Origin of the sequence: Mycolicibacter arupensis, assembly GCF_002086515.1 — a bacterium.
GTDB lineage: Bacteria > Actinomycetota > Actinomycetes > Mycobacteriales > Mycobacteriaceae > Mycobacterium > Mycobacterium arupense.
This window is the reverse complement of the sequence record NZ_MVHH01000032.1, coordinates 1-50707: the sequence shown is the minus strand read 5'-3', so window position 1 is coordinate 50707 and position 50707 is coordinate 1. Positions and strand designations below refer to the sequence as shown.

31 protein-coding genes and 2 pseudogenes are annotated in these 50707 nt (G+C 64.9%); 29 read left to right on the top strand and 4 right to left on the bottom strand.

Annotated elements, in window-relative coordinates; translation table 11 throughout:
• The first annotated feature begins 72 nt into the window (after window positions 1-72).
• The 5 genes from BST15_RS14670 (at window position 73) to BST15_RS14650 (ending at window position 13956) form a co-directional block, all read left to right on the top strand.
• Entirely contained in the window at window positions 73-1719 is a 1647-nt protein-coding gene (locus tag BST15_RS14670) for a glycosyltransferase family 87 protein (RefSeq protein WP_198528290.1), read from the top strand.
• An 11-nt stretch (window positions 1720-1730) separates the two neighbouring features.
• Entirely contained in the window at window positions 1731-3035 is a 1305-nt protein-coding gene (locus BST15_RS14665) for an MFS transporter (protein ID WP_234708239.1), read from the top strand.
• Between the two features lie 62 nt (window positions 3036-3097).
• Complete coding sequence (pks2, locus tag BST15_RS14660; protein WP_046188559.1) at window positions 3098-9409, top strand: sulfolipid-1 biosynthesis phthioceranic/hydroxyphthioceranic acid synthase; 6312 nt, start codon at window positions 3098-3100, stop codon at window positions 9407-9409.
• Window positions 9410-9475: 66 nt separating this feature from the next.
• The gene (locus BST15_RS14655) at window positions 9476-10894 is read left to right on the top strand and encodes a condensation domain-containing protein (RefSeq protein WP_109370744.1); all 1419 of its coding nucleotides are present in this window, start codon (window positions 9476-9478) and stop codon (window positions 10892-10894) included.
• Between the two features lie 83 nt (window positions 10895-10977).
• Window positions 10978-13956 (top strand): MMPL/RND family transporter, encoded by a 2979-nt coding sequence (locus tag BST15_RS14650; protein WP_264002468.1) that lies wholly within the window; start codon window positions 10978-10980, stop codon window positions 13954-13956.
• 9 nt (window positions 13957-13965) lie between these two features.
• Here the strand turns inward: BST15_RS14650 and BST15_RS14645 are convergent, their stop codons facing one another.
• From BST15_RS14645 to BST15_RS14635, 3 genes are read right to left on the bottom strand one after another with little or no spacing between them, the layout of a single operon-like run.
• On the bottom strand, window positions 13966-15069 hold the full coding sequence (locus BST15_RS14645) for a PE-PPE domain-containing protein (protein ID WP_046188560.1): 1104 nt from the start codon (window positions 15067-15069) through the stop codon (window positions 13966-13968).
• A gap of 52 nt (window positions 15070-15121) precedes the next feature.
• Window positions 15122-15799: a GAP family protein gene (locus BST15_RS14640; protein WP_046188561.1), complete on the bottom strand. Its 678-nt coding sequence runs from the start codon at window positions 15797-15799 to the stop codon at window positions 15122-15124.
• A 31-nt stretch (window positions 15800-15830) separates the two neighbouring features.
• Entirely contained in the window at window positions 15831-17570 is a 1740-nt protein-coding gene (locus tag BST15_RS14635; protein WP_046188583.1) for an AMP-binding protein, read from the bottom strand.
• A 182-nt stretch (window positions 17571-17752) separates the two neighbouring features.
• Between BST15_RS14635 and rpsF the strand changes: the two genes are divergently transcribed.
• The 11 genes from rpsF to BST15_RS14580 all read left to right on the top strand — a co-directional run bounded on the left by rpsF (window position 17753) and on the right by BST15_RS14580 (window position 29257).
• Entirely contained in the window at window positions 17753-18043 is a 291-nt protein-coding gene (rpsF, locus tag BST15_RS14630; protein WP_024442721.1) for a 30S ribosomal protein S6, read from the top strand.
• 77 nt (window positions 18044-18120) lie between these two features.
• A complete protein-coding gene (locus BST15_RS14625; RefSeq protein WP_024442720.1) occupies window positions 18121-18639 on the top strand; it encodes a single-stranded DNA-binding protein in 519 nt (172 codons plus the stop codon).
• A 33-nt stretch (window positions 18640-18672) separates the two neighbouring features.
• Window positions 18673-18927 carry a 30S ribosomal protein S18 gene (gene rpsR, locus BST15_RS14620; protein ID WP_024442719.1) on the top strand — a complete coding sequence of 85 codons (255 nt, stop codon included), beginning with the start codon at window positions 18673-18675 and terminating at the stop codon, window positions 18925-18927.
• A gap of 33 nt (window positions 18928-18960) precedes the next feature.
• Window positions 18961-19419 (top strand): 50S ribosomal protein L9, encoded by a 459-nt coding sequence (gene rplI / locus BST15_RS14615; protein ID WP_024442718.1) that lies wholly within the window; start codon window positions 18961-18963, stop codon window positions 19417-19419.
• A gap of 484 nt (window positions 19420-19903) precedes the next feature.
• Window positions 19904-21280, top strand: a complete 1377-nt coding sequence (dnaB, locus tag BST15_RS14610) for a replicative DNA helicase (RefSeq protein ID WP_024442717.1) — start codon at window positions 19904-19906, stop codon at window positions 21278-21280.
• A gap of 148 nt (window positions 21281-21428) precedes the next feature.
• Complete coding sequence (locus BST15_RS14605; protein WP_046188584.1) at window positions 21429-21776, top strand: helix-turn-helix transcriptional regulator; 348 nt, start codon at window positions 21429-21431, stop codon at window positions 21774-21776.
• Window positions 21777-22609: 833 nt separating this feature from the next.
• The gene (locus BST15_RS14600) at window positions 22610-23317 is read left to right on the top strand and encodes a TnsA-like heteromeric transposase endonuclease subunit (protein ID WP_234708240.1); all 708 of its coding nucleotides are present in this window, start codon (window positions 22610-22612) and stop codon (window positions 23315-23317) included.
• A complete protein-coding gene (locus BST15_RS14595; protein WP_046188562.1) occupies window positions 23314-25455 on the top strand; it encodes a Mu transposase C-terminal domain-containing protein in 2142 nt (713 codons plus the stop codon). Before BST15_RS14600 ends, BST15_RS14595 begins: the two co-directional genes overlap by 4 nt.
• Window positions 25452-26576, top strand: coding sequence for a TniB family NTP-binding protein (locus BST15_RS14590; RefSeq protein WP_046188563.1), 1125 nt, complete (start codon window positions 25452-25454; stop codon window positions 26574-26576). The genes BST15_RS14595 and BST15_RS14590 overlap by 4 nt, the downstream gene beginning before the upstream one ends.
• A complete protein-coding gene (locus BST15_RS14585; protein WP_046188564.1) occupies window positions 26573-28858 on the top strand; it encodes a TniQ family protein in 2286 nt (761 codons plus the stop codon). The genes BST15_RS14590 and BST15_RS14585 overlap by 4 nt, the downstream gene beginning before the upstream one ends.
• Window positions 28859-28921: 63 nt before the next feature.
• Window positions 28922-29257: a helix-turn-helix domain-containing protein gene (locus BST15_RS14580; protein WP_046188565.1), complete on the top strand. Its 336-nt coding sequence runs from the start codon at window positions 28922-28924 to the stop codon at window positions 29255-29257.
• A 223-nt stretch (window positions 29258-29480) separates the two neighbouring features.
• On the opposite strand, the gene BST15_RS14575 is transcribed toward BST15_RS14580, so the two are convergent.
• Window positions 29481-29810 carry an antitoxin Xre/MbcA/ParS toxin-binding domain-containing protein gene (locus tag BST15_RS14575; RefSeq protein WP_046188566.1) on the bottom strand — a complete coding sequence of 110 codons (330 nt, stop codon included), beginning with the start codon at window positions 29808-29810 and terminating at the stop codon, window positions 29481-29483.
• A gap of 255 nt (window positions 29811-30065) precedes the next feature.
• Between BST15_RS14575 and BST15_RS14570 the strand changes: the two are divergent.
• The 13 genes and pseudogenes from BST15_RS14570 to BST15_RS14515 form a co-directional block, all read left to right on the top strand.
• Window positions 30066-31034 (top strand): annotated as a pseudogene (locus BST15_RS14570) (restriction endonuclease); the annotation flags it as partial.
• Between the two features lie 158 nt (window positions 31035-31192).
• Entirely contained in the window at window positions 31193-32338 is a 1146-nt protein-coding gene (locus tag BST15_RS14565; RefSeq protein WP_234708241.1) for a tyrosine-type recombinase/integrase, read from the top strand.
• A complete protein-coding gene (locus tag BST15_RS14560; RefSeq protein WP_052751395.1) occupies window positions 32335-34668 on the top strand; it encodes a tyrosine-type recombinase/integrase in 2334 nt (777 codons plus the stop codon). Before BST15_RS14565 ends, BST15_RS14560 begins: the two co-directional genes overlap by 4 nt.
• Entirely contained in the window at window positions 34665-35228 is a 564-nt protein-coding gene (locus BST15_RS14555; RefSeq protein ID WP_046188568.1) for a DUF6262 family protein, read from the top strand. The genes BST15_RS14560 and BST15_RS14555 overlap by 4 nt, the downstream gene beginning before the upstream one ends.
• Before the next feature lie 36 nt (window positions 35229-35264).
• Window positions 35265-37001, top strand: a complete 1737-nt coding sequence (locus BST15_RS14550) for a type I restriction-modification system subunit M (protein ID WP_046188569.1) — start codon at window positions 35265-35267, stop codon at window positions 36999-37001.
• Window positions 36998-38230: a restriction endonuclease subunit S gene (locus tag BST15_RS14545; protein ID WP_052751396.1), complete on the top strand. Its 1233-nt coding sequence runs from the start codon at window positions 36998-37000 to the stop codon at window positions 38228-38230. The genes BST15_RS14550 and BST15_RS14545 overlap by 4 nt, the downstream gene beginning before the upstream one ends.
• Before the next feature lie 3 nt (window positions 38231-38233).
• The gene (locus BST15_RS14540) at window positions 38234-41359 is read left to right on the top strand and encodes a type I restriction endonuclease subunit R (RefSeq protein WP_046188570.1); all 3126 of its coding nucleotides are present in this window, start codon (window positions 38234-38236) and stop codon (window positions 41357-41359) included.
• Window positions 41360-41432: 73 nt separating this feature from the next.
• Window positions 41433-44750: a transposase gene (locus BST15_RS14535; protein ID WP_046188589.1), complete on the top strand. Its 3318-nt coding sequence runs from the start codon at window positions 41433-41435 to the stop codon at window positions 44748-44750.
• 21 nt (window positions 44751-44771) lie between these two features.
• Entirely contained in the window at window positions 44772-45035 is a 264-nt protein-coding gene (locus BST15_RS21795) for a hypothetical protein (RefSeq protein WP_131701182.1), read from the top strand.
• A complete protein-coding gene (locus tag BST15_RS14530; RefSeq protein WP_046188571.1) occupies window positions 45035-45271 on the top strand; it encodes a hypothetical protein in 237 nt (78 codons plus the stop codon). The genes BST15_RS21795 and BST15_RS14530 overlap by 1 nt, the downstream gene beginning before the upstream one ends.
• 269 nt (window positions 45272-45540) lie before the next feature.
• The gene (locus BST15_RS14525) at window positions 45541-46398 is read left to right on the top strand and encodes a nucleotidyltransferase domain-containing protein (RefSeq protein WP_046188572.1); all 858 of its coding nucleotides are present in this window, start codon (window positions 45541-45543) and stop codon (window positions 46396-46398) included.
• A gap of 7 nt (window positions 46399-46405) precedes the next feature.
• Entirely contained in the window at window positions 46406-47356 is a 951-nt protein-coding gene (locus BST15_RS14520; protein WP_046188590.1) for an S-4TM family putative pore-forming effector, read from the top strand.
• A gap of 172 nt (window positions 47357-47528) precedes the next feature.
• Window positions 47529-50642 (top strand): annotated as a pseudogene (locus BST15_RS14515) (type ISP restriction/modification enzyme); the annotation flags it as partial.
• Window positions 50643-50707 lie beyond the last annotated feature (65 nt).

Here is a 50707-nt window from a genome sequence, read left to right as displayed (position 1 = left end):
CACCGTACGTTCGGTCGCCTCCTGGGTCACGGGAGAGCCTCCGCCGCCTCCCCCGGCGCCGGAGGCTCTCCCGTGACCCAGGAGGCGACCGAACGTACGGTGCGCGCACCGCGGCGATTGGCGGCTGACCTACGCAGCGCCGACGACCGTGACCTGCCCAGCCGCACCGATCCCGTCGGGCACGCTTTGTCGAACACCATCGGCGGGCCGGTGGGCCGGCACGCGCTGATCGGGCGGACCCGGTTCATGACGCCCCTGCGGGTGATGTTCCTGATCGCGCTGGTGTTCCTGGCGCTGGGCTGGACCACCAAGTCGCCCTGCCTGCAGACCGCCGGCAGTGGCAGCCCGGACCAGCGGGTGGCCAACTGGGACAACCAGCGGGCGTACTTCCAGTTGTGCTACTCCGATGTCGTCCCGCTCTACACCGCGGAACTGCTGGATCAGGGCAAATTCCCCTACCGGTCCAGCTGGGTGGAGAAGGACTCCTCGGGCAAGGAGCAGACGCGCTACGACGGCCTGCCCGCCGTGCGCTACATGGAATATCCGGTCTTGACTGGCCTCTATCAATACGCGGCGATGGCCTTGGCCAAGACCTATACGGCGATCACCAAGGTGGTGAAGGTTCCGGCGCTGTCGGGGGTCGCCGAAGTGGTGGTGTTCTTCGACATCGTCGCGCTGGGTCTGGCACTGGCCTGGCTGGCGACGGTGTGGTCCACGGCCGCACTGGCCGGACGGCGGATCTGGGATGCGGCACTGGTGGCCGCGTCACCGCTGGTGATCTTCCAGATCTTCACCAACTTCGACGCCCTGGCAACCGCCTTCGCGGGGGCGGGCCTGTTGGCCTGGGCGCGTCGCCGGCCGGCGATGGCCGGGGTGCTGTTGGGCCTGGGCACCGCCGCCAAGCTGTACCCGCTGCTGCTGTTGATTCCCCTCGTGCTGCTCGGCCTGCGCACCGGGCGGCTCCGCGAGGTCAGGCGCACGGTCGTGGCCACCGCGCTGAGCTGGCTGGTGGTGAACCTGCCGGTTCTGCTACTTGCGCCCCGCGGCTGGAGCGAGTTCTTCCGGCTCAACTCCCGTCGCGGCGATGACATGGATTCGGTGTACAACGTGGTGCGATCGTTGACCGGTTGGCAGGGCTTCGACGGCGACCTGGGGATGTGGCAGCCCCCGATGGTGCTCAACGGCGTGGTGGCCGGCCTGTTCGCGCTGTGCTGCGCCGGCATCGGCTATGTGGCCCTGACCGCGCCCCGCCGGCCGCGAGTGGCGCAGCTGGCGTTCCTGGTGGTTGCGGCGTTCCTGGTGACCAACAAGGTCTGGAGCCCCCAGTTCTCGCTGTGGCTGGTGCCGCTGGCGGTGCTGGCGCTGCCGCACCGCCGGCTGCTGCTGGTCTGGATGACCATCGATGCCCTGGTCTGGGTGCCGCGGATGTATTACCTCTACAGCGTCTCCGACCGCAGCCTGCCCGAGCAGTGGTTCACCGCCACGGTGCTGGTGCGTGACCTCGCGGTGCTGGTGCTGTGCGCGCTGGTGATCCGCCAGATCTACCGCCCCCAGCTGGACCTGGTGCGAGAGCACGGGTGGGTCGATGATCCAGCCGGTGGCGTCCTCGATCAGGCACCGGACGCGCCGCCGCCGTGGCTGCCCGCCCGGCTGCGGCCGGCACCGGCTGCACCGGTCCAGCACAGAACCGAGGAGCCGGCGGGGGTGGGTCGGCTATAGGGTTTGTGCCCGTGCGGAAACCTCCGTGGCTGGCGTGGGCGCTGTGGGACTGTGGCGCCACCGGCCTGAACGCGATAACCATCAGTTTCGTCTTCTCCGTCTACCTGACCGCCTCGGTGGGGGCGAGCGCCGGCCAGTCCTCGGCGAGCTGGCTGGGGCGGGCGATGGCCGTCGCCGGGATCGCGGTGGCCTTGCTGGCCCCGCTCACCGGAAGCTCGATCACCGATCCTCGGCGACGGCGCCTGGCGCTGATCATTCTGAGCGGCACGGTCGCGGCGTTGACGGCATCGATGAGTCTGATCCGGGACGACCCGCGCTATCTCTGGGCGGGCTTGGCGCTGTTGGCTGTGACGGCGGCGTGCAGCGACCTGGCCACCGTCCCCTACAACGCGATGCTGCGCTCGGTCACCACGCCGGCCACGGCAGGCCGCGTCTCCGGCTTCGGGTTGGCCGCCGGCTACCTGGGTAGCGTCGCACTGCTGCTGTTGGTCTACGTGGGCTTCATCGCCGGGGACGGGGACAACGCCGGGCTGTTGGGCCTGCCCAAGGCCGACGGAGTCAACGTCCGCGCGGCGATGCTGCTGACGGCGGCCTGGTTTGTGCTGTTCGCCCTGCCCCTGCTGAGAAAGTCGCCGGCCCCGATGGTCGACGAGTCGGCGGCGGCGCTGCCGGACGGCGCGGTCCGGGGGTTCCGGCAGCTTCGCGCCGACCTGATCGCCGAATGGCGTCGTGACCGCAACATCGTCTACTACCTGTTGGCCAGCGCCGTTTTCCGGGACGGGCTGACCGGCGTGGTGGCGTTCGGGGCGGTGCTCGGCGTCAAGGTGTACGGCATCTCCGCGGCCGATGTGCTGCTGTTCGGCGTGACGGCCAGTACGGTGGCGGCGATCGGGGCGGCGCTGGGTGGGCTGCTTGACGAGCCGGTCGGGTCCAAGCCGCTGATTCTCGGCTCGCTGGCGTCGATGATCGCGGTCGGCGTGGTGCTGCTGGTGCTCTCGGGCCCCCTGGCCTTCTGGGTGTGCGGGCTGCTGCTGTGCCTGTTCATCGGCCCGGTGCAGTCGTCGGCGCGGACCCTGCTCCTGCGGATGAGCGCCACGGACAAAGAGGGCCTGGCCTTTGGTCTCTACACCACCACCGGCCGGGCGGCGACGTTCTTGGCCCCCACGCTGTTCTTCACCTTCGTCGACCTGTTCGGTGCCGACCGGGCCGGGCTCGGTGGGTTGCTGGTGGTGCTGGCCGCGGGCTTCCTCGCGATGGTGCCCATCCGGTCCCCGAAAGACCCCGAGGACATAAATAGTGAGATTGCGGCCACATAAGCGTACTGGGGTCTACCGACATGTTAATCGCGGGGTGACCTTGCTGTAATCTCGCGAACGCGATGACTACCCCCCTCACTTCCCCTGCGAGTCCGTCTACTTCGTCAGTCGCCGTGATCGGTTTGGCGTGCCGGCTTCCCGGCGGCATCGACTCGCCGCAGCAGTTCTGGCAGGCCCTGCTGCGCGGAGCCGACTTCATCGACGAGGTTCCTGCTGACCGGTGGGATGCCGACACCTACTACGGCCCGGAATCGGGTGTGCCGGGCCGATCGGTGTCGCGGTGGGGCGCCTTTCTGGACACCGTCGGAGCCTTCGATGCCGGCTTCTTCGGGATGACGGAGCCGGAAGCCATCGCGATCGACCCGCAACACCGGCTGTTGCTGGAGACCTCGTGGGAAGCCGTCGAGCACGCCGGCCTTGACCCGTCGACCCTGGCGCGTTCGCAGACGGGAGTCTTTGTCGGCCTGACGCACAGCGACTACGAGGTGCTGTCCGCCGAACACGGCGCCCCCGAGGGGCCGTACGGCTTCACCGGGACCAGCAGTAGCCTTGCGTCCGCTCGGGTCTCTCAGGCACTGGGTCTGCACGGTCCGGCCCTGACGGTGGACACGGCGTGTTCCTCCGGTCTGATGGCCGTTCACCAGGCGTGCCTGAGCCTGCAGGTCGGCGAGAGCGACCTGGCGCTGGCCGGTGGCGTGTCGGTGATTCTCGAACCCCATCGTTCGGTGGCGGGCTCGCAGCAGGGCTTGCTGTCGCCGACCGGCCGGTGCCGGTCCTTCGATGCCGACGCCGACGGATACGTGGCCGGCGAGGGCTGCGTGGTGCTGCTGCTCAAGCGATTGCCGGAGGCCATCCGCGACCAGAACCGCATTCTGGCCGTCCTGCGGGGCAGCGCGGCCAATCACGACGGAAGTGCCGGGCTGGGAGCAGAACGCTCGGAGCAGGCGCAGATCGCGGTCTATCGATCTGCGCTGGCCGCCGCGGGCGTGGAACCCGCGACGGTGGGTCTGGTCGAAGCCCACGGGCTGGGCAACCCGGACGCAGACCGGGCCGAATACAAGGGACTGGCCGCGGTCTACGGCGCCGACGCCCCCTGCTTCCTGGGATCGGTGAAGGCCAACTTCGGGCACTGCCAGGCAGCCTCGGGGCCGCTGGGACTGTTGAAGGCGATTCTCGCGGTGGACCGCGGCACGGTGCCCGAACACCTGAACTTCGCCCGGCTGCCCGATCAGTTGGCGCGGGTACAGACCAACCTCGTCGTGCCGCAGGAGAACTCCCCGTGGCCGGCACCGGCGGACCATCCGCGCCGGGCGGTGGTCTCTGCGCATGGTCTCTCGGGCACCAACGTGCACATCGTCGTCGAACAGTCGCCGGTACCGGCGCTGCCGGACTCACCGCCCGCGTCCCCGCAGGATCCCCAGCCGGCGCTGCTCTTCCCGATCTCGGCGACCTCGGCCCAGCAACTGCGGCAGACGTCGGCCCGGTTGGCGGACTGGATCGATGAACACGGCACCGCACTGACCGGTGCCGACCTGGCTGATCTGGGCTACACACTGGCCCGCGGCCGGGCGCACCGGCCGATCCGAACGGCCGTGGCGGCCAGCAACTTCGGGGAGCTGGGCCAGGCGCTGCGCCACATCGCCGAGAACGACCTGCCGTATCAGCCCGCCGTCGGGCCCGATGGCCACGGACCGGTGTGGGTGTTCGCCGAGCACATCGCCCGATGGACTGGGCTGGCGGAGCTGCTCATCGCGGACCCGGCCTTCGCCGCTGCGATCGCCGCGGTGGAGCCGCTGGTCGCCGAAGAATCGGGTTTCTCGCTCACCGAAGCGATCTCCGTCGAGGCGCCGCCGGCCGAGGTCGAACGTCTGCACCTGACCAGCTTCGCCATCCAGGTCGGCCTGGCCGAAGCCATGAAGGCCTACGGAGTCACACCCGGCGCGGTTATCGGTCATTCGCTGGGCGAGGTCGCGGCGGCCGTGGTGGCCGGCGGGCTGACCCTGCGAGACGGAATCCGCGTCACCGCCCGCCGGTCCCGGCTGTTGTCGCGAATCGCCGGCAGCGGCGCCATGGCTACCGTGGAACTGCCTGCGCAGCAGGTGCTGTCGGAGTTCTCCATCCGCGACGTGTCCGGCGCGGTGCTTGCCGTGGTGGAGTCACCGGTGTCGACCACCATCGGCGGTGACGCCGAAGCCGTTCGTGATCTGGTGACGGCCTGGCAACAGCAGGGAGTTGCGGCATACGAGGTGGCCGCCACCGCCGCGGCGCATTCGCCGCAGGTCGAGCCGATCCTGGAGGATCTGGCACGCGATCTCAGCGACCTACAACCGAGCCCACCCGAAATCCCGTACTTCTCCGCAACGCTGTGGGCTCCACGCGACCGACCGGCCTTTGACGGCGCCTACTGGGCGGAGAACCTGCGCTACACGGCGCGGTTCGCCGCGGCCGTGCAGGCCGCGATCAAGGACGGCTTCCGAGTGTTCGGGGAACTGGCGCCACGCTCGGATCTCGCGGCGGCCATCGAACAGAATGCTGTCAGCCTCGACACCCAGATCGCGGCACTGGCCGCGGCCCCCAGTGAACCGGAAGCTCACGCCTGGACCGGGTTGCGCGGATTCGTCGCCGACTTGCACAGCGTCGGAACCGCGATAGATTTCGCCGCGCACTACCCCTCGGGACGTCTGGTGGAGGCACCTCTGCCGAGCTGGGACCACCGGCAGCTGTTGTTGAGCAGGGAGAGCGCAGATGCCGCCCCGCGGGGTGCGGCCGTCCAGGCCGTCCACCCCTTGTTGGGAGCCCACGTTCACCTGCTGGAGGAGCCCGAACGCCACGTCTGGCAAGGCGACGCCGGAACCGTGGCACACCCGTGGCTGGCCGATCACCGGATCCACAACACGGCCACGCTGCCCGCCGCCGCCTACGGCGAGATGGCCCTGGTCGCGGCCCGCATGAGCCTGGGCGAGTCGGCCGAGGTGCGTGATCTGCGGTTCTCCCAGCCGCTGCTGCTCGACGAGCAGACGCCGGTGTCCTCGGGGGCAGTGGTGGGCGTCCCCCCCGGCGTCCTGGATTTCGCCGTGACCACGCACCAGGATCGAGAACGCCTGAGCTGCGCCACCGCGGTGTTGCACGCCGCGGCCGACGTCGGGCAACCGGCGGCGCGCGACATCACCGCTGTGCTGGCCGCGCACCCCGCGCGCATCGATGATGCCGAGCTGCACAAGGCAGCCGGTGCACACGGCATTCACCAGGGTCCCGCCTTCGCCGGCGTGACGGCGATCCGCTACGGATCGGCGCAGCACATCGTGGGCGCCACCGCGCTTGCCGAGATCACCTTGCCGGGGCCGTTGCGCGCCCAGCAGGCGCTGTACGACATCCACCCCGCGCTCCTGGAGGCGTGCATCCGCTCGGTGGCCCTGCGGCCCGACGCCCCGCGTGGGGCCGACGGCGCGGGGCTGCAGCCGGTGAGCGTGCGCAGGCTGCGCCGCTATGCCCTGATCCGGGACGCCCGCTACTGCCTGAGCACCGTGACGGCCACCGGGGCCGACGCCTATGAAGCAGACCTGGAGCTGCTGGACGCCTCGGGTGCGGTGCTGCTGCGCGCCGAAGGCCTGCGATTCGTCGCCGGCGGAACCGAGCGGGAGGCCGCCGAGCGCACCCTCGAGGAACGGCTTCTCACCATCGAGTGGCAGCGTCGCGAGACACCCGATGCCGGTGCGGCCGGCTCGGGACGCTGGCTGCTGCTGAATATGGCTGATGCGGCCGATCCGCTGGCCACCGGTCTGGCCACCGCATTGGCCGGTGCTCACGGCGAGTCGGACGTCGTGGCGTTCCCGCAGCACCGTGAGGCGCAGCCCGCAGATGCGCTGCACGGCGCACTCGAGGGCCGCAACGGGGTAGTCGTCATCACCCCAGCCGCTGAGGGCGGTTCGGCGTCACCGCAACGCGGCCGCGACGTGGTGGCGGGTCTGCTGCAGCTGGTCAGGCAGATGGCGACGCTGCCCGGGGAAGCGCCCCGGCTGTACGTGGTGACTCGAGGAGCCGCCGCCGTGCAGCCGGCGGATCGGATCAACCTCGAGCAGGCCGGGTTGCGTGGGCTGATGCGGGTCATCGACTCCGAACATCCCCATCTGAAAATCACCGGGATAGACCTCGACAGCGACACCGCCGGGCAGGATCTCGCGCAGGTCGCCGCGCAGGTGCGCAGCGGATCCGAAGAAGAGGAAACCGCATGGCGTGCGGGCGCGTGGTACACCGCGCGGCTGCGCCCCGGTCCCTTCGGCCCCGCCGACCGGCGAACCACCGTGGTCGAGCACGGACGCGACGGTGTGTGCCTGCACTGGGGACACTCGAGCGCCAATGCAACGTGGGAACTGGTCACCCTCCCGCGGACCGCGCCGGCGGCCGGGCAGATCGAAGTGGCGGTGACGGCCACCGGAGCCATCCCCGACGCGTTGGCCAACGTCGGTGGGCTGGCCGACTTCGCCGGTGTGGTCACCGCGGTCGGCGCCGAGGTCACCGGACACCAGGTGGGCGACCACGTCGCCGGCATCTCTGCCGAGGGCCGGCTGGGCACGTTCGTGACCTGCGATGCCCGCCTCACGGCCACGCTGCCTGCGCAGGTGCCGTTGGCCGAGGCCGCCGCGCTGCCGACTGCATACGCCACGGCATGGCTTGCCCTGCATGACTTGGCGCGCATCGCGCCGACCGACACGGTGTTGATCCACCGCGCGACCGACGGCGTGGGTCAGGCGGCGCTGGCGGTAGCCCGCGCGGCCGGCTGCGCGATCTTTGCCACCGACGACACTCCGCAGCGGCGACAACGGTTGCGCGACATGGGTGTCGAGCACGTCTATGACTGCTGCACCGCCGACTTTGCTGACCGGATCCAGCAGGACACCGGCGGACGCGGGGTGGACGTCGTGCTCAACTGCCTGTCGGGACCGGCGCGACGTGCCGGAATCGACGTGCTCGGGCACGGCGGCCGGTTCGTCGAGCTGAGCGCGGGAGACGTCGATGAGGTCAGCTGGTTGAGCCTGCTGCCCTTCCGGCGCAATCTGTCGCTGCACGTCGTCGACGTGGCGGCGCTGGCACACAGCCATCCACACACCGTCCAGCGACTGTTGACCACGGTCTATCAGCAGATAGCCCAAGGGCTGCTACCGATGCCGCCCACCTTTCACCAGCCGCTGCTGGGTATCGCCGGGGACCGGAAGCACTCTGCCGAGAGCGACTGTGCCGCAACGGTAGTGATCGACGCACCGCACAGCGGTGAGTCCATCGCGGTGATCCCGCCGGAGCAGGCCCAGCCTTACCGGGCCGACGGCGCTTACATCATCACCGGAGCCACGGCGGGCCCCGGCATGTACCTGGCAGCCGAGATGGCTGCGGCGGGCTGCGGCCGGCTGGTGCTGAACGGGCCCGCGGCACCAGACAACGACGCCCTCCAGGTCATCGAGCGGCTGTGCGCGGCCGGCAACGATGTCGAGCTGGTGCACGGCGACATCGCAGACCCCGAGACGGCCAGCAGGCTGGTTGAGGTGGCCACCGCGACTGGCCTGCCGGTGCGGGGCGTGCTCCATGCCGTCAGCGCCATTGCGCAGGCCCCACTGGTCGAGGTCACCGACGACCTCATCGACCGCTGCTGGGCGCCCAAGGTCGACGGCGCGGTGAACCTTCACCGGGCTCTGAGGGAAGGCGTCGCTGCGCAGCCGGTGGACTGGTTCTGTGTGTTCTCCTCGACGGCGGCGCTCATCGGGTCGCCGGGGCACGGGGCCACGGCCGCCGCGGACAGTTGGCTCGATGCGTTCGGGCACTGGCGACGGCGCCAAGGCCTGTCGGCAACGGTGATCGGCTGGGGCCCGTGGGCCCGGCCCGCCGGCGCCACTGATCGCGGCGCGGAGGACCGCGCCGCGATCAGCTATGCCGAAGGCGCCCGTGCTCTCGACGCGGTATTGCGTTATGGCCGAACGTATTCGGGATACGCGCCGGTCAGCGGTGCGCCATGGCTGACGGCGTTGGCGCACCGCAGCCGGTTCGCCGAAGCGTTCAAGGCGGTGCGCCAGGGCAGTCCCGACGCCGAGCGATTCCTTGCCGAGTTGAAGCAGTCGCCGCGCGACGAGTGGCTTGGCGCCATCGTTCGTCTGGTGTCCGACCAGATGAGTCTGCTGCTGCGCCGCACCGTCGACCCGGATCGACCGTTGCCGGAGTACGGCCTGGATTCGCTGGCCAGCTTGGAGTTTCGGACGCGCATCGAGACCGAGACCGGCGTGCGCGCCGGACCGGCCCAGCTCACCACGGTCCGTGGCCTGTCCCGGTATGTGTGCGACCAATTGGTGGCACGTGTGGAGCAGCAGGAGCCCGTCGATGTCGGGTAGGGGGACTGGGCGGGCCGCCGCCGTGGGTTGGCAGCCGAAGTGCGTTCGCCGTGAACAGAGGAGCAGATGTTGCGTGTAGGGCCGTTGGCGTTGGGGACGCTGTCAGATTGGGAGCCCGAGCCTGGGCCCACCGTGGTGTGGCAACCGTCTGCCGCGGCGCTGGCCGTCGCGCAGGCGGCGCCGGTCAACGCGGTTCCGGCCAGCTACATGCAGGAGCAACACATTCGCGGGTACATCGACCAGACCGCCGTGGGTTTGGACTATTCGCGTCTGATGGTGCTCAGCTGTGACATGGCGGGCCGCTGCGACCGGCGGGCCATCGACTACATCATCAACGCCCACGTTCGACGGCATGAGACCTACCGCAGCTGGTTCGAGCACGCCGACGACGGGCGCCTCATCCGACACGTCATCGACGACCCCGCCGACATCCAGCTCGTCGCCGTCGACCACGGCGAACTGACGCTGCCCCAGGTCCGCGAGCTGCTGAACGAGACGCCGGATCCCTTGCAGTGGGATTGCTTCCGGTTCGGGATCATTCAGGGCAAGAGCCACTTCACCTTTTTCGCGAGCATCGATCACGTGCACGTCGATGCGGCGGTCGCCGGGGTGACTTTGATGGAGCTCTACTTCATGTACAACGCCCTGGTGGCCGGCGGCGCACCCCTGGAATTGCCTGCCGCGGGCAACTACAGCGAATTCTGTATTCGCCAGCACCAGTTCACCTCTGCCCTCACGCTGGAGTCTCCCGAGATCGCGGCCTGGCGGTCCTTCGCCGAGAGCAACGGGAACACCCTGCCCGGTTTCCCGCTGCCGCTGGGCGACCCCACGCAGCCGTGCCCCGCGGCCATGGTCACGGTGAGCATGCTCGGGGAGAAGCAGACCGTCGACTTCGAGACCGTCTGCACCGACGCGGGCGCCCGCTTCATCGGTGGCGTGCTGGCGTGCTGCGGCCTGGCTCAGCAGGAATTGACCGGTAAGGGCACCTACTACGGGCTCACCCCGCGGGACACCCGAAGGTCTCCCGACGATGACCTGACGTTGGGGTGGTTCACCGGGCTGATCCCGATCACCGTCGAGGTCGGGGACAGTTCGTTCGCCGACGCCGCCACATCCGCGCAGGTGTCCTTCGATTCGGGCCGAACCCTGGCCGATGTGCCCTACCAGCGGGTCCGGGAGCTGGTGCCGACCTTGGACAAGCCACCGCCCAACTTTCCCGTCGTCAACTTCCTCGACGCCGGGGCGGCCCCGCTGTCGGCACTGATCGCCGCCGGTCTGGATGACCTCAACATCGGCGTGTACAGCGACGGCCGCTACTCCTATCAGATGTCGGTGTACGTCATCCGGGTCGGCGAGGAGACGGCGGCCACCGCGGTGTTCCCGGACAACCCGCAGGCCCACGAATCGGTGGCGCGGTATCTGGCCGTGCTGAAATCGGTGTTGGAGCGGGTCGCCGCCGGCGGCCATGGGGCACATCTTGGTTGAGCCGACCCCGGTCGCATCAGCGATCCAGAGCACTCGCCGCCGGCGGAGGTGAACCCATCTTCGGTCGGTTAGGCGAACTCGTGGTGCGGCGGCCCTGGCCGGTGATCGGCTTCTGGGCGCTGCTGGTGGTGCTGCTGCCCGTGTTCGCGCCGTCCCTGACCGAGATGGCGCAGCGCCATCCCGTGGCGGTCCTGCCCGCCGATGCCCCGTCGGTCCGGGCCTCAGCGCAGTCGGCCGCCGCCTTCGATGAAGAGGGCTCGGAAAATGTGCTGACCGTGCTGCTCAGCGACGAGCAGGGCTTGAACCGCGCCGATGAACAGGTCTACCGCACGCTGGTGGATCGGCTGCGCGAGGACACCGACGACGTGGTGATGCTGCAGGACTTTCGGGCCGCGCCGGCGCTGGAGGAAGTCCTCGTCAGCAGTGACGGCCAGGCGTGGATTCTGCCGGTCGGGCTCGCCGGGGATTTGGGTACGCCGGAGTCCTACGAGGCTTACCTGCGAGTCTCGGAGATCGTCAAGCAGACCGTTGCGGGATCAACCCTCACCGCTGACGTGACCGGCCCGGCGGCCACCGTTGCCGACCTGACGGAGGCCGGCGCGCGGGATCGGCTCGCCATCGAGTCGGCGATAGCGGTGCTACTGCTGATCATCCTGGCCGTCATCTACCGCAATCCGCTCACCATGGTGCTGCCCCTGATCACCATCGGCGTCGCGCTGCTCACCGCGCAGGCGGTAGTGGCGACGGTGTCGAAGACCACCGGCATGGCTGTCTCGAACCAGGCCATTGTGCTGCTCAGCGCGTTGATCGCCGGGGTGGGAACCGATTACGTCGTGTTCCTGGTCAGCCGGTATCACGACTACGTGCGGATGGGTTCGGGCAGCGCCGAAGACAGTCACCAAGCGGTGCGGCGCGCGCTGAGTTCGATCGGCAAGGTGATTGCCGCATCCGCGGCGACGGTGGCGGTGACTCTGCTGGGGATGGGTTTCGCCAAGCTCGGGGTGTTCGCCACCACCGGGCCGGTCCTGGCGATCGGGATCGCGGTGGCCTTCCTGGCCGCGGTCACCCTGCTGCCGGCGATCCTGGCGCTGGCCGGCCCGCGTGGCTGGGTGGCGCCGCGCCCCGAACGAGCGGCACGGCTCTGGCGGCGCACCGGGGTGCGGATCGTGCGCCGGCCCAAGACCTATTTGGTCAGCAGCCTGGCGCTGCTGCTGGCCCTGGGCAGTGGGGCGGCACTGATGCGGTTCAACTACGACGACCGCAAGCAACTGGCCGGTTCGGTGGACAGCTCCATCGGGTATGCGGCGTTGGAGCGGCACTTCCCGGTCAACCAGACGATCCCCGAATACCTTCTGGTGCAGTCGCCCAACGACTTACGCACTCCCTGGGCGCTGGCCGACATGGAGCAGATGGCGTACCGGATCAGCCAGATTCCCGGGGTCGCCGCGGTGCGCGGCGTCACCCGGCCCACGGGCGAATCACTGGAGGAGGCCCGAGCCACCTACCAGGCGGGTGAGGTCGGCGATCAGCTGGGCGATGCTGCCGGTCTGATCGCCTCGCGTGACGCGGACCTCGATCGGTTGTCCACCGGCGCCAGGAAGCTGGCCAACGGCCTCGGCGATCTGCACGCCCAGGTGAACCAGTCGGTGGGCAGCGTTCGCAGTCTGGTCGACGCCCTGGCCTATCTGCAGAATCAGTTCGGTGGATCCAAGACGCTCGGTGAGATAGACCAGGCGTCGAAGTTGGTCAACAGCATTCGCGCGCTCGGTGACGCGCTCCAGCTCAACTTCGCCGGTCTCGCGGCGAGCTTCGACTGGGTGGATCCGGTGACCGAGGCGCTCGATGTCAGCCCGACCTGTGATGCCAACCCTGTTTGCGGTACCGCACGCGCCGAGTTCCACAAGTTACAGAACGCCCGCGCCGCAGGCACTCTCGATGAGATCTCCAACCTGTTCCGGCAGCTGCAGTCGGCGCAGCCCTCGCAGACGGTGTCGTCGGCGGCCAGTGGCCTGAGTCGATCGTTGCAGTCGGCGGCGGCGTCGTTGCATGCGTTGGGATTCGACAATCCACGACGGATGCAGCGTCAGATCATCGACATGCAGAACGGCACCAATGATCTTGCGGTCGCCGGCCGGCAGGTCGCGGACGGGGTCAAGCTGCTGGTGGACCAGACCAAGGAATTGGGTTTCGGACTGGACGCCGCCTCCGCCTTTCTGATGGAGATGGGGCACGAGGCCTACACGCCCGCTATGGCGGGATTCAATGTGCCGCGGGAGGTGCTGGCCACCGAGGACTTCAAGAGCCTGGCCCACACGTTCGTCTCTCCGGATGGGCATTCGGTGCGCTACATCATTCAGACCGATGAAGATCCGTTCAGTACCCGAGCCATGGACCAGGTCAACGCCATCTTGGCCACCGCCCAAGCGGCGCAACCCAATACCACTCTGGCGGACGCGACCATATCCATCTCCGGGTATCCGGTCACGCTGCGCGACATCCGTGACTATTACGAACGGGACATGCGGCTCATCGTCGTCTTGACGACGCTGGTGGTGCTGCTGATCCTGACCGTCCTGCTACGGGCCGTCGTCGCCCCGATCTATCTGGTGGGTTCGGTGATTGTGTCCTACCTGTCGGCCATCGGCCTCGGTGTGTTCGTCTTCCAAGTCATATTGGGTCAGCAATTGCATTGGAGCGTGCCAGGATTGGCGTTCGTTGTGTTGGTGGCCGTGGGAGCCGACTACAACATGCTGCTGGCGTCACGACTGCGTGATGAGGCTCCGCTGGGCGTGCGCACCAGCGTCATCCGTACCGTCGGCTCAACGGGAGCGGTGATCACCGCAGCGGGACTGATATTCGCGTCCGCCATGTTCGGGCTGTTGTTCGCCAGCGTCGGGGCCGTCGTGCAGGGCGGGTTCGTGATCGGGGCAGGCATCCTGGTCGACACCTTCGTGGTCCGCAGCATCACCGTGCCCGCCGCCGCAGCGCTGCTCGGACGGGCCAATTGGTGGCCGGCGCGCCCGTGGCTGCCGCAGGCCCCGGAGTCGGGGAGCGACGCCTGACCTTGCCGGTCAGCCGGTGAAACCGAAGAAGCTGCGAACCTTGCCGACGGTGTCGTCGATGGCGCTGCTGGTCTCGGGGCCCAGTACCTGCACCACATCCATGCCCGCCGGCGACACCGAAATGGGCCGGGTGGCCGGGTCGTCGTTGCGGGAGTAGCCGGCGTCGACCTGGGGCTGCAGGAATGCGTCGAGCTGATCGACCACGTCGTCGGGCATGCCCAAGAAGCGCAGCGGCATGGTCAACGGCAGGTGGTTGATCGGAATCAGGTACGACGTCGTCGTGGCGCCCCGGGAATTGACCGTGGAGCGGATGTTCTGCGCCGGAACGTCGGCGGGTGTGGTGAATGCCGAGGGCGTGTGCACGATCGCCGAGCCGAGCAGGGCGTTGGCGACCGACCACAGGTTGTCGGGGCGGTCGGGGAAGTCGGCCATGCCGTCGTAGGCGGCGACGATCCGGTTGGAGTCGTACTGGCTGTCGACCTCCGGGGGCATGACGTAGTCCTCCAGGGGCAGCCGGCTGCCCGGGGCGAAGAGCCCGGAAAGAAAGCTCTTTCCGAAAGCGTGCTTACCCATGGGGGAGCCGATCGTGGTGAACTGCAACATCTCTGGGGGCGGCGCGGTGGGGTCCGTGGCGAGCCGGGCCTGCTCCTTGTCGAGCGCCATGGTGCCCTGCGACAATCCGATCGCGACGGCCGGCTCGGTTCCGCGACGGATCACCGCGTCCAGGTTGTCGGCAGCGGCGTCCACCGCGGCGGCCACGGTGACGTCGTCGTTCTTGGCGTCGGGCGCGAACACGGTGGGGACCCACCGGAACATCGCCCCCGCCGGGTAGTCGATGATCTCGCGCTTGCGGTTGGGGAAGTAGCCCGCGCCGGCACGCCGGGTGTAGTCGGCCCACGGAATGCCCGGTGGCCGGGCGCCGCCGACCGCGTAGACGACCTCCGCGGCGGCCGCCTCGCCCACCGGCGGCGGTGTGGGCGCAGGCGCAGGCGCAGGCGCAACCCAGGGGGTGTCGAGCGGGTGCTGCGGGGCCGCGGTAGCGGTACTGGCGCTCAACCCACTGGCCGACCCGGCCAGCCATACCGCAAGAGCTCCGGCGACCAGTCGTTTCATCGCTAACCCCTTCAACCGTGCAGGCCCGCTGTCGGACCCACTGTTCACCATCTCACAAACCCAGAAACCCGGCAGTGCACAAGACGCCGCCCACGGTGGCCAGCAGGGCTGCTACCTGCCCTGGTCGACGCTGCCGAACCCAGTTGTTCAGCGCGGCCATCACCGCATGGGTGGCCTCGGGAACCACCAGATAGGCCAGCAGCGGAATCTCCACCAGCGCGAACGCCACCACGTTGAACGTCAGCAGTGCGGCGACCTGTGTGCCGGTGGGGGCGCCGGAGGCGACGATGACCGCCAGCGCCGCCAGATAGTCCAGCGACGGCAGCGCGATACCCAGCCCGGCCGTGCCGGCCACCCACAACGAGCGGCCCCGCAACAGCCGCTGCGCCCGCGCGGACATCCTGGCCGGCACCGATGCCGACTCGGCAGGGCGCGTGCCGTCTCGCCGGGCGGTGATGACCCGGATCGCCAGCACGGCGGCCGTCAGCAGCGCCAGTGCGCCGATAGCCACCTGGACCCTGGGCAGGGTCAGGCCCGAGGCCTCGGTCACCGTGGGCGGCAGGAATAACAGCACCACCAGGCCGCCGGTTGTGCCCATGAGGAAGCCGCCGCACAGGAAGGCCATCAGCTGCAGCGCCGGTCTGGGCCGATTCAGCATCAGCAGTGTCAGGCCGATGCGAACCGGCTCGACGCTGGTTGCGGCGGCCATCACCAGCAGGGCTAACCACATACCGAGTTTGTGGGGCGTTGCCGCGGCCCGCTCATCCGTCCATGCGGGTGAACTGGCGCGTCTGGTACTGCTCGACGCACGCAGCGCGGCGCACCTTGCCGCTGGTGGTGATGGGAATCGATCCCGGGCCCACCAGCACCACGTCGGCGACGGTCACTCCGTGGTGCTGCGCGATGGCCGCTTGCACATCGTTCTTGAGTGCCGAGAGCCGCTGCGCGGTGTCTTCCGCGGATTCCGGGCGAGCCCGAACCTCGATGATGGTGACCAGGGTTTCGTCCTCGTCGACGGGAACCGAGATCGCCGCGACGCGGCCACCGCTGATCTCCTGCAGGGTGGCTTCGATGTCCTCGGGGTAGTGGTTGCGGCCCCGGATGATCAGCAGGTCCTTCATCCGGCCCACGATGAACAGCTCACCTTCGGAGATGAACCCGAGGTCGCCGGTGCGCAGCCAGGGACCACTCGGGGTGCCCTCGGATGCCCGGACCAGCTTCGCCTCGAACACCTCCTGGGTCTGTTCAGGCTTGTTCCAGTAGCCGGCGGAGACGTTGGCCCCGGCGGTCCAGATCTCGCCGACGGTGCCCGCCGAGCATTCGGCGCAGGTGTCGGGGTCCACGATCCGCACCACCGGCGATTTCGGAACGCCGTAGTTGAGCAGGGGAGTGCCCTCTTCGGCCGGGCAGCGCTGCGCGCTGCCGCGGGTCAGCTTCTCCGACTCGAAGTAGACCGTCTGCGGGGGGCATTCCACATCGAGGGTGGCGACGTAGAGCGTTGCCTCGGCTAGCCCGTAGGCCGGGTGCAGTGCGCGGGCCCGGAAGTTGTGGGGACCGAAGCGGTTCATGAAGCGATCCAGCGTGGCGGGGTGGACGCGCTCGCTGCCGCTGACAATGCCGAGCACGTCGCCCAGGTCGCGGCCGGCGAGGTCTTCGTCGGTGGTCTTGCGGACCGCGAGTTCGAAGGCGAAGTTCGGCGCCGCCGAGAACGCCCGGCGGTGGTCGGCCATCGCCTGGATCCAGCGGGCCGGGCGCTGCAGAAATGCCACGGGGCTGGTCAGCTCGCAGCGGTAGCCGCCGAGGACGGGTGCGATGACGCCCAGGATCAGGCCCAGGTCGTGGTAGAAGGGCAGCCACGACACGATGGTGGTGTCGGGCGGTGCCACCCCGTTGAATTCGGGGAAGTAGCCCGCCATGAACTGCCGGAAGTTCACCTGAAGGTTGCGGTGCGACACCATGACGCCGGCGGGAAGCCGGGTTGAGCCGGAGGTGTACTGCAGATACGCGACCCCGCCTGAGTCGACGGGCTGCTCGCCTATGCTGACGCTGGCGTCCAGGTCCAGTGCATCGACCTCCACGACGGTGGCGGTGGCGTCGGCCCCGGATTCGCGGACGTATTCGGCGACCAGGCCTGCGGCCGCGGTCGTGGTCAGAACCACCGAGGGCGTGGTGTCGGTGAGCACGGCGCTGACCCGCTCGTCATGGGCGCCGGGGTGGGGCACCGGCAACGGCACCGCGATGAATCCGGCCTGCATGGCTCCCAGGAAACCCGCAATGTAGGCGAGGCCCTGCGGGGCAAGGATCACCGCCCGGTCCCCGGCGGAGCCGTGCTGCTTGAGTTCCTTGGCGACGTTCAGCGCGCGGCGATACATCTGTGACCAGGACAGCGTCTCGGCGACGCCGTCCCAGTCCTGCTCGTAGTCGGTGTACGTGAAGGCGGGTTCGTCGGGGGAGAGGAACGCCCGTTCGCGCAACAAAGTTAATAGGGAAACATCTGACATGGCGGTGAGGCTACCGCCATAATGCGACATTCGCCGGGTGAGCGTCACACGGTGGCCTCGACCCGCGATTTCGTGGCGGCCTGCCTGGTCCGGTAACCTGGCCCGGTTGCCGACGCAGGCGACCCTCCTGCCGTGGACATCTCCACGGCCGCACTACGACCATAGGAGGTGATGAGGTTCCCATGCGTCCATACGAAATCATGGTCATCCTTGACCCCACTCTCGACGAGCGCACCGTTGCCCCGTCCCTGGAGACGTTCCTGAACGTCATCCGTAAAGACGGCGGTTCGGTGGACAAGGTCGACATCTGGGGCAAGCGCCGCCTGGCTTACGAGATCGCCAAGCATGCCGAGGGCATCTACGCGGTCATCGACGTCAAGGCCGAGCCGGCCACCGTGTCCGAGCTCGACCGTCAGCTCAGCCTGAACGAGTCGGTGCTTCGTACCAAGGTGATGCGCACCGACAAGTCGTAGGCGACTGTCGCAGCCGTTGCGTAGGCTCATGCTGCGAATGCAGCATCAAGCGCTGACACCGATCCTAGGAGGGCCCCGTGGCTGTAGGTGACACCACGATCACCGTCGTTGGAAACCTGACCGCGGACCCGGATCTGCGGTTCACCCCCTCGGGGGCGGCGGTCGCCAACTTCACGGTGGCGTCCACCCCGCGGGTCTTTGACCGGCAGAGCAATGAGTGGAAGGACGGCGACGCGCTGTTCCTTCGGTGCAACATCTGGCGTGAGGCCGCCGAGAACGTGGCCGAGAGCCTCACCCGCGGATCGCGGGTGATCGTCACCGGGCGGCTGCGGCAGCGGTCCTTCGAGACCCGCGAGGGCGAGAAGCGCACCGTCTACGAGGTCGAGGTCGACGAGGTCGGCCCCTCGTTGCGGTACGCCACCGCCAAGATCAACAAGGTCAGCCGCGGTGGCGGCGGAGGCGGCTTCGGCGGGGGCGGCGGCATGTCAGCCCCGTCCGGCCCGTCGGGCGCGTCCGGCCCGGCCGCGGAAGACCCGTGGGGCAGTGCTCCGGCGTCCGGCTCCTTCGGTGGCGCCGACGACGAGCCGCCCTTTTAGACAAACGAACCACAGCACGAAAGAGATAGGTAGATGGCCAAATCCAACAAGCGGCGTCCGGCTCCTGAAAAGCCGATCAAGGCTCGCAAGTGCGCATTCTGCTCGAACAAGAAGCAGGTGATCGACTACAAGGACACCTCGCTGCTGCGCACCTACATCAGTGAGCGGGGCAAGATCCGCGCCCGTCGTGTGACCGGCAACTGCGTTCAGCACCAGCGCGACGTCGCGCTCGCGGTGAAGAACGCCCGCGAGGTCGCGTTGCTGCCCTTCACCTCGTCGGCGCGCTAGCCGACCACTCAATCTTGGAGAAAGTACGAAACGATGAAGCTCATTTTGACCGCTGAGGTGGACCACCTCGGAGCGGCCGGAGACACCGTCGAGGTCAAGGACGGATACGGCCGCAACTTCCTGCTCCCGCGGGGGCTGGCCATCGTCGCCACGCGCGGCGCGCAGAAGCAGGCCGACGACATCCGTCGGGCCCGCGAGACCAAGCAGGTGCGCGACCTGGACCACGCCAAGGAGCTCAAGGAAGCTTTGCAGGCGCTGGGCACGGTCACCTTGCCGGTGAAGACCTCCGGCGACTCGGGCAAGCTGTTCGGCTCGGTCACCGCGGCTGACGTGGTCGCCGCCATCAAGAAGGCCGGCGGGCCGAACCTCGACCGGCGGATCGTCCGGCTGCCCAAGGCCCACATCAAGGCCGTCGGCAGCCACCCGGTGTCGGTGCACCTGCACCCCGACGTGAACGTCGACGTCACCCTCGACGTCGCCGCGGCAAACTAGCACATACCGCAGCAGCCCCGGCAGCGCCCTGATCGGCGCCGCCGGGGCTTTGCTGTGTTCGGACGAGGTTCCATCAGGTTAGCGCTGGCTAACTTTTAGGCCCGTGTGCATGGGTGGGGTCGTTTACTTTGATGTGGAATCGCGTCTACCTGTCTGCAAGGCAACACGCCCAAGACGGCAACCAATGACGACACGCCGAAGAGATTGTGCTCCACAATCAAAACACCCCTTGCTACCGCTTCTACCTGCGGGGATAACGCGGGTTAGAAGGGCAATCCACAAGTCATCCCCACCGATCCAAACAATTGCGGGAAAGGTGTGCACACTTAATCCACACCTTTGTGAACAAGCCCGTTTTGTACGGCCGCCAGCAACGCCTACCGTCAACGCGGCACGGCAGGGCGGGATTGTCGGTGTCCGCTGTTAGGTTGCGGCAGCAACGTCGAAAAGACGTTCGAGTGTGCCGGTGGAGAAGGTGGGGCGCATGGCGGTAGTCGACGACCGTGGTCATTCTGAGCTTGAGGAGCCGCCACGCGAGGACGTGGGCCGCCAGCCACCCCAGGATCTCGCCGCAGAGCAGTCGGTGCTCGGGGGCATGCTGCTGAGCAAGGACGCCATCGCCGACGTGCTGGAGCGGCTGCGGCCGGCTGACTTCTACCGCCCGGTGCACCAGAACATCTACGACGCGATCCTGGACCTCTACGGGCGCGGAGAGCCGGCCGACGCGGTGACTGTGGCGGCCGAGCTGGACCGCCGCGGCCTGCTGCGCCGGGTGGGCGGCGCCCCATACCTGCACACGCTGATCTCCACGGTGCCGACCGCGGCCAACGCCGGCTACTACGCCACGATCGTCGCGGAGAAGGCGATCCTGCGCCGGCTGGTAGAGGCCGGCACTCGAGTAGTGCAGTACGGATACGCCGGTGCTGAGGGCGCCGATGTCGCCGAGATCGTCGACCGGGCCCAGGCCGAGATCTATGAGGTGGCCGAACGGCGCAGCTCCGAGGACTTCGTACCGCTGGAAGACCTGCTGCAGCCGACCATGGACGAGATCGACGCGATCGCCTCGCACGGCGGTATCGCGCGCGGTGTGCCGACCGGCTTCACCGACCTCGACGAGGTGACCAACGGGCTGCACCCGGGACAGATGATCATCATTGCGGCGCGGCCCGGTATGGGGAAGTCCACACTGGCACTTGACTTCATGCGGTCGTGCTCGATCAAGAACCGGATGGCCAGCGTCATCTTTTCGCTGGAAATGAGCAAGTCCGAGATCGTCATGCGACTGCTCTCCGCTGAAGCCAAGATCAAACTCGGCGACATGCGCTCGGGACGGATGACAGACGACGACTGGACCCGGCTGGCGCGGCGGATGAGTGAGATCAGCGAGGCCCCGCTCTACATCGACGATTCGCCGAACCTGACCATGATGGAGATCCGCGCCAAAGCCCGCCGGCTCAAGCAGAAGGCCGACCTGCGACTGGTGGCGGTCGACTACATGCAGCTGATGACCTCCGGCAAGAAGGTCGAGTCGCGCCAGCAGGAGGTCTCGGAATTCTCCCGGAATCTCAAGCTGCTGGCCAAGGAGCTCGAAGTGCCGGTGATCGCGCTGAGCCAGCTCAACCGTGGGCCCGAGCAGCGCACAGACAAGAAGCCCATGCTGGCAGACCTCCGCGAAAGTGGAAGTTTGGAGCAAGACGCGGATATGGTTATACTTTTGCATCGCCCGGATGCTTTTGAACGGGACGACCCGCGGGGCGGCGAGGCGGACCTGATCTTGGCCAAGCACCGTAACGGTCCGACCAAAACGGTGACCGTAGCGCACCAGCTGCACTTGTCGCGGTTTACGAACATGGCGCACTGAGAAGCTACCAATGTTGTAGGGTCTCACGCTCCGTGTCATATTCTCAGCGGTGGTGTCACCTCCGTGTCACCTGTCTCAACTCGTGTCATGCGGGTAGGGGTATCGAGAAAACGCGATAGCCGATTAGCTCTCGTGGAGTATGGCGACAATGGGGCCCGCGCGCATTGGTCATATCGAGCGGTTTGCGGGAAATCTGTTGAAGGCGGCCCGGAGTCAGATCGGTGTACCGCAGCGTCAGCTCGCCGAACTGGCTGGCGTGCCGCAGTCGACGGTCGCCCGTATCGAATCAGGGGCTCGGCAGCCGTCACTGCCTGTGCCGGCGCTCATCCTGGCTGCGGTCGACCTCGAAGTCAGGATCAACCTGGCTCCCTACGAGGGTCACGATGACGTACTTGATGCTACTGACGCACGTCTGACGCCGGACCAGTTGGCTCGGCGGCGCGCTGATCAAGGAGCCTTTGCGGTTGCTCTCCGGGACGAGGTCGACGACCTATGAAGCGGGGAGGAACACCTCGACGAGCTGTCCGTTGACATCCCCGTACGGCAGCCGCCTCGGCTCGACTCATATTGTGATGAACGTCACAATCCGTGGAGTCACTGTTGGGGGTTGCACAACTCTGCGGATCGCGGCGGGAGTGTCCAGGGCTTTTGCCGCAAATTAAACAGCGGCGTGACGGTCTGCGTGTTCACGAATTGTGTCAGGCTGATTGACGGCGCCTGTTGTTATACAGCAGAACGACGAGACTTTCTGTCCTGCAGGGTGTTTGATACCGGTATAGCACCGGCGAAACGCCGGCAGCCCACCGAATTCGGGAATAGCAAATAGCGGAAGGGAGTCCTCATGGATCGCCCAGAGCTTGGAGTTCGGGACAGAATGCGTGTGGAGTTCCGGCTTCCGCGCGCTTCCGCTGAGGCTGCCTATCAGTGCGCTCGTGAGTGGAACGTGTCGTTGTCAGAAGCTGGGGCCAGGCTCATCGACCTGGGATACGAACGAATCGCCAGATCGGCGACCATCTCCGAAATCGTCAGGGCGCCAATGTATGGCGAACCCTTGGCGGATAGTCAAGCCGAAGCGAGCGGAGGACCGACGAGACCGGACTGACCAGTTGTTGTCGCACTGACAACGCATTAGAAATGCCGAAGGCCGGGCGGGCACCCGGCCTTCGGTAGCGGTACACGTACCACCATTCACCTCAATCCCCATGCGAAGGGACTTTCATGAGTTCAACTTATCCGACCGCGCTTGTCAAGACGGGGTCGCCTGTGTCGGCCCGTCGGGCGGGCGCACACACGCCTGAGCTGGCTATCCAGGTTGATCGACGCGCCGCCGTGATCTCGTTTCGTACGACCACAGGCGATCAGATCCAGACCGCTGATTGGGCGGATGCCGCTGCGGTGCTCTCGGCACCGTTGGCCCCGTGGCGGACCTTCCGGTGGTGGTATGGCCAGCAGCACTACTCAGGAACCTACTGGGCGAAGACTCAGAACGACCATGTCATCTACGAGTCCCGCCTGGAACTGGCACGGCTGCTCTACGCCGATTTCGAACCGGCGGTCACCTCCATTGCGGCCCAACCATTTCTGATCGAAGCCGATGTCGACGGCAAACGGCGCCGACACATCCCTGACTTTCTACTCAGTACCCGAAACGGCCCGATTGTCGTCGACGTCAAGCCGCGTCATCGCGTCGGCGTTCCCAAAGTCGCTTACACCCTGGCCTGGACGCGCCACCTCATCGAGGACCGGGGATGGGACTACGAGGTGTGGAGCGAACCACCACCTGTTGAGCTGAACAACATTCGGTTCCTGGCCGGCTACCGCGATGAGCGACGGATCAATAGGGACGTCCTGGACGCCGTGAGCCGCCTCGACGTCGAGGGCCTCACTATTGAGCAGGCGATAACAGCCCATGCCGGCCTGCCTGTTCCACTGGTGCGGTCCGCTCTGTGTCATCTGTTGTGGTGCGGGGCCATCGCCACCGACCTGGATGCACCTCTGCAATCGACTGCTGTCCTACGCAAAGGACCGAACTCATGATGGGCCGCCTCCGCATCGGCCCGGGCAGCCGACTGAGCTTTTATGGCGAGCTGATCGAGATCGTGGAAATCCGCACAGGATTCGTTGGTAACAGCGCAATCGTCAAAACGGTTGGTACCGAGCAGATTCGCCGCATTGCCTTGAGCACACTTCTGGCCTACCGCCACGACGAGCCCAACGACGAGCCCAACGAATCCGGGTCGTCGGACTGCCTGGAGGATGTGGCCGCCACGATCCTGGCGGTGATCAGTGAGTCGGAACGCGTCCGGATCCGGGACTGCGCTGCCCATATCCGCGAGGTCCTCACCGGATACCGCTCTGGCAGCGCAGAAGCGAGCGAAAAGGGCGAGCCCCGGCCGGAGTACGACCCCGCCCTGCCCCAGACAGACAGGTACAAGGCGAAGGCAGCCGAGCTCGGCGTCAAACTGCGCACCATTCAGCGGATGGTGGCCGCCTTCCGGCAGCACGGGGAGGCAGGGCTTGTCCAAAGCAAACAGGTGCGGGTTCGCAATCTACCCAGGGTTGACGACCGGTGGCGCGAGGCCGCCATCGAGGTCATGGTGGAACATGTCGATCAATCCCGGCCCTCGCAGACTGCGGTTATCAAGCATGCTAACGCCCGTGTCATTGCCCGCTACGGTCCCGATGTCGTACCAATCCCGAGTCGCGCCAGCGCATTTCGCGTCTTAACTGTCCTCGAGGCCAAGTACGCGACCTTTCGGCTCAGCACCAAACGAAACCGGGATATTGCTGAGCGTAATCCGGGAACCTATGGGAAATTGCGACCGACCCGGCCAGGTGAATACCTGCTGATGGATACCACCAGGCTCGATGTCTTCGCGATGGATCCCCTCACGCTGCGGTGGACCCAAGTGGAGCTCACCGTGGGCATGGATTGGTACACCCGCTGCATCACCGGCCTGCGCCTGACACCGGTGTCGACGAAGTCGGTGGACGCCGCGATGGTGCTATACCAGTGCTACCGGCCGCCGGACGCGCCCGCCAGCTGGCCGAAAGAAGCGACCTGGCCCGAACACGGCATCCCTCGATCGGTGCTGCTTGACGTCGATGCGATCGACCGTGACGGCACTCGCGCCGCTTGGCCGGCGATCGTTCCCGAAAGCCTGATTGTCGACCACGGCAAAATCTACGTCTCCGAGCACCTGACGAGTGTGTGCCAGCGCATGCAGATCTCGATCCAACCCGCACGATTGCGTATGGGGCGTGACAAGGGTCCCGTCGAACGGTTCTTCCTCACTATTAGACAAGACCTGCTCCAGTACCTCCCCGGCTATAAAGGCCCGGATATCCATTCCCGCGGCCTGGCCCCGGAACATGAGGCGCACTTCTACATCGATGAACTCGAGGCGATCATCCGAGAGTGGATTGCGGTGGTGTACCACCGACGACCTCACGACGGACTGGTCGAGCCAGGACTTCCAGGATTGGACCTGTCCCCGGCGACCATGTTCGAGCACGGTCTTGCCCGCGCCGGCTACATCGAGGCCCCGCAAGACCCCGATCTTGCCTACGAATTCCTCGCAGTCGAGAAGCGCACCATCCAGCATTACGGCGTCGAGGTCGGTGGCCGCCGGTACAACGGGCCATCCTTGGACCCGTACCGCGGCCAGCGCAGCCCCTACCCCGGTGGGCGATGGCCAGTCCACCGCCATCCCGACGACATCAGCTGCGTCCACTTCCGCGACCCGAGCGATCAAAAGTGGCACACCCTGATGTGGGAGCACGCACCAGCGCTCACAGCGCCCTTTGGCGACGATGCCCTCGCCTTCGCCCGCAGCCTGGCACGCAAGAAATACACCTACCCCAATGACGAGCTCGCGATGGAGCTCCTACTGGAACGGTGGAACCTCGGACTGGGCAAAGCCCCGACCGAACGACGCCTGGCCTTGCGCCAATCCCGCGAAGACGAATTGCTCTGTGCCACGACAGGCAGCACGCAGCAATTGGTGCAGGCGCTGTCATCCGTGCAACAGGCACTGCCGGATCAGACCCCTGTGGAGGATGCGGACGGCACCGGCCGCCCCCCAGTTGAACCGCCGTCCGAGGACGACTGCGGAGACGACGACAGCAGCGATGACCCTGACGACTTCTACGCCACCGCATGGGAGGACGCATGACCGCCTCGGTGCAGCCGCCGCCACACCCGGCGAACCTGGACAATCTCACGCTGGCGCGCAACGAAGGATTCTTCGCTTTCGCCGAGGCCCCGGTGCTGACCCGTCCCGAACCGCTGACCCGGGCAGGGATCAAGGCACTCGGCGAGGCCGCGCTGATCGACTACAACGCCCAACGACGCACCTGGCACGCCAACCTCGGACCCTTGCGGACACCGCAACTCGCCGAGCTGCACGAACAACTCTGGGACATCGTCGACAGCAACCATCAAACCGGCGACAAACCCAAAAGCGCTGTCGCCATTGACGGATACCCCGGACTGGGGAAGACCACCGCAGCCCTAGCCTTCGCCCGCGACTTCCACCGCCGCGAAATCACCGAACGCGGATCGGCAACGCCAGGAGGGCACCGGCGAATCCCCGTCTGTCGGGTGGGCTTGACCGGCAACACCGGCATGGTCGATTTCAACCGAGCCATGCTCGACTACTTCGGCCACCCCGGCACCCATCGCGGGACCGCCGCGCAGTTGGCCCACCGAGCCCTGGACTGCGTACTGGCCTGCCAAACCCGCCTGTTGATGATCGACGACCTGCACTTCCTGCGCTGGCGCAACACCCAAGGTGTGGAAATCAGCAACCACTTCAAATACATCGCCAACGAATTCCCGGTCACCATCATCTATATCGGCGTTGGGCTGACCAAGCACGGGCTGTTCTCGGAGGGGTCGTCCTACCAGGATGCGATCATCGCCCAAACAGGCAGGCGTACAACAAAGCTCGGGATGGACGCATTCACCATCAAGACCAAGGCAGAGCGCAAACGATGGCGTGATCTCCTGTTGACCCTGGAGCGCCGGATTGTCCTGGCCGACAGTCACCCGGGCATGCTGGCCGATGAGCTCTCCGACTACCTGTATGCCCGATCCACCGGGCATATCGGATCACTGATCACGCTGGTCAACCGGGGCTGCCAACGCGCCGTGCGGACCGGATCCGAACGGCTTACCCGAGACCTACTCGACCGGGTGAAAAACGACGAAGCCTCAGAGAAGGCCCGCCAGGAACTGCAGTCTGCACTGCAAGCCGGCAAGCTCACCACGCGAGTCAGCGTGCGAGCGTCATGACCGACATCCGACGCATCCCCATCAATGTCGATCCGATTGCCGGCGAAGCACTCGACTCCTGGCTGGAAGCACTCGGGCACCGCACCCACACCAGCTGGGGCGATCTCCGCGTAGCGGTCCACCTGACCGAGCCAGCGCTTCACTCGGTGCCCCGCTGGATGATCAGACTGACCCCGAATCAGCAGACCGCCCTGCATGCGGCCACCGCGGTGAACTCGACAGTCCTGTCGGCAATGACGTTGTCGCACTACGACGGCCGAGCGGCAGCGGTGATAAAGACTCCTACCCGCTTGGACACCACCTTCCCTTGGGGGCCGCGGCCCGGCTCGCGCTACTGCCCGCATTGCCTGGCCGAGTCCGGTGGCCGCTGGAAGCTGGCCTGGAGACTTGGATGGACCTTTACCTGCCTCGAACACAGGTGTTTGCTCGCCGACGCCTGCCCTGCCTGCGGTGTCCGCCCCCGAATCCGGCAGTTAGCCGCTGACGGCATCCCACGACCGGGACACTGCGCAGCACCGGCGGACAATCGCACAACCCGGGCCGAACGGTGCGGAGCGGATCTGAGCACCGCTGAAGTCCTCACCTTCGACAACGACGAGCATCGCGTCCTGCGTGCCCAACGCCGAATCAACGACATCATCACCGCAGATGTCGTCACCAGCGGTGTCTATGCCCACGATCCGCAACAACCAGCCAAGGTGCTCGCCGACATACGGGCAATCGCCGTCAAAGCGCTCACTTATGCCAGCCCACCGGAACTCGAACCGATCATCGGCAAGGATCTGCTCACCGCCTACCAGCTGGACCATCCACAACTGCCGACCGCACGGGCGGCGAGTCCCAGGAAGTCACTCGTTGTACAGGCGCCGACGGCTGCGAGCGTAACCGTCGCGGGCGCCCTCACCGCACTACAGGCTCTCGACCAACGAGATGTACAAACCGCAGGCGACTCACTGCGGTGGCTGATCACCGCGATCCGCTCACGCGGCGCCCACTCGTCCACTACGCGCCTGGCGTGGACGGGAGGCATCGCTGGCGCTGCCCAACTTGCAGCACTAGGCCCGAGCCTCAAACCCAGCGAACAACTCCGATTCCGCACCACCAGCAACTGGCCGGCTTTCCCGACCCGAACATTGGGTTGCATCACCGAGGTTGACAAGCTCCCCACCTCACTCTGGCAGAACGTCGCCCTACGGTTGACCGTCCCCGGGAGTCATCTGCGTCAGCTGCGACCGGCGCTCTCGGCCGCAGTATTGCTCATCGACACAAAGACGAAACTGTCGCCGCTGGCCCGCAGCATAAGCAGCCCACTCGACGACCATGGGGTCTCGCGCGCTCTGCAGCTCCTCAACCAACACGCCAACTGGATCGATATCAGCAAGGCCCTGCTGTCCCTGGTTGAACACCTCGCCCAATCAACGGTCCCGATCAACTACTCACGCCGCCGCCGTCTTGACTACCGCGAGTTGCTGCCCGACGACACCTGGCTGCGCATCTGCCGCGAAACCGGCGCCACCAGCCGCGGGCCGGCCCGCGCCCAGGTGGCCCGAGCCTATTTGCAAGAACGCATCTCCAGCATGCCGGTCGGTAGCGAGAACATCAGCCCCGCTCTACGGACCAAAATCGCCGACTTCCCCTACTACCTCACCGCCGAGCTCAGCTACGCGCTCGATCACGTCGCACTGGAATTCCTTGCCGAGCAGGGGGTCCGGGACGAACCAGTACATTTCGAGCCAGACACAGACTTCCTGGAGGGCCTACGTCTGCCGGGCCAGAATCCCGACCACGTCGATCTCGACGCTCTGCACCGCGGCATCCAGCAGGGGCTGTTCCTCGGCCACGCCGCCGAAGATGCCGGCACAGACCTCGACACCGCCCGCTACCTCCTCACCTGCCACCCAACCCCATCGGCCGCCACCGACCTCAACGCCTACCGCCGCGCCAAAGAGGCCTACCCACGCGAGGCCTTCATCGAGCAGTACGCACTCTGCGGGTTGAGCCTTGCCGAGATCGCCGACCAGGCTGGTGTCAGCCGACAGACCATCGCGCGCCTGGCCGCCGACTACCAGATCGAGACACGCAAACCCGGCCGAGCAACCAAGCACACCGTTGACCCCGACTGGCTCTACACCCAATACGTCACCCATCAACGCCCGCTACCCGACCTCGCCCGCGAACGCGGCGTCAGCACGACAACGATGGCTCGATGGGCGAAAACCCATGGTGTACCCCTACGGACACGGGGAGGAGCGGCCAGGAATAAGGCCAAGATCGCCACCTGACTCGGCGCCATTGGCTGCACCGAATGCCGCGTCCTACGCTGCGAGCAGGACAGGAGTAAATCGATGAGCAGCTATACCGACCGTCGCGCGCAGGTTCTGGCTGATCTCACCCCCGAGGATCGGGCCGTTTTCGATGAGGCCTACGCGACCGCCAGCGTGGTAATCGAGTTGGCCGAAACCGCCTACCGTGCACGCGAAGCCGCCGGACTAACTCAAGTCGAACTGGCCCGCAAGATGGGCGTCACCCAGTCAGCGATTACCGCCATCGAATCCGGCGTCCGTACCCCTACGTTCGAGCTGCTCGAACGACTTGCTCGTGCCTGCGGCCAACGACTCACGATCACGATCGACGCGGCCTCAGCGCGGTATCCGGGGACTGCCCCCGGCCAGGTTGACTAGACGAGCCCGCCGCCTCACGGACCGCTTACCGCCAAGTGCATTCGGAAGTCCGTCACCCGTGAACGCCCACTACCGGATCTCGCCCGCGAACGCGGCGTCAGCACCACCACCATGGCCCGATGGGCGAAAACCTACGGAGTACCGTTGCGACCGCGCGGAGGCGCCAGGAATAGCGCACAGGTCGCCACATGACGCCGATGACGCAGGCAAAACGCCACGGGCCTCAGGCGAAACTCCCGGCCCGCTCATTGGCAATCGCATCGAGCACTTCGCGGGTCCGCCGCCGTCGGATGAGATCCGCAGGCCGACGGTCACCAAGGTTGGGGTTCAGCCCGACGAGCCAGCGCTGAGCGTTCTCGATCGAATGCAGCTGCAACAGGTGGGCCATAACGACTTCGAGAAGGTCCACCCGCTCCGCGTTGACCCCATCGATTGCATCGCCGTCCTGCCACCGCGCGACCTGTGCGGCGTCCACCCCAAGTAGCTCCGCGAGACGCCGCGAGCCGAAGTCACGGCTGAGCGCGGTCACCTTCTGCTCCGTGGGTACCGGCATAACCCAACGCTAGCCCGCGTCGTCATTGCGGGCGACCTGGTAGGCATCGCAGGGTACGGCAACCACAGTCGCTCCGTCGCTCGGCAACGACAGCTACCCGCTGGCCCTGTCACCCCCACCGCGGATACTCCACGCCATGCCGACTGGTTCCCCAGGCCGAGGGTCTTGCCGCCGATCCGACGTGATCGAGCAAGGTGGCCTCGGGCGATTGCCTAAGGTCTGTAGACGCAACTATCGACAGCTGAAGGCGCAGGCATGGGTTCCATTCACGAGGTGATCGAGGCGTTCCGCAAGGCGCCGTCGAACTCCGAGCGTGGCACGAAGTTCGAGCAGCTGATGGTGCGCTACTTCGAGTTGGACCCGATGCTGGCCCAGCAGTACGACGCGGTATGGCGCTGGGTCGACTGGCCCGGCCGCGCAGGCAAAGCCGACACCGGGATCGACCTGGTGGCCCGCGAACGCGACACCGGCGATTACACGGCGATTCAGTGCAAGTTCTACGAGCCCACCCACACCCTGGCCAAGGGTGATATCGACTCATTTTTCACCGCATCGGGCAAGACCGCGTTCACCAACCGGGTGATCATCTCCACCACCGACCGGTGGGGCAAGAACGCCGAGGCCGCCTTGGATGATCAGACCAAACCGGTGCAGCGCATCGGGATGGCCGAGATCGCCGAATCGCCGATCGACTGGGACATCGCCTGGCCCGCCGGTGACCTGCACGTTGACCTATCGCCGGCGCTGAAACACCAGCCGCGACCGCATCAGGAACAGGCCATCGACGCGGTGTTCCGCGGGTTCGCCGCCGGCAACGAGCGCGGCAAGTTGATCATGGCCTGCGGCACCGGCAAGACCTTCACCGCACTCAAGATCGCTGAACGCACCGCCACCGACAATGGCGGCGCGGCGCGCATCCTCTTCCTGGTTCCGTCGATCTCCCTGCTGAGCCAGACGCTGCGAGCTTGGACTGCTCAAACCGAGCTGGACTTGCGGGCCTTCGCGGTCTGCTCGGACACCAAGGTCTCGCGCACCGTCGAGGACTACAACGTCCACGACGTACCCATCCCGGTCACCACCGATCCACAGCGCCTTGCCGATGAGATGGCGCACCGCAAGCGTGCCAAGGGTCTGACGGTGGTGTTCTCCACCTACCAGTCCCTGTCGGTGGTGGCGGAGGCGCAGAAGCTCGGGGTCGATGAGTTCGACCTGGTGATCTGCGACTTTTCCTCTCACCCTGACGCTGTGCGACACGTACGGGAACACGCTCAAATGCGGCTGTGTCGTACAGCTCGCCGGTACTGTTCACGACACCTGGAATGGGTGACCGGACAACGACTCGGTTGGGGGTGCGGGTGCACTCGGGAACGCTGGACTACTTCGTGCAAGCCGCGAACCATAAGGACCAGTCCCAGAGCTTCTCGATATTCGACGTCAGCACCGCCAAGATCCACACCCGCAGTGACCGCTGGCTGAGGACCTTCTCCGAGGGAACCCAGCGCACCTACGCCTACCACCTTGTCGATCACCTGCGATGGCTGAAAGCAGTCAACGCGTCCGAGGAATCAGTGGGTGTTGATGAACTGCGTCGATACATGGCGCTGTGCGGTGCCGAGCAGGCTGGGCCTTTGGGGACTCCGTGGCTGGATGCACCACTCAGTGCGTCTGCACTGCAAGTCCGCGCGGCGGTCCTCAAGGGCTACTACCTCGATGTCACGTCGCGCGAGGCGATCAATGAGGAGTTGAAGACGCAGCTCACCGCGACCAGGCTACCCACCCGCGCCCTGAAGGATAGGCAGTTCCTTGCCCACGTATCCGCCCGGGACGCGCCGGTCAATCCGCTTGCGCCGCAGTCGCCTCCGCGACGTCATCCTCGCCTCATGCCCGACGGGGTAACGGCTGCGCTGATGGATTGTGTCAACACTGCCCGTGATCGCATGATCGTGACGTGGCTGAATGACTCCGGCGTCCGAGTCGGAGAACTCTGTGGGTTACAGCATGCTGATCTGCACTTGCGGGCTAACCATGAATGCGGCGAGGAGCGGCTCGCTCATTTTCACGTCATCAAGCGTTCGAACCCGAATCGGGCGCGGGCCAAACGCGGTCGGCCGGCCCGCCTGGAAGATGGTGTCGTGCGCGGCGGCAGCGTCCGCTACGCAAGTCCGGCCATGATCGAGACGTACTTGGAATACCTGACCGACGAATACTTTCAAGTGCGCGGATTAGCGACGAGCAATCTCGTACTTGTGCAGTTGCAGAACCAGATTGGCACGCCGCTGTCGACCCACGGGGTGCGGCAGATGTTGGCGCGGGCCGGAAGACGGGCAGGGGCGGGGAAGGTGCGCCCGCACTCGTTCCGCCACACGTGGGCGACAGCTTTGACCGAGGCCAGCGGCATACCCGCACTCACCGCGAAGGCGGGTGGTTGGTCCAGCGCGAAGACCGTGGAGGAAACCTACCTCCACCTCGCAGCCAGTGATCTCGTCAGCAAGTCCTTGGAGCGCGTCTGGAGCCGGAACGACTTATGAGCGACAGTAGCAACCTCGCATACGACGACCCAGGGCCCGTTGCGCCGGCGACCGTGCGGTTGCTGCGCGTCTCGACGGTCGACGCTTTCATGAAACTTTCGCCGTTGCAGCGGTTCGAAGAGCTCATTGCGGCAGATCATTTCGACGCATACTTGCGCGCGGAACCTATCAAGTTCGACGGGCGCCATCCGAACTACGGGTATCTGTGCGATATCCCGGGCTGCGAACGGTCGGCGGCAGGCGGTAGAGACTTCTGCATGAGACACCTCGACGAGCTACTCGCCGCCGAGAAAAACGGGATACCAGAAACGGATTGGCGAGAACACGCCATCCCGTTGAAGCCCCCCGCTCACATCAACATGTCGCGCACCGGCACCGTTTCCCTAGCTGGTTTACCGTCACTTGCCGCGGCCGAAATCCGATATGCGCTCTACGCTAACGCGACGTCACCACGGCCAATCAGGTGGAGTCCGAAATGGTTGAGGTCGCTGATTGCTGGCCTCGAAGAAAAAGGTGTCGTGTCGATCATGGAAATCGACACCGCCAGACGAGCGCCTGGACAGGGCAAGATGAACCGTCTGAAACGTTGGCCGAAGTACACCGGAGTCTGCGACATGATGATCGCGGTCATGCAAGGCTTGTGCTCACCGGTGCACGTCACCCGAGTGGAAAGCCGCGAGTTGGGCTACATCGACCCGCTACATTGGGGTTTTCGTCTCAGCGATCGTCGATCGCCGTTCGACCTCAGGGCCGTGACGCAGGATTGGCTGCGCACGCTCACCTGGGATTTGATCGCGACGATCTTCGACTCCCCAGATCGCCCTCGAACGGCCGGACCTGTGGAGCAGCTCAGGCGCTGCTCGGTCACCCTCAGCGCCTTTCTGGAATGGTCGATCCCGGATGGCGGCGCAGACCCCGCCCAGCTCACCGAGGACATCAGTCGGGCCTTTGTTGCCGATCAAACTCGCCGCGCGCAGAACGGGGAGCCCCAACTCGGCCTCTTCCGCAAAGATGGCCAGCCAAGTACTGCAACAGAACTCAGCAAGTCTCTAACATTCAACGGGCTCAGGCGACTCATGCGCTTCGCGCTGGAGAGCGGTGTCGCGGACACCATCGGTTTGCCTAGGGATTTCATGTGCGCCTTTCCCGAAGGGAAGACGCAGTACTCAAAACGCCCCAGGCCGTTGAGTGATGACGCCTTCGAACACCTTATCTCGCCAGCGAACATGAGACTTCTTGCCGCCAAAGACCCCAATAACCTTGGCATTGAGGACATCTGGTTCATTCAGATCCGGGTAGGGCGAAGGATCGGCGAAGTGGTCAACCTCCGCTACGACTGCGTGAGCGAGCACCTGGGCCGCAAATACGCATGGTTCGACATGACGAAGGTGAACCAGCTCGACTACGGCGTCCTGATACCCGACGATGTGTTCCGGGTAATCCGAGAACGCCAGAAGAAAACTGCGGAGAGATATCGGCTCAAACACGGGGTCGTTCCCACCGGGAAGACGATGCAGAAGATCGCGCTGTTCCCCAGCACCATGCGGAACCCACACTTTTTGAACGCGATAGCTATGGCGACCTTCCACGAACGCTTCAAGCGATGGCTTGAAGAGATCGAGCTACCTGGGCACGTAAGCCACCAGGCCCGACACACCCTCGCAACTCGCCTCGTTGAGGCCGGCGCACCCATGGTCGTTGTGAAGCAGATCCTCGGCCACGTCTCCGAACGGATGTCGGAGCACTACACGCTCATCTCGTCGTCCAAGATCGAACCCTACTTGCAGCAAATCTGGGTGAAGGGACCCGGCAGCAGCAAACCAGGCGAACTCGTGCGGACGCCGGATTCGTCGAACCAATCCGCCATTCACTCCAAACTGATTGACATAGCCGCACTTCCGACCGAGGGCGGCCTCTGCACCTTCAAACCAGTCGTCGGCGGTGCCGAATGCCCTCGGGGACGACGCTGTACGGAATGCGAAGACTTCGTCCTGACCGGTGCGGACTACGCCTACTGGAAACGCCAGGAGGAACGGTGGGCAACCTACGCGGAGAACGCACCCGATGACTCCTCACGCACCTATGTTTACAGCCTCTTCCGAAGCTCGTCGCTGGCCATCGCCGGCCTGGAGAGGGCGCTCTCGACCTTAGGCCTGATGGAGCAGGCCAAGAACGTCGACTTGCGCAACCCGTACCAGGACTTCTTCGACCCGATCTGGAACCACGGCTGGCGGGCATCAGACCTCATCGACCTCACCGAACGGTCCACCGTGACCGACCACGATACCGACGTCGCGCCGATCGAAGAAGATGGCGAAGGGGCTGCATGACGAAATCAGGACCACCCCTTGCGGCGATCGACGCTCGCAAGAAGGACTCCCAGGCGAAGCTGGCCAGCGTCGAACGAGCCCTCAAGCGCCTCCTCAAACAGAAGGTGACTGAGGTCGACAAGTCTCATCTCGCTGCACTGGCAGGCTGTTCACGAACCTTCCTGTACCAGAACAAGGATGCCCGGAAACTGATCGCGCAAGCAGAGGCCCGAATCAAGGCATCGCCACTGAAAGACGCGCCTACATCTGATGCGGTCGACGAAGCCAATTGGCGCGAGCGGGCGTTGTTCGCCGAGCAGCAACTGCGCACCATCCGGGAGAAGAACAGCTCGCTATCGCGAACGGTGGCGGACCTGCTCGGACAGCTCCGCGACCCCGATGGGACATGGGTCGAAGACGACCGGGAACAGCTGCGACAGCAGAACGAAGCGTTGCGTGCTGTTCTGGCCGAAGAACGCCTCGCTCGTTCTGAAGCGGAGCGACGGCTCGAAGCGTCTCGGTCGAATGTCCGAAATCTGCGCCAGAGAGAAGCCGACAAGCTCCTCACCGGCGTCAAATAGAACCCGTCCCGTAGGACGGTCGAAGGGAGATCCGGTTTGAGCAAGCTAGGCAACTTTGTGTGGGGCATCGCCGACCAGCTGCGCGGCGTGTACAAGCCCCACCAGTACGGCGGGGTGATCTTGCCGTTCACTATCCTGCGCCGCCTGGACTGCATCCTCGAACCCACCCGCGACGAGGTGCAGGAGCTCGCCACCAAATACGACGGTGGGGCGCTCGACGTGCGGGTCAAGCGCAGGACGGGGTTGTCGTTCTACAACACGAGCCCCTTCGATTTCGACCGTCTTTTGGAGGACCCCGAAGGGCTGCGGGCGAACCTGATGGACTTCATCACCGGGTTCTCGGCCAATATCGATGTCTTCGAGCGGTTCAAGTTCGAAAACGAGCTCGCCACCCTGGACGAGAAGAACCGGCTGTACCTGGTGACATCGAAGTTCGCCGAGGTCGACCTGCATCCCGACACGGTGCCCAACGCTGAGATGGGCGACCTGTTCGAGTATCTGATCTACAAATTCGCCGAGGCCTCCAACGAGGAGGCCGGCGAACATTACACCCCGCGGGATGCGATCCGGCTCATGGTCGATCTGCTGTTTGCTGAGGACAACAAGGCACTTCTGGAACCCGGCACCGTCCGCGCGATCTACGACCCCACGGCCGGCACCGGCGGTATGCTGTCGGTCGCCGAGGAACGACTGCTGGAACGCAACCCGGATGCCCGGCTGCGGCTCTACGGCCAAGAGATCAACGACCAGTCGTATGCCATCTGCAAGTCCGACATGCTCGCCAAAGGCCAAGACGCCGGCAACATCCGCCTGGGTGACACACTGGCCGACGACCAGTTCTTCGACCGCACCTTCGACTTCTGTATGTCCAATCCCCCGTACGGTTTTGACTGGCGAGCCTCGGAAGAGGCCGTCAAGAAGGAGGCGCTCACCCAGGGCTCCCGGTTCTCCCACGGTTTACCCTCAGCCGGTGACGGGCAAATGCTGTTCCTGTCCCACCTCGCCCACAAGATGCGTCCCGGATACGAAGGCGGCGGCCGGGCTGGCATCGTCCTCAACGGTTCGCCGCTGTTCAACGGTGCCGCGGAGTCCGGGCCGTCCAGGATCCGGCAGTGGCTGCTGGAATCGGATCTGGTGGAGGCGATCGTCGCGCTGCCAACGAACATGTTCTTCAACACCGGCATTGCCACCTACATTTGGCTCCTCGACAACACCAAACGCCCCGAGCGTGTCGGCAAGGTGCAGCTGATCGATGCCACCTCGTTCTGGACGAAGATGCGCAAGAACCTCGGCGCCAAGGGCCGCGAGGTCGACGACACAGCGCGTGACCGCATCCTGAGCCTCTATGACGGCTTCGATGAGGCAGACCCCGACTTCTCGAAGGTGTTTACCGCCAGCGACTTCGCCTACTGGACGATCACCGTCGAACGGCCGCTGCTCGACGACGACGGCAATCCGGTAACCGACCGTAAGGGCAACCCGAAACCGGATGCGAAGCGGCGTGACACCGAAAACGTCCCGTTCAACTACGGCGGCAACACCGGCGGCGATGCCGGGCGGGCAGCGACGATCAAAGCCTACTTCGAGGCCGAGGTGCTCCCGTACCTCCCTGACGCCTGGATCGACGCCAAGAAAACCAAAGTCGGATACGAAATCCCCTTCACCCGGCAGTTTTACAAGTATGTCCCGCCTCGGCCGCTCGCCGAGATCGACGCCGACCTGGAGAAGCAGGTCGCCAAAATCCTAGACCTGCTACGGGAGGTGGAGGGGTGAGCACCGCGACTATAGAGATCGCTCACGACGTCGAGTGGCTGCCTCCTCTGAAACCCGGCTGGACATTGCGGCCGCTGTGGTCGATGTTTGAGCGAATCAAAGACGTCGACCACCCCAGTGAACAGATGCTGTCGGTATTCCGTGACTACGGGGTTGTTGCCAAAGACTCTCGACGAAATTTGAACCAGACCGCTGAGAACCGCAGCATCTACCAGCTCGTCCACCCCGGATGGTTGGTCACCAACCGGATGAAAGCCTGGCAGGGATCGGTCGGGATCTCGCCGCTGAGAGGCATCGTGTCGGGCCACTACATCTGTTTCGCACCCCGGCATCGCGAAGATCACCGATACCTGAACTGGTTGTTTCGATCGGCTCCCTACACGCACGCCTATGCATTGAAGTCGCGCGGCGTCCGGATCGGGCAGGTCGAGATCGACAATGACGAATACAAGCTGTTGCCGATTCTGCTTCCACCGGTCGATGTGCAGCGAGCGATCGCCGACTACCTGGACCGCGAGACGGCCCGGATAGACACGCTCATCCAGGAGCAGCAGCGGCTCGTCGAGATGCTGCGAGAGCGGCGACAGGCTGCGGCAGACACCGAGCTGGGTGCACGGGTTGGAACCAGTCAGCGCTTGAAGTGGTTTCTAGAGGAACTCGACATTCGAGCCAACGAAGTGCCAGAGGATCTCCCATTGATGTCCGTTTCGATTGATTGGGGGGTTCGTCGTCGGGACGAGGTAACCGCGGATGAAGCCCGTGCAGCCGACCTGTCCAATTACAAGGTCTGCAGAAGGGGGGACCTCGTTATCAACCGAATGAGGGCCTTCCAGGGGGCACTCGGACTCGCACCGGAAGATGGGATCGTGAGCCCTGACTACGCAGTGCTGCGCGCAGTGCCTCAAGTCAACGGTGAGTGGCTGGCAGCTGCGATGAAGACCGGTCGCTTCGTTAGTGAGATGGCCTGCCGTATCAAGGGAATCGGCAGCGCAGAACTTGGGGCTGCCCGCACGCCGCGCATCAACGTGCGCGATTTATGCGACATCCAGCTGGATGTCCCCGATCCAGGGATGCAGGCCGATGAAGTCGCACGCATTCGTCGCGTTTTTGATGAGATCGACACTTTGATCACCGAGACCGAGAACTTCATCGAACTCGCCCAGGAGCGCCGAGCAGCGCTCATCACCGCCGCTGTCACCGGGCAGATCGACGTGCGGGAGGTGGCCTGACACATGGAACAGCACAGGGAGATCGCGTTCGAGCAGGAGTTCGCTGAGCACCTGGCGGCGCACGGCTGGCTCTACTCCTCCGATGACACCGGCTATGACCGCGAACGCGCCCTGTTCCCCGAGGACGTGCTGGGCTGGTTGGCCGACACTCAAACCGAGCAGCTGGCGAAGGTGGTCAAGGCCGGCTCCGGTGACGTCGTCAAGCAGCAGTCGCAGTTGCTGGACCGGATCGCGAAGGTCCTCGACACCCCGCTGGACAATGGCGGCGGCACCCTCAACGTGCTGCGCAAGGGATTCTCGCACCTGTCCGCCAAGCTCCAGATGTGCGTCTTCAAACCCGAGTCGACCTTGAACGAGAAACGTAACGCCGACTACGCAGCGGTGCGGGTTCGGGTGATGCGGCAGGTGCACTTCTCCACCGCCGATCAGCGGTCGGTGGATCTGGTGTTCTTCGTCAATGGGCTGCCGGTGGCCACTGTGGAGCTCAAGACGGAATTCACCCAGACCGTCTTCGATGCGATCACCCAGTACAGGACGTCCCGCCTGCCGAAGGATTCCGCCTCCGGGGTGGTGCAGCCGCTGTTCGTCTCAGGCGCCCGCGCCTTGGTGCATTTCGCGGTGTCCGACGACGAGGTGTGGATGACCACCAAACTCGCTGGGGAGACAACGCATTTCCTGCCGTTCAACCGCGGCGCGGAGGACGGCGGCAAAGGCAACCTGCTCAATCCGCTCGGGCCGCGCACCGCCTATTTGTGGGAGCGGGTGCTGCAGCGTGACGCGTGGCTGAACATCCTGGGCCGGCTGATGTACATCAAGCACGAGTCGAGCACCGATCCGATCAGCGGCAGGGCGAGCAAGTGGTCGTCGCTGCGGTTCCCGCGGTTTCATCAGTGGGAGGCGGTCACCGAACTTACCGGGGCGGTCACCGCCGAGGGGATCGGTAAGCGGTATCTGATCCAGCATTCGGCGGGTTCGGGCAAGACCGATTCGATCGCCTGGACGGCGCACCGGATGGCGCGGTTGCAGGTCGGCAACCACAAGGTGTTCGACTCGGTCATTGTCGTGACCGACCGCAATGTGCTCGACGCCCAGTTGCAGGACGCGATCAAGCAGATCGACAACGACGCGGGCATCGTCGTCGCGGTTGACCGCGCCGAGGCGGCGAAGTCCGCCGAGGTGAAGTCGAAGTCGGGGCTGCTGGCCAAGGCGCTGATCGACGGGAAGCTGATCATCGTCGTCACCATCCAGACGTTCCCGTTCGCAATGAAGGAGATTCGGAACAACAAGGGGCTCAAGGGCAAGACATTCGCCGTCATCGCAGACGAGGCGCACTCCTCGCAATCCGGGGAGGTCGCCGCCAAGCTGAAAGCGGTGCTGACCGCCGAGGAGATCAAGGAGATCGAAGAAGGCGGGGAGATCGACGTCGAGGCGGTGCTGGCGGCGGAGGCCACCGAGCGCGCCGACTCGGCCAACATCTCCTACTTCGCGTTCACCGCCACCCCGAAGGCCAAGACCCTGGAGATGTTCGGCCGCGAGCCGGCCCCCGGCGAACTGCCGGTGCCCTTCCACGTCTACACGATGCGCCAGGCCATCGAGGAGGGCTACATCCTCGACGTGCTGACCGGTTACCACTCCTTCAAGCTGGCGTTCCAGGTCGGAAAGAACGTCGCCGGCGAGGACGAGGTGGACCAGGCCAAGGCCACCAAGGAGGTCATGCGCTGGGTCAAGCTCAACCCCCAGACCATCGCACAGAAGGCCGCGATCATCGTCGAGCACTTCCGGGAGAACGTCGCCGGACTTCTCGACGGGCACGCCAAGGCGATGGTGGTCACCGACTCCCGCAAGGCCGCCGTCCGCTACAAGCTTGCGATCGACGCCTACATCGCCAAGAACGGGTATGACTACGGCACTTTGGTCGCGTTCTCTGGGGCGGTGACGGACCCCGAATCCGGGCCGGGTGACTTCACCGAAGCCAGCATGAACCCCGGGGTGCATGACCTGCGGACGTCGTTCCGGGGGGACCAGTACAAAGTGATGATCGTCGCTAACAAGTTCCAGACCGGGTTCGATCAGCCGCTGCTGTGCGCGATGTACGTCGACCGGATCCTGTCCGGGGTCACTGCGGTGCAGACCCTGTCGCGGCTCAACCGCACCTACCGCACCCCGTCGGGGACACCGAAGACTGCCGCAGATACGCAAGTCGTGGACTTCGTCAACGAACCGGAGGCGATCCGCGAGGCGTTCGAGCCGTACTACACCGACGCGTTTCTAGAGACGGCCACAGATCCGAATCTGGTGCACGACCTGTCGGCGAAGCTCGACACGTTCGGCATCTACACCCAAGCCGAGATCGACCAGTGCGCCGCGGCCGAGGTGAAGGGACTTGGCCACCACGCGCTCGCCGCCGCGATTGACCCCGGCAAGAAGCTCTTTGCCGCGCGCTACCAGGCGGCGTTGATGGACAACGGCGGGCAGGGCGACAAGGCGGCGCTGGCGGAGCTGGACATGTTCCGCAAGGACGTCGGATCCTTTGTGCGCCTGTACGACTTCATGTCCCAGATCATCGACTACGGCGACCCCGCGCTGGAGAAGAAGCAAATCTATCTGCGCAACCTCGACCGAGTGATCCAGCCCGACAACTACACCGCCCCCATCGACCTCTCCGACGTGGTGCTCAAGAAGGTCAAACAGATCGACCGTGGCCGAGTCGACATCGGGCTCGGCGTGCGGGTCGGACTGTCCGGCGTGACGGCGGCCGGATCAGGCGAGAAGCGCGACCCGAAGATGGTCGCCTTCCAGCAGGTCCTCGACCGTCTCAACGACCTGTTCGGGTCCGAGGACTTCACTGATTCGCAGAAGGTTTCGTTCCTCGAAGCGTTACTGCGGACGCTGCTCGAAGATCATGCGCTCGTCCAGCAGGCGAAGGTCAACTCCGCCAAGCAGTTTGTCGAGTCGCCCGACTTTGACGATGCGGTTACGGGTGCGGTCGCCGACAACCAAGGTGCGCACGACAAAATGAGCGACTACTTCTTCACCAATGCACCAGGTCGGTCACACCTGATGGCCGACATCGCCAAGTGGTTCTACCAGGTCGTCACCTCTGAGTTCGGGGATATCTCGGTGCAATGAATCCTCGGGATCCGTGCTGGCTTGCATCTCGGCGGAGACATTGTTGTCCAGAATAGGCGGGGAAAATATCACCATGGCAAGGTCGTATCCGAAGGAGTTTCGCGACCACGTCGTACGGACGGCTCGCCACCGTGGGGAAGGGGTGACGATCGGGAGGATCGCAGGCGATTTCGGGGTGCACCCATCGACGTTAAGGAAGTGGATGCGTCAGGCCGACATCGGCGGCGGTGCCGGCCAGGTGAATACCGAACAGGTCGCCGACGTCTTGGACCAACAAGACGTAGAACTGGCCGCGATATCGATCGACGACCCGGTCCGTCAGGGGCCCGGCAGGATCACTGAGCCGGTGCTTGATCCCCAGCTGGAACTCCTTCCCACGGACTCAATGGATTGGGAAGATTTCGAGCGGCTTCTGCTGGATCTCGGGAGGCACGAGCTCGGGTTGCGTTCCCTAAGCTACTTCGGGAAAAGAGGCCAAGAACAGAAGGGCTTGGACATCGTTGGCACCAATGCCCACGGAAGCGCGGAGGGTATTCAGTCCAAACGGCACCAGCAGTTCACGGTCGCTGATCTGAACAAGGCGGTCGACAAGTACACGCGGTCAACCCTGCCGTTTACCCTTGTCCGACTGGTGATCGGCGTCAGCTGCAAAACAGACGACCGGGCTGTCGTTGAACGCAAGACTGCCCTCAACGAGCAACACCATCCTTTAGAGATCGATATCTGGGACCAATCACGGATCTTGGAGATGTTGCGCGACAAACCAGAGATCGTCATCAAGTACTTCGGCCCAGGGGCAGCCGAACGGTTCTGTGTCCCACATGTACTTGCCCCCGTCGAGATCCCAGGCCCTGATGCCGTGGCCACCGCGGACGCAGTCTTGCTCGGGCCCCTCGCAAGCACTGATGCGCAGGGACTGCTCGACGGGGCCAAGAGCATATCTGCCGACGATCCTGCCGGCGCGCTCGTGCTCTACCGCGACATCCAGAACCGATTAATTGCAGCGGGGTTCCCCGGCCACGCAGCCGAGTTCGACAACACGGTGGCAGAGCTTTGTGTCCGTGCAGGAGAGGAAGACACGGCAATCCGCCTGCTCATGGACGCTCTCTGGGCGGCCGAGAATACCGGCAACTTGCTGCGAGCCGACCGCGTAACCGGCATCTTGCGCGACCTTGCAGGCTTCCCCGCGTTCGGGCCAATCCAAAATCAAGCAGCGCGTACTCCGGCCCTTGGCTCTGCCTTCGAGATCGCCGACTTTGTCACAGCCCATATGCACTCGCCGGTCCCCTCGCGCATCGACTTGCCTACCGGAGCGACTGGATCAACCGACAGTGCGAATCGCGCCCGTACGGTCATTTTCGCCGCCGAACGCGCTCTTGGGAACGACGACTTGGCGTGGATAACCGCGCACCGGGAACAGCTCGAGTCGACCGCCACGGAGGTAGCCGGCACTCACATTGATGTGGCGGTGCGGCTTCGCCTGACCGTGGCCGACGCCACTGGCGAATGGGCTGACCTGATCCACAACGCGAGGACGGGGATGCGGCGGGATCTCAAGGCGTTGACTCTCGCGCGGCACGCTCGCCACAAACTGCTTCAGGCGGCGCCCACGGAAGCGGATAGTGAGTGGCAAGAAGCCATCAGTGAGGCGTGCCTGGCGAAGCGACACGCCGATGCGGCGGATTGGCTCTACAGTCAGCGTTTCGTAGCAAGCCGCTACAGCGGACTACACGAAGACAAGTGGCATCCCTTGGCGCAAGCCCTGTCTGACTTGCCCTCGCGACCAAAGATCGTTACCAGTGCGGCCGACGCGCGGGAAAAAGCGTTGGCGGCGTTGCACCACGACGAGCTGAGAGTCGCAGCGATCAACCTGCGCCGGCAGCTTCTCGACGGGATCAGATCGGCTGCCTTCTACGACGAACGCGAAGCTCGCCGTCTGTTGGGCCAGATCTACCGTGTTACAGACGATCTGCCGCTAGCTGCCTACTACACAATTGGGGCAGGTGACTACAAGGAGGCGCGTGCAGTTGCTGTTGCATTCGTCGACGTCTACCACGATGTCACCGAGCTGATGAAGAGCCCGCTGTCGTGGGTGGCAGCTTCCGCGCTGCAGTTCGCTACCGAACAAGCCGATCTCATTCCCGATGATCAGGTCGAAACCGTCATCGAACTAGCACTCAGCGCGATCAACGATGTCGTCTCGGGTGCACGCCTCGACTCTCCGGTCTTCAGTCCGCAAATGTATCTGTCGGCGTATGGTCTGCTCGCGGCGTTGTCTGTGCGACTTCCGGCCAGCGACGCACGGACGCTGCTTGAAATGCTCACTGACGCTGTGGTGGTCGAGGAAAATCATTACCGGCGCACAGACGAAAGTCATGTTGCGATTGCCGCAGGTGTTGCTCGCACCCACGGCGGTGATCTTCGCACCGCTGCACTTGAGCAGCTCGTAGGACTGTATGCGCGGGGAGCGCACCCGTTCCCTTCGAACGCACGGGATGTCCTTGTGGCCAACCTCGACCGGGTCGGCGATCGGCTCCGGGAAATGGCCGAGTGTGGCCACTACGAGGCGGCTGCCCTGCTCGGGTACAGCGACCCCGACCATGTTTCTCCGGAAGCGGCTCAAGCCGGGGCACAGCGCTTACGTGAACCAACCAAGAACGGTCCCAATCGAATTGCAACTGGTACGGGTGCTGTCAACGACTCGCTGCTCGCAGCCGTGCTGCCGGTGGAGGAACGCATTGCGTGCATCGAGATGCTCATGTCGAACGCGGCGTCGCCATGGGAACCGTCCTCGAACCGGGACACCTATCTTATTGCGGCAAACAACCTGACGGGTGATCTCGACGAAGAACACCGCCGCCAATTCTTCGACAAGGCGATAGATTTCGCGGTTAATCCACCTGCGTCTCAGGCAGATGCGCTCAACGGTTCTATGAGCAGTCCGTTAGGTTCAATGCGTATCAATGACAGGAGCGACAGCCGGCCGGCGGCCATATACCTAGCAGCGCGACTGGCAGAATCACCTGAGGAGAAACGGCTGGTACGAGACACTGCACTCCGCCTCATCGGTATCGGCAGCGATGACGATTACAGAGTCACCAAGGCACTACAACTCGTCAAATCCGAGCTCGGCGACAACATAGGCCTGCTGGCTCAAGGCAGCTGGACATTACGCAGTCTCGCTGCCATCCTGTGGGCCGAATCGACGGCGATTCCGGAAGACCTCGGCAAAGCGCTTAGCCAAGACCCCGACGCCCGTGTGAGACGTGCGCTCGCAAATGCATTGGGTAGAACAGCCCACCGGCAAGGATCAGGCGTCCGAGAGAGGCTCCTCCAGGACCCGCGATGGTCTGTCCGTTCAGTTCTGCGACCGACTGCGCCGCCACCCTAATTACATGACGCGTGTGGGCGAATGACCGCTGTGGAGCTGACGGGAGACCTTCAGCCTGTAAGGCAGCGGGTCGACGGCAGCGAACAGGCCGCCGTCGTTCGTGCTCAGCAGCAGCGACGTTGCCGCGTGCCTCCTGCCCGCGTGCTATCCACCAGTGCCGCCGGGATCATGCGCGACGTCGTCAGCGCCAGCGGTGGCATCGGCGAGCTCTGGTGTCTCGACGGTGTGAACACGGTGCGGGTCGGTGACTGGCTGTTCGTGATCGAAATGGACGACCCGGCTTGATGGTGACGGCGTATGTGATCGCCTACGGGGAAGCCGCTGCGGTCTCGGTGCTTGCTGAGGAGAACGACAACCCGGTGCGGGCTCTCACCGGCTGGCTGCGGAACGCATCAGGCTCAATAGCCTGCAACCGCGTCAAGCCGGGCCCGTACCGCTCCAACGGATACCTCGGCGGGCAGCTTGATACCAGCGAATGGTTCGCGGAAGTGCCGGGCGTGGATCGGTGCTTCGACCACTAGCACGACGCCAAGGCCGCGGGTGCCTCCGCGCGCAGTTGCACCACCGCGCCGCCGACTCGGCGGCTGGCCGCCGCGCGGCGATCAGTACCCGGCGGCGCGTGCTCGACCTTGTCCGAGCAGTCAGTTGCAAGTCTGCGTTGTGGCCCGCTGGCGCGCCTTCGCTGTCGGTGCGGACCGTTATGGTTCTTGCTGTCGCCAAAGTGCGTGGCAGCCGCAGCTCAGCCACACCTTGAGCGGCGCTCGGCCGGCGGCATTGAGGATGAGGTGTTATGGCGTGGACGACTGAAGCGGCGTTCGAACGCTTCTACGACGAGGTCAATCTGCCCGGAGATCATCACGCGACAGCTAACGCGCGCCGCGATTGGGTGCTCGGCAGATTGCGCAACAACGGTATCGACGTCCTGGATGCGATTGCATTCGGTTCGATCCCTCGGTACACCGCACTTAAGGAGCACGCCGACGTCGACGTGATGGCGGTCCTGCACTACGGCAAGCACATCAAGGATCGCCAGCCGTCAGAGGTTCTGCTCGCGGTCAAGAACGCCCTGGGAACTGGACAGGCCGGTACAGGAAGGCGCAACGGCCAGGCAGTGACGGTGACCTTCGAATCCTGGCCCAACATCGATGTCGTTCCTGCATCCAGATTGACCGATAACAATGGCCAGGTGACCGGCTACAACATCCCGGACATGACACGAGAGATCTGGCTGCCGACCAACCCTCCCCAGTACAGCAGCGAGATCGCCACCGCCGTCAGTGCGCGAGGACCCCGCTTCCGACGTGTCATCACGATGCTCAAGCACTGGAATCGTCGACAGACCGTCAAATTGCAGAGCTACCACCTGGAAGTGATCACACTAAAACTCGAGACATCGTGGAGCGATTACAGCTGGCCTGTCTATCAGTGGTTCGAGATCGCGCAGTCTGAGATTGACTGGTGCTGGCATGCCGGACAGGACATCTCCGGATACCTCGGCGTCGAGCAGAGACGGGCCATCGCCGCGCAACTGAAAGCTGCAGAGAACACTGCCAACAATGCGTGGTACAAAGCTTACAAAGGCTTGCATAGCGAAGCGATCCCTCTGTGGCGCAACATCTTCGGGATAAAGTTTCCCACTTATGGATGATGGGCAGATGGACACTGATGGTCAGGCCTATTCGGCCCCCGCGGCCGCCGCGATGGCGACAACGCAGGATTCCCTGGCCGCTTTACGCCTGCTGATCGCGCAGCGTTCGTTGTACTCGAAGGCAAAGGACTGGACCTACCTTCGGTGGATTGGCCTCAGCGTCATGGGGATCGCCGCTCCGTTTGTGGCTATGTTCATTCCTGTTGCCGCCGTATCGGTGGCTGCAGTAGCGGGTGTCTGGATTTTCCTGTCACGCACCGTGTTCAACGCCCTGGAAAGCAAGCGGGCCGCACAGGGAGCGGCAGTACAGGAAGATTTCGATCGCCTTGTTTTCGCGATGCCGCTGCTGGCGACGCGGGAACCGAGACCCGCACCAGAAGATATTGCCACCCTCGTTGGCCCCGACGCCCAAGTGCCCGACCGAGCTAAACAGGAAAATCTTTACGGTTGGTATCCGATGGACCGTACGGTCGCGGGCGTTGCATGCGTCGCGATTGCGCAGCGCGCCAACGCGGCGTATTCAGAACGACTTCTCAGGCTCAACGCCCGGTACTGGCTGGTCGTCCTTGCGGTCTGGACAGCTGTCATCGTGTTAGTCAGCGTGGTCCGCGACCTGCAACTGTCAACGTTCCTGCTAGGTGTAGCCGCGCCACTGCTGCCCGCGTACCTCGACGTCAGCGACCAATGGCGAGCCTCCGCCCAGGCCTGCACCGACCGGCGCTCAATGGCCGAAGACATCGAACGTGCCGTTCGCGACGCCAGCGGCAAAGCCCTCACCGACGACGATCTTCTGGTGTGGCAGGAGCGCCTCTACGGTTTGCGCCGCTCATCGCCGCTGGTTCCCAACCTGATCTATAAGCGGACCTGGGAACGCAACGAGCAAGCGATGAATGCCGCAGCTGCTGAACTTTGGGCAGCAGCCAGAAGACGCCAGCTGGGAGCAAATCCGGAGGCCTGAAGCTGCCAGGCAAACACAGAAATACATCTTGACGGTGGCTCGTTCTCCAGGCGGATGACTCCTGGTGCCATGGGAGTAGCTCAGGCGGGAATCGGCGCCATGTGGCTTACATGTGCGCAACACAAACCCGCATGTCCGACCGCGTGAATCTGGGTACCCGTTCAGTAAAATCGACGAGGCCCACCGCACCACCGGCGTCACCTTGGCCGGCGATGACGAATCGAACTTCGTGCGCATCCACGACGCCGACTACCTCAAGGCGCAGCGCCGGCTGTACATGACGGCCACACCGCGCATCTTCACCGACGCGGTGAAAGACAAGGCCGCCGCGCATTCGGCCGAGCTGGCGACGATGGACAGCGAAGAAATTTACGGCCCGGAGTTTCACCGGCTGTCGTTCGGCGACGCCGTGGAGCGTGGCCTGCTCACCGACTACAAGGTGCTGGTGCTGACCATCGACGAATCGGTGATCGCACCTGGACTGCAACGCCAACTGTCGGCGATCGACGGGGAGCTGACCCTTGATGACGCCTCCAAACTGGTCGGCTGCTGGAACGGATTGGCCAAACGCGCCGGAACCGGACCCGACGGCAGCGGCTTCGCTCCCGGTGAAGTGCCGATGCGCCGCGCAGTGGCGTTCGCCCGGGACATCAAAAGTTCCAAGCAGGTCGCCGAGATGTTCCCGATCGTGGTCACCCGCTACCAGCAACTGCTTGATGAGCACGAAAACGATGGCCAACACGTCGAGGCCACCAACCGCGGCTTGACCTGCGCGGTGCACCACGTCGACGGCACCTTCAACGCCCTCCAACGCAACGCCGAGCTGACGTGGCTGAAGGGCGTTGTCGCCGAAGACGAATGCCGCATCCTCACCAACGCCCGCTGCCTGTCCGAAGGCGTCGATGTTCCTGCGTTGGACGCGGTGCTGTTTCTGCACCCGCGCAATTCGGTCGTGGACGTGGTGCAGTCAGTCGGGCGGGTGATGCGCAAAGCCGACAACAAGGACTACGGCTACGTGATCCTGCCCGTCGCGGTCCCCCAAGGAGTCGAACCGTCGACCGCACTCGGCGACAACCAGCGGTTCAAGGTGGTCTGGCAGGTCCTCAACGCGCTGCGGTCGCACGATGAACGCTTCGATGCGATGGTCAACTCGATTGCCCTCAACAATGACACCGACAAGAAGGGCGGTGTTGGGACCAACAAGCTGCTCGGCGGCCACATCGGCCCCATTCTCGACCACATCAGCGACCAGGACGACCTGGACGCCGATCGTGCACAGCAGATGGCCCTGTTCTCGCTATCGGCGTGGCAGGAGGCGATCTATGCCCGCATCGTCGACAAGGTCGGCACCCGCACCTACTGGGAGCAGTGGGCCGCTGACGTCGCCGACATCGCCTCAGCTCTGGTCACCCGGATCACCGCGATCCTCGACGGCGCGGACGGGGCGGCCACCGAAGCGTTCGGCCACTTCCTGCAGGGCCTGCGGGACAACCTCAACGACTCCATCACCGAAGCCGACGCGGTGAGCATGCTCGCCCAGCATCTGATCACCAAGCCGGTATTCGATGCCCTATTCGCCGGCCACGACTTCGCTTCGCACAACCCGGTGTCGCGCACCATGCAGAAGATGGTCGACACGCTCGGCGGCACCGGACTGGAAGCCGAAACCGCCCGACTCGAAGGGTTCTACGAATCGGTGCGCCGTCGCGCAGCCGAAGTGAGCAGCGCCGAAGGCAAGCAGGCGATCATTGCCGAGCTTTACGAGAAGTTCTTCCGCATCGGTTTCAAGAAGCAGGCCGAAGCGTTGGGCATCGTCTACACCCCCACCGAGATAGTTGACTTCATCCTCCGCGCGACCGACATCGTGTCTCGCCAGCACTTCGGCCGCGGCCTGACCGATGAGGGCGTGCACATCCTCGACGGGTTCACCGGCACCGGCACCTTCGTCACCCGCCTGCTGCAATCGGAGCTGATCACCGCGCAGGACCTAAAGCGCAAATACTCAACCGAGCTGCACGCCAACGAGATCATGCTGCTGGCCTACTACATCGCCGCGGTCAACATCGAGACCACCTACCACGCCCTGGCGGGCAAAACCGCCGACACTGACGACTACGAGCCGTTCCCCGGCATCGTGCTGGCCGACACCTTCCAGATCAGCGAAGCTGATGACTCGATGGACTCGCTGATGTTCCCGCACAACAACGCCCGCATCGAAGCCCAGCTGGCGACACCCATCAACGTGATCGTCGGGAATCCGCCGTACTCCGTGGGGCAGACCAGCGCCAATGACCTGAACGCCAACGTGAAATACCCCACGCTGGACGGGCGGATCGAAGACACCTACGCGAAGCGGTCGACCGCGACCAACAAGAACAGCCTCTACGACTCCTACATCCGGGCTTTCCGCTGGGCAACTGACCGTATCGGGGATGCAGGCGTTGTCGGGTTCGTATCCAACGGCGGCTGGATCGACGGCAACACCGCCGACGGGATCCGGCTATCCCTGGCCGACGACTACTCGGCGGTCTACGTCTACAACCTGCGAGGGAACCAGCGCACCGCGGGTGAGTTGTCTCGTAAGGAGGGCGGCAAGGTCTTCGGCGCGGGCAGCCGCAACACCGTCGCCGTCTTCGTCGGGGTCAAAGGCGCCGACCGCAGCGGGCCGTGCGACGTCTTCTACCACGACATTGGTGACTACCTCAGCCGCGAGGACAAGCTGCGGATCGTAGATGAGACCCAATTCGACGCCGTGGATTGGAAGACCATCACCCCGAACGAACACGGCGACTGGGTGAATCAGCGCGATGACGCCTACGGCTCATGGCCTGTGATCGGGGATAAGAAGCCTGCTCCAGGATCCGTCACTATCTTCACCACGCTCTCGCGCGGACTGGAGACGGCGCGGGATGCTTGGGTGTACAACTACTCCCGCCAGGAACTTAAAGCCAACGTCTCACGCCTGGTCACCAACTACAACGATCAGCTCGAACCCTTTGACAGCTACTGCCAAGCCCAAGGTGTAACCCGCCGTGACGAGAAAGCCGTCACCGCATACCTAGCTCAGAACCCACACGCAGCGGACGAGACGCGCATCAAGTGGTCGGCAACCCTCAAACAACACCTCGCTCGCGGGACGGTGAGTGCGTACTCAGGCGAGGAGGTGCGGCGAGGTTGTTATCGCCCGTTCGACGTTGAACACGTCTACTTCGGCCCCATGCTCAACCATCGGCGTGGCGAGCTGGCACAGATGTTTCCGACGCCACACCACAAGAACATCGGCTTCCTCGTGCTTGTGGCAGGTCCCCGATAGTCGGACCACTTTGTTCTAGAGCCGTATGTGATTGATTG

Bases quoted from the DNA above. Each gene is read 5' to 3' on its own strand.
- pks2 (WP_046188559.1), top strand. From the start codon at position 3,098: ATGACTACCCCCCTCACTTCCCCTGCGAGTCCGTCTACTTCGTCAGTC.
- BST15_RS14655 (WP_109370744.1), top strand. From the start codon at position 9,476: ATGTTGCGTGTAGGGCCGTTGGCGTTGGGGACGCTGTCAGATTGGGAG.
- BST15_RS14645 (WP_046188560.1), bottom strand. From the start codon at position 15,069: ATGAAACGACTGGTCGCCGGAGCTCTTGCGGTATGGCTGGCCGGGTCG.
- BST15_RS14640 (WP_046188561.1), bottom strand. From the start codon at position 15,799: ATGTGGTTAGCCCTGCTGGTGATGGCCGCCGCAACCAGCGTCGAGCCG.
- BST15_RS14635 (WP_046188583.1), bottom strand. From the start codon at position 17,570: ATGTCAGATGTTTCCCTATTAACTTTGTTGCGCGAACGGGCGTTCCTC.
- rpsF (WP_024442721.1), top strand. From the start codon at position 17,753: ATGCGTCCATACGAAATCATGGTCATCCTTGACCCCACTCTCGACGAG.
- rpsR (WP_024442719.1), top strand. From the start codon at position 18,673: ATGGCCAAATCCAACAAGCGGCGTCCGGCTCCTGAAAAGCCGATCAAG.
- rplI (WP_024442718.1), top strand. From the start codon at position 18,961: ATGAAGCTCATTTTGACCGCTGAGGTGGACCACCTCGGAGCGGCCGGA.
- dnaB (WP_024442717.1), top strand. From the start codon at position 19,904: ATGGCGGTAGTCGACGACCGTGGTCATTCTGAGCTTGAGGAGCCGCCA.
- BST15_RS14605 (WP_046188584.1), top strand. From the start codon at position 21,429: ATGGGGCCCGCGCGCATTGGTCATATCGAGCGGTTTGCGGGAAATCTG.
- BST15_RS14595 (WP_046188562.1), top strand. From the start codon at position 23,314: ATGATGGGCCGCCTCCGCATCGGCCCGGGCAGCCGACTGAGCTTTTAT.
- BST15_RS14590 (WP_046188563.1), top strand. From the start codon at position 25,452: ATGACCGCCTCGGTGCAGCCGCCGCCACACCCGGCGAACCTGGACAAT.
- BST15_RS14585 (WP_046188564.1), top strand. From the start codon at position 26,573: ATGACCGACATCCGACGCATCCCCATCAATGTCGATCCGATTGCCGGC.
- BST15_RS14580 (WP_046188565.1), top strand. From the start codon at position 28,922: ATGAGCAGCTATACCGACCGTCGCGCGCAGGTTCTGGCTGATCTCACC.
- BST15_RS14575 (WP_046188566.1), bottom strand. From the start codon at position 29,810: ATGCCGGTACCCACGGAGCAGAAGGTGACCGCGCTCAGCCGTGACTTC.
- BST15_RS14560 (WP_052751395.1), top strand. From the start codon at position 32,335: ATGAGCGACAGTAGCAACCTCGCATACGACGACCCAGGGCCCGTTGCG.
- BST15_RS14555 (WP_046188568.1), top strand. From the start codon at position 34,665: ATGACGAAATCAGGACCACCCCTTGCGGCGATCGACGCTCGCAAGAAG.
- BST15_RS14540 (WP_046188570.1), top strand. From the start codon at position 38,234: ATGGAACAGCACAGGGAGATCGCGTTCGAGCAGGAGTTCGCTGAGCAC.
- BST15_RS14535 (WP_046188589.1), top strand. From the start codon at position 41,433: ATGGCAAGGTCGTATCCGAAGGAGTTTCGCGACCACGTCGTACGGACG.
- BST15_RS21795 (WP_131701182.1), top strand. From the start codon at position 44,772: ATGACCGCTGTGGAGCTGACGGGAGACCTTCAGCCTGTAAGGCAGCGG.
- BST15_RS14530 (WP_046188571.1), top strand. From the start codon at position 45,035: ATGGTGACGGCGTATGTGATCGCCTACGGGGAAGCCGCTGCGGTCTCG.
- BST15_RS14525 (WP_046188572.1), top strand. From the start codon at position 45,541: ATGGCGTGGACGACTGAAGCGGCGTTCGAACGCTTCTACGACGAGGTC.
- BST15_RS14520 (WP_046188590.1), top strand. From the start codon at position 46,406: ATGGACACTGATGGTCAGGCCTATTCGGCCCCCGCGGCCGCCGCGATG.